This is a genomic window from Fusibacter bizertensis (assembly GCF_029914245.1).
GTDB classification, from domain to species: Bacteria; Bacillota; Clostridia; order Peptostreptococcales; family Acidaminobacteraceae; genus Fusibacter_C; species Fusibacter_C bizertensis.
Window position 1 is genome coordinate 1 of record NZ_JARYZI010000016.1, and the last position, 42,566, is coordinate 42,566.

50 protein-coding genes, 1 pseudogene and 1 other annotated feature are annotated in these 42,566 nt (G+C 34.2%); of the genes and pseudogenes, 43 read left to right on the forward strand and 8 right to left on the reverse strand.

The features are described from left to right. The first annotated feature begins 133 nt into the window (after positions 1 to 133). From QE109_RS16335 to QE109_RS16485, 31 genes and pseudogenes are all read left to right on the forward strand, one after another. Positions 134 to 1,288 (forward strand): DUF2326 domain-containing protein, encoded by a 1,155-nt coding sequence (locus QE109_RS16335; protein ID WP_281095627.1) that lies wholly within the window; start codon positions 134 to 136, stop codon positions 1,286 to 1,288. Between the two features lie 347 nt (positions 1,289 to 1,635). Further along, positions 1,636 to 2,676, forward strand: coding sequence for a helix-turn-helix domain-containing protein (locus QE109_RS16340; RefSeq protein ID WP_281095628.1), 1,041 nt, complete (start codon positions 1,636 to 1,638; stop codon positions 2,674 to 2,676). A 141-nt stretch (positions 2,677 to 2,817) separates the two neighbouring features. Further along, positions 2,818 to 3,333: a GNAT family N-acetyltransferase gene (locus QE109_RS16345; protein WP_281095629.1), complete on the forward strand. Its 516-nt coding sequence runs from the start codon at positions 2,818 to 2,820 to the stop codon at positions 3,331 to 3,333. A 53-nt stretch (positions 3,334 to 3,386) separates the two neighbouring features. Further along, on the forward strand, positions 3,387 to 3,959 hold the full coding sequence (locus QE109_RS16350) for a GNAT family N-acetyltransferase (protein WP_281095630.1): 573 nt from the start codon (positions 3,387 to 3,389) through the stop codon (positions 3,957 to 3,959). 54 nt (positions 3,960 to 4,013) lie between these two features. Further along, positions 4,014 to 4,676: a Type 1 glutamine amidotransferase-like domain-containing protein gene (locus QE109_RS16355; protein ID WP_281095631.1), complete on the forward strand. Its 663-nt coding sequence runs from the start codon at positions 4,014 to 4,016 to the stop codon at positions 4,674 to 4,676. 100 nt (positions 4,677 to 4,776) lie between these two features. Beyond that, positions 4,777 to 5,256 carry a hypothetical protein gene (locus tag QE109_RS16360; protein WP_281095632.1) on the forward strand — a complete coding sequence of 160 codons (480 nt, stop codon included), beginning with the start codon at positions 4,777 to 4,779 and terminating at the stop codon, positions 5,254 to 5,256. Positions 5,257 to 5,517: 261 nt separating this feature from the next. Then, the gene (locus tag QE109_RS16365; protein WP_281095633.1) at positions 5,518 to 6,348 is read left to right on the forward strand and encodes a carbon-nitrogen hydrolase family protein; all 831 of its coding nucleotides are present in this window, start codon (positions 5,518 to 5,520) and stop codon (positions 6,346 to 6,348) included. 32 nt (positions 6,349 to 6,380) lie between these two features. Next, the gene (locus tag QE109_RS16370) at positions 6,381 to 6,569 is read left to right on the forward strand and encodes a hypothetical protein (protein ID WP_281095634.1); all 189 of its coding nucleotides are present in this window, start codon (positions 6,381 to 6,383) and stop codon (positions 6,567 to 6,569) included. 213 nt (positions 6,570 to 6,782) lie between these two features. After that, positions 6,783 to 8,009, forward strand: coding sequence for an InlB B-repeat-containing protein (locus QE109_RS16375; RefSeq protein ID WP_281095635.1), 1,227 nt, complete (start codon positions 6,783 to 6,785; stop codon positions 8,007 to 8,009). Positions 8,010 to 8,055: 46 nt separating this feature from the next. Next, on the forward strand, positions 8,056 to 8,520 hold the full coding sequence (locus QE109_RS16380; protein ID WP_281095636.1) for a GNAT family N-acetyltransferase: 465 nt from the start codon (positions 8,056 to 8,058) through the stop codon (positions 8,518 to 8,520). Between the two features lie 18 nt (positions 8,521 to 8,538). Further along, a complete protein-coding gene (locus tag QE109_RS16385) occupies positions 8,539 to 9,531 on the forward strand; it encodes a serine hydrolase domain-containing protein (protein ID WP_281095637.1) in 993 nt (330 codons plus the stop codon). Next, positions 9,528 to 9,929, forward strand: a complete 402-nt coding sequence (locus QE109_RS16390) for a DUF3795 domain-containing protein (RefSeq protein WP_281095638.1) — start codon at positions 9,528 to 9,530, stop codon at positions 9,927 to 9,929. The genes QE109_RS16385 and QE109_RS16390 overlap by 4 nt, the downstream gene beginning before the upstream one ends. 128 nt (positions 9,930 to 10,057) lie before the next feature. Further along, positions 10,058 to 10,534 (forward strand): GNAT family N-acetyltransferase, encoded by a 477-nt coding sequence (locus tag QE109_RS16395; RefSeq protein ID WP_281095639.1) that lies wholly within the window; start codon positions 10,058 to 10,060, stop codon positions 10,532 to 10,534. A 36-nt stretch (positions 10,535 to 10,570) separates the two neighbouring features. After that, positions 10,571 to 11,038 (forward strand): GNAT family N-acetyltransferase, encoded by a 468-nt coding sequence (locus tag QE109_RS16400; protein WP_281095640.1) that lies wholly within the window; start codon positions 10,571 to 10,573, stop codon positions 11,036 to 11,038. Between the two features lie 10 nt (positions 11,039 to 11,048). Further along, positions 11,049 to 11,300 (forward strand): hypothetical protein, encoded by a 252-nt coding sequence (locus QE109_RS16405; protein ID WP_281095641.1) that lies wholly within the window; start codon positions 11,049 to 11,051, stop codon positions 11,298 to 11,300. A gap of 199 nt (positions 11,301 to 11,499) precedes the next feature. Beyond that, positions 11,500 to 11,973: a flavodoxin family protein gene (locus QE109_RS16410; protein WP_281095642.1), complete on the forward strand. Its 474-nt coding sequence runs from the start codon at positions 11,500 to 11,502 to the stop codon at positions 11,971 to 11,973. A 55-nt stretch (positions 11,974 to 12,028) separates the two neighbouring features. Next, on the forward strand, positions 12,029 to 12,391 hold the full coding sequence (locus QE109_RS16415; protein WP_281095643.1) for a hypothetical protein: 363 nt from the start codon (positions 12,029 to 12,031) through the stop codon (positions 12,389 to 12,391). Between the two features lies 1 nt (position 12,392). Continuing rightward, positions 12,393 to 12,815, forward strand: coding sequence for an inorganic diphosphatase (locus tag QE109_RS16420; protein ID WP_281095644.1), 423 nt, complete (start codon positions 12,393 to 12,395; stop codon positions 12,813 to 12,815). A gap of 90 nt (positions 12,816 to 12,905) precedes the next feature. After that, entirely contained in the window at positions 12,906 to 13,496 is a 591-nt protein-coding gene (locus tag QE109_RS16425) for a hypothetical protein (RefSeq protein ID WP_281095645.1), read from the forward strand. A gap of 4 nt (positions 13,497 to 13,500) precedes the next feature. Further along, positions 13,501 to 13,683 carry a GyrI-like domain-containing protein gene (locus QE109_RS16430; RefSeq protein WP_281095646.1) on the forward strand — a complete coding sequence of 61 codons (183 nt, stop codon included), beginning with the start codon at positions 13,501 to 13,503 and terminating at the stop codon, positions 13,681 to 13,683. Positions 13,684 to 13,871: 188 nt separating this feature from the next. Next, entirely contained in the window at positions 13,872 to 14,099 is a 228-nt protein-coding gene (locus QE109_RS16435; protein WP_281095647.1) for a DUF1858 domain-containing protein, read from the forward strand. Position 14,100: 1 nt separating this feature from the next. Further along, positions 14,101 to 15,417 (forward strand): DUF438 domain-containing protein, encoded by a 1,317-nt coding sequence (locus QE109_RS16440; protein WP_281095648.1) that lies wholly within the window; start codon positions 14,101 to 14,103, stop codon positions 15,415 to 15,417. A 206-nt stretch (positions 15,418 to 15,623) separates the two neighbouring features. After that, complete coding sequence (locus tag QE109_RS16445) at positions 15,624 to 16,364, forward strand: SDR family oxidoreductase (RefSeq protein WP_281095649.1); 741 nt, start codon at positions 15,624 to 15,626, stop codon at positions 16,362 to 16,364. Positions 16,365 to 16,384: 20 nt separating this feature from the next. Beyond that, complete coding sequence (locus tag QE109_RS16450; protein ID WP_281095650.1) at positions 16,385 to 17,392, forward strand: O-acetyl-ADP-ribose deacetylase; 1,008 nt, start codon at positions 16,385 to 16,387, stop codon at positions 17,390 to 17,392. 99 nt (positions 17,393 to 17,491) lie between these two features. Further along, a complete protein-coding gene (locus QE109_RS16455; RefSeq protein WP_281095651.1) occupies positions 17,492 to 18,139 on the forward strand; it encodes a vWA domain-containing protein in 648 nt (215 codons plus the stop codon). 148 nt (positions 18,140 to 18,287) lie between these two features. Continuing rightward, positions 18,288 to 18,557: a binding site (T-box leader), on the forward strand. Between the two features lie 137 nt (positions 18,558 to 18,694). After that, a complete protein-coding gene (locus tag QE109_RS16460) occupies positions 18,695 to 20,245 on the forward strand; it encodes a 2-isopropylmalate synthase (RefSeq protein ID WP_281095675.1) in 1,551 nt (516 codons plus the stop codon). Further along, positions 20,236 to 21,549, forward strand: a complete 1,314-nt coding sequence (gene leuC, locus QE109_RS16465) for a 3-isopropylmalate dehydratase large subunit (protein WP_281095652.1) — start codon at positions 20,236 to 20,238, stop codon at positions 21,547 to 21,549. The genes QE109_RS16460 and leuC overlap by 10 nt, the downstream gene beginning before the upstream one ends. Further along, positions 21,546 to 22,010 (forward strand): annotated as a pseudogene (gene leuD / locus QE109_RS16470) (3-isopropylmalate dehydratase small subunit); the annotation flags it as partial. The gene leuC and the pseudogene leuD, both read left to right, overlap by 4 nt. A gap of 75 nt (positions 22,011 to 22,085) precedes the next feature. Continuing rightward, complete coding sequence (gene leuB / locus QE109_RS16475) at positions 22,086 to 23,165, forward strand: 3-isopropylmalate dehydrogenase (protein WP_342637170.1); 1,080 nt, start codon at positions 22,086 to 22,088, stop codon at positions 23,163 to 23,165. Between the two features lie 69 nt (positions 23,166 to 23,234). After that, the gene (locus QE109_RS16480; RefSeq protein ID WP_281095653.1) at positions 23,235 to 24,482 is read left to right on the forward strand and encodes an HD-GYP domain-containing protein; all 1,248 of its coding nucleotides are present in this window, start codon (positions 23,235 to 23,237) and stop codon (positions 24,480 to 24,482) included. 104 nt (positions 24,483 to 24,586) lie between these two features. Continuing rightward, positions 24,587 to 25,162: a class I SAM-dependent methyltransferase gene (locus QE109_RS16485; RefSeq protein ID WP_281095654.1), complete on the forward strand. Its 576-nt coding sequence runs from the start codon at positions 24,587 to 24,589 to the stop codon at positions 25,160 to 25,162. Between the two features lie 59 nt (positions 25,163 to 25,221). On the opposite strand, the gene QE109_RS16490 is transcribed toward QE109_RS16485, so the two are convergent. Together QE109_RS16490 and QE109_RS16495 are read right to left on the reverse strand one after the other, a co-directional pair. Continuing rightward, positions 25,222 to 26,376 carry a DUF362 domain-containing protein gene (locus QE109_RS16490; RefSeq protein ID WP_281095655.1) on the reverse strand — a complete coding sequence of 385 codons (1,155 nt, stop codon included), beginning with the start codon at positions 26,374 to 26,376 and terminating at the stop codon, positions 25,222 to 25,224. Positions 26,377 to 26,459: 83 nt separating this feature from the next. Next, positions 26,460 to 27,095 carry a peptidylprolyl isomerase gene (locus QE109_RS16495; RefSeq protein WP_281095656.1) on the reverse strand — a complete coding sequence of 212 codons (636 nt, stop codon included), beginning with the start codon at positions 27,093 to 27,095 and terminating at the stop codon, positions 26,460 to 26,462. Positions 27,096 to 27,311: 216 nt separating this feature from the next. Here QE109_RS16495 and QE109_RS16500 point away from each other — a divergent pair, with 216 nt between their 5' ends. From QE109_RS16500 to QE109_RS16515, 4 genes are read left to right on the forward strand one after another with little or no spacing between them, the layout of a single operon-like run. Next, a complete protein-coding gene (locus QE109_RS16500) occupies positions 27,312 to 28,427 on the forward strand; it encodes a helix-turn-helix domain-containing protein (RefSeq protein ID WP_281095657.1) in 1,116 nt (371 codons plus the stop codon). Position 28,428: 1 nt separating this feature from the next. Then, complete coding sequence (locus QE109_RS16505; RefSeq protein ID WP_281095658.1) at positions 28,429 to 28,626, forward strand: PLDc N-terminal domain-containing protein; 198 nt, start codon at positions 28,429 to 28,431, stop codon at positions 28,624 to 28,626. Continuing rightward, the gene (locus QE109_RS16510; RefSeq protein WP_281095659.1) at positions 28,626 to 29,543 is read left to right on the forward strand and encodes an ABC transporter ATP-binding protein; all 918 of its coding nucleotides are present in this window, start codon (positions 28,626 to 28,628) and stop codon (positions 29,541 to 29,543) included. Before QE109_RS16505 ends, QE109_RS16510 begins: the two co-directional genes overlap by 1 nt. Next, entirely contained in the window at positions 29,540 to 30,304 is a 765-nt protein-coding gene (locus tag QE109_RS16515) for an ABC transporter permease (RefSeq protein WP_281095660.1), read from the forward strand. The genes QE109_RS16510 and QE109_RS16515 overlap by 4 nt, the downstream gene beginning before the upstream one ends. Before the next feature lie 100 nt (positions 30,305 to 30,404). On the opposite strand, the gene QE109_RS16520 is transcribed toward QE109_RS16515, so the two are convergent. Then, complete coding sequence (locus tag QE109_RS16520) at positions 30,405 to 31,253, reverse strand: DMT family transporter (RefSeq protein ID WP_281095661.1); 849 nt, start codon at positions 31,251 to 31,253, stop codon at positions 30,405 to 30,407. 19 nt (positions 31,254 to 31,272) lie between these two features. Beyond that, a complete protein-coding gene (locus QE109_RS16525; RefSeq protein WP_281095662.1) occupies positions 31,273 to 32,031 on the reverse strand; it encodes a hypothetical protein in 759 nt (252 codons plus the stop codon). A gap of 173 nt (positions 32,032 to 32,204) precedes the next feature. Here QE109_RS16525 and QE109_RS16530 point away from each other — a divergent pair, with 173 nt between their 5' ends. Continuing rightward, positions 32,205 to 33,554 carry an MATE family efflux transporter gene (locus QE109_RS16530; RefSeq protein ID WP_281095663.1) on the forward strand — a complete coding sequence of 450 codons (1,350 nt, stop codon included), beginning with the start codon at positions 32,205 to 32,207 and terminating at the stop codon, positions 33,552 to 33,554. A 111-nt stretch (positions 33,555 to 33,665) separates the two neighbouring features. Here the strand turns inward: QE109_RS16530 and QE109_RS16535 are convergent, their stop codons facing one another. Continuing rightward, entirely contained in the window at positions 33,666 to 34,205 is a 540-nt protein-coding gene (locus QE109_RS16535; RefSeq protein ID WP_281095664.1) for a hypothetical protein, read from the reverse strand. 120 nt (positions 34,206 to 34,325) lie between these two features. After that, positions 34,326 to 35,510 carry a chromate efflux transporter gene (gene chrA / locus QE109_RS16540; RefSeq protein ID WP_281095665.1) on the reverse strand — a complete coding sequence of 395 codons (1,185 nt, stop codon included), beginning with the start codon at positions 35,508 to 35,510 and terminating at the stop codon, positions 34,326 to 34,328. A 145-nt stretch (positions 35,511 to 35,655) separates the two neighbouring features. Here chrA and QE109_RS16545 point away from each other — a divergent pair, with 145 nt between their 5' ends. The 3 genes from QE109_RS16545 to QE109_RS16555 all read left to right on the forward strand — a co-directional run bounded on the left by QE109_RS16545 (position 35,656) and on the right by QE109_RS16555 (position 38,142). Continuing rightward, entirely contained in the window at positions 35,656 to 35,964 is a 309-nt protein-coding gene (locus QE109_RS16545; protein ID WP_281095666.1) for a PadR family transcriptional regulator, read from the forward strand. A 46-nt stretch (positions 35,965 to 36,010) separates the two neighbouring features. Continuing rightward, a complete protein-coding gene (locus tag QE109_RS16550) occupies positions 36,011 to 37,267 on the forward strand; it encodes an MFS transporter (protein WP_281095667.1) in 1,257 nt (418 codons plus the stop codon). A 92-nt stretch (positions 37,268 to 37,359) separates the two neighbouring features. After that, positions 37,360 to 38,142, forward strand: a complete 783-nt coding sequence (locus QE109_RS16555) for a ferredoxin--NADP reductase (protein WP_281095668.1) — start codon at positions 37,360 to 37,362, stop codon at positions 38,140 to 38,142. A gap of 98 nt (positions 38,143 to 38,240) precedes the next feature. Here QE109_RS16555 and QE109_RS16560 read toward each other — a convergent pair whose 3' ends face one another. Then, positions 38,241 to 38,945: a DsbA family oxidoreductase gene (locus QE109_RS16560; protein ID WP_281095669.1), complete on the reverse strand. Its 705-nt coding sequence runs from the start codon at positions 38,943 to 38,945 to the stop codon at positions 38,241 to 38,243. A 173-nt stretch (positions 38,946 to 39,118) separates the two neighbouring features. Between QE109_RS16560 and QE109_RS16565 the strand changes: the two genes are divergently transcribed. The 3 genes from QE109_RS16565 (at position 39,119) to QE109_RS16575 (ending at position 41,248) form a co-directional block, all read left to right on the forward strand. Continuing rightward, positions 39,119 to 39,739 carry a biosynthetic peptidoglycan transglycosylase gene (locus tag QE109_RS16565; protein ID WP_281095670.1) on the forward strand — a complete coding sequence of 207 codons (621 nt, stop codon included), beginning with the start codon at positions 39,119 to 39,121 and terminating at the stop codon, positions 39,737 to 39,739. A gap of 12 nt (positions 39,740 to 39,751) precedes the next feature. After that, positions 39,752 to 40,576: a metallophosphoesterase gene (locus QE109_RS16570; RefSeq protein ID WP_281095671.1), complete on the forward strand. Its 825-nt coding sequence runs from the start codon at positions 39,752 to 39,754 to the stop codon at positions 40,574 to 40,576. An 87-nt stretch (positions 40,577 to 40,663) separates the two neighbouring features. Beyond that, a complete protein-coding gene (locus QE109_RS16575; RefSeq protein WP_281095672.1) occupies positions 40,664 to 41,248 on the forward strand; it encodes a Crp/Fnr family transcriptional regulator in 585 nt (194 codons plus the stop codon). Here the strand turns inward: QE109_RS16575 and QE109_RS16580 are convergent. Next, positions 41,186 to 41,905 carry a DUF4386 domain-containing protein gene (locus QE109_RS16580; RefSeq protein WP_281095673.1) on the reverse strand — a complete coding sequence of 240 codons (720 nt, stop codon included), beginning with the start codon at positions 41,903 to 41,905 and terminating at the stop codon, positions 41,186 to 41,188. The two genes, QE109_RS16575 and QE109_RS16580, sit on opposite strands and share 63 nt — an antisense overlap. A gap of 197 nt (positions 41,906 to 42,102) precedes the next feature. On the opposite strand from QE109_RS16580, the gene QE109_RS16585 reads away from it, so the two are divergent. After that, a partial coding sequence (locus tag QE109_RS16585; RefSeq protein WP_281095674.1) for a hypothetical protein occupies positions 42,103 to 42,566 on the forward strand: 464 nt, incomplete at its 3' end.

Here is a 42,566-nt window from a genome sequence, read left to right on the forward strand (position 1 = left end):
GCCATAGTTGTACTCCTTTTCGTATTTGGATTATACCAAACTATAACAAGGTGTTACAACTTTAGTTTATCAGGACAATTCACGAATTGCACAAAAAAAGAATAAATTTGATACGAAACCTTTAAAAATTGTAGTGAATTCAAATGAAAAAGATGCTATTAATAATTTAATCAAGTTATTTGATCTATATAAGGGGTTGGAAATATTAGAAAATGATATTAAGTTAATTAGTAAAGAGATTTCTGCAATTAACAGCGCAAACGAGTTCAATTATATCAATAGGATAAACAAAAGAAAATATGATCAAAATCTTAAAGATATTGAGAAAGAAAATGAGATTCTAAATAGACTAGCACTCAAGTTATCTTTGACATTTAAAGAACAAGAGTTTGATAGAAGACAGCATCTGAGTTATGAATTAAATGAACTTAGAAAACAAAGAGATATTGAAAAATCAAAGATTAGGCGATTTAATAAAAATTTAATTCAAACAAAGAGCATGGGGGAAACAACTTTCATGGCATTAACAAATTTTTTTGAAGGGGTTAATATTGATAAATTATCTAAAATAGATAGTTACCATTATTCAATCAATAATATTTTGTCTAATGAGATGAGAAAAGAAATTGAGAGAACAGAAAGAATAATTGATACATTAGAAAGTGATATAGAGATTTTAGAACAAAGTTTCATTGATAGCTCTATTGAAGGTGATATTCCAGACGATACATTTTCACCATTAAAAGATGTTATAGTTTCAATGAATGAGAAAAAAATTGAAAACGAAATATATATTAAGTTTACAGATAAGAATGAAAAAAAGAAAACTAAACGAGAGCAGTTAGAAAATAATAAAAGTACTACGATTGATCAAATTTGCAATTGTATTAATGATGAAATGATACGTATTAACTATATAATTTATAGCGATATGAAAAGACCACCAAAATTTAAAGCAGATACAAACAGTCATTTGTTGAGTTTGGAAGATAATACTGGGACTGGACGCAGCGACTCGAATTTAGTGATATTTGACTTAAGTATATTACATCTTACTAATTTACCTTTTATTATACATGATAGTATTATGTTTAAAAATATTGGAAATTTGCCAATGGTTGAAATCATTAAGTTGTATAATCTTGAAGAAAAACAATGTTTTATTGCGGTTGATGAAATTTCTACTTATGGAATTGAAATTGAAAGTATTCTCAAGGAACGAAGTGTAATAAAATTATCAGGTGAAAATGTGTTGTTTACACTAGATTGGACAGGCTATAAACGTTAGACACAAATATTCTTCTTCGTATAACACCTTATCCCCATCACTTCGCGACGGGGACACGAGGAACGTTAATGTGAAATTACGCTTCGCTTCATTTCACATTAACGGCGAGCGCCTACGGCGTTGTAAAGCAATGTGGCTAAGTGCCACATCACTTAACAACACCTTGCCAACAATCCCACTTGCGCGCTAAAGCGCACCGTGGAATCGTCGGCAAGCCGCCCGCCGTTATCTGAAACCCAAAAGTTTTCTACATGTACTGTTTGATATGATTAGACTTGATGAAATCATAGACAACTCTATATAAAAATCTAGTATAAAAAATTCTGTGATTCAAAGGGGGAATTTAAATGAGTTCGGTTACTGGGAGAATTAAGAGTGTTGAACAACCAAGAGGTGGATATATTTCAATACGTAAATTTTCGATGACTATATTTAATGATGATCAAGAATTGAGTGAAGAAAATATTCATTCTAGTTTGGTGGGATTAGCAGTTGATTACTTATTTAGATTTATGATAACTAAAGACTCGAATACATCATTTGATATTTCTTTAAAAGGTGCTGAAATTCTTGGACAATATAAAAATGCAGTAAAACTTTTAAAAAAAGTGACTGGATTAGATGATGAATCTATTGTTTGTGCATGTAAATTATCCGGGTACGATGTTTGTTATAGAGCTGGAATTTCGTCGTATAAGCCAGTTGAAGAAATTGAACCTGATAAATCTACAATTGAAAATATTCGAATAATGGTAAAAAGATGTATTCGTTTTTCAGAAAAAAATGGTCCTATAATTGAATTTGGTTTTACATTTGAAGGTGCATATACAGAAATTATTACTACTGGAGATGGAGATTTTTTGACAGAAGATACGTTGTGGGATTTGAAAGTAATAAGTAAAAAACCAAATAAAAATCAGACTCTTCAAATATTAGTGTATTATCTGATGGGGAAATGTTCAAATTCAAATATCTTTTCAAATATATCAAAAATAGGTATTTTTAACCCGAGATTAAATGAGGTTTATTGTATAGATGTTTCGCAAATTGATGATGAAATAATTAATGAAGTTTCATTAAAGGTTATTGGATATGGCGAAATTCAAGAAAAAACAGATGAATTGATCACTTTCAATCAAATAAAAGAATACACAACTAAAGAAGTTGCAGAAATCTTGAATTTGAAAACGAGCATGATATATAAGTTAATTAAAAACAATACAATAAAAGCGTATAAAAAAGGAAATAGGTATTATATATCTAGTGAAGATTTAGAACAGTATGTTTTACACCAAAAAAGATTGGCTTTATACTGGAATATTGGAATAGCAGTTTGTGCGTTGATAGTAGTTATTATGTTTATATCGCTTAAACTAGAGCTAGTTTGAATGAAGTAAAGGTCAAATTATAATTAGTAAAAAGGGCTTCAGATAACATGTTGTTCACTACATGCACAAGAAATCGGAGTATGTACACGTACGGAACAGCAGAAACTTTAGGTGAAACTGCAAGAAGAATTGGAGAATAAAATGAATATAAGGATTGAACTTGTATCTAAAGATACCTATCAAGAAATATTTGATTTTGAAAGAAAAAATAAGCGTTATTTTGAAACTATATTACCCCCTCGACCAGATGGCTATAGTCAATTTGAGTCGTTTATAAAAATCATGGACAAGTTGTTAGTTGAGCAGAATCAAGGGGAGTATTACATGTATATAATACGTGACGACAAGAATAGATTTGTCGGAAGAGTCAATTTACAAATTTACGAAAGTGAGAATGGTAAAAAAGCTGATGTGGGGTATCGAATAGATTATGATAGTCAGGGCTTAGGAATTGCAAGTCAATCAGTAAAGTCGATTGTGGAAAAAGCTTTTAATGAAATAAAAGTGATGGAAGTAACCGCTGGAACAGCAAAAGATAATATTGGTTCAAAAAAAGTATTAGAGAAAAATGGATTTAAAATAGTTGGCGAAGAGAAAAATGTATTTAAAATTAAAGATAAATGGGTAGATGGACTTTTGTATTTAAAAACAAAATAGCAGCATAAATATATGAAAGTTAAAACTGACGAGTAATTGAATGGAGATGTATTATGAATTTTGATAAGTTGTTTACTGATTATCCGTACTTAGAATCTGAAGAGTTATTATTAAAAAAAATTGAGCATGCTGATATTGATGATTTTTTTGAACTATGCAGTGATGACGAGTTATTCAAGTATAAGCCGGGAAAAGCAAAAAGCAACAAAGAAACGGTAGATAATATGATAGAACATTATGAAAGAGATTTTAACAAGAAAAAGACAATTTTTCTTGGAATATACTTAAAAAATGAAAATTCAAAGTTAATTGGACTAGGAGAAATATTTGACTTTGATAAAAAAGTAGATATAGTTACATTTGGCTATACGATTAATAAACAGTACTGGGGTAAAGGATTTGCCACAAAATATACAAGAATGATATTGGAATTTCTTATAAATGAAGTAGAAGTTAATAGAATTCAAGCGTTTGTGTTACCAGAGAACATAAAATCACAAAAAGTTTTAGAAAAATGTGGATTTGTAAAAGAAGGAACAATAAGACAAGGACAGTTCTGGAAGGATAAGGGGATTGTTGATTTAATTATGTATTCAATCTTGAAAAAAGAGTATATAAATTCATGAGAAGTGAAGATAAGAATTTATTACTTTGTATAGACTAAATGAAAGGAAACGAGTATGAATGTTTTATTAGATAGTTCAAATTTTCATGAAGAATGGGCATTTGAAAGATTTTCGAAGTTTATAGATCAAACAACGCAAATTACGGTGATACCTTTTGCATTTCATGAGGAATGGGTTAAGGATAATAATGAATGGTATGAGTGTTATGACAGGTTTGAGGGGAAGTTTTACAAAGATATAGTAAATTCATTTCTTCATTTTGGAGTTTGTGAAGCGCATATAAGATGGATCAATTATTTTGAAAATACAGCAATTGATCTTTCAGAATTATTGAAAAGTACTGATATCATATATTTTATCGGTGGATTTCCAGATATGACTATAAGCAGGTTGATCGAGCTGGATATGATGGAATCAATTAACGCATTCGAAGGTATAATTATGGGGTGGAGTGCAGGTGCATCTATGCAATCAGCTAAGTACTATATTGCACCGGATAAATACTATAAAATTTATAGTCGGCATATTGGTTTAAACCATATCAATGACTTTGCAGTTCAGGTACATTATTCTGGAGCAACTGAGCAAATTGAAAGCATGAGGAAGTTTATAAAAGATACAGGATTAAGAGTATATACATTGGAGAGAAATAGTGCAGTAATCGTCAAAGATGATCAGCTAGAGCTAATTGGGAATGCAAAAGAGTATATCGGTTAAATGCACACTATTTTGCGATATATAGTAGTTCATATAAGAAAGGAGATGTTGTAAGGTGGGGATATTAATAACGATGGAAATCTCATTATTGACGTTATACATGATACATATTAGTCTTCAATATTTTAGAAAAAGAAAAAATTTAACAAAGAGTAAAGTTGAAATTATAAAAATCAAAACATATGATTCAGACGCTTACGTGGTATCTTTTCTCTTGATCTATATCGTTTATAGGTCTTGGAGTCAACTTAATCTGATGGGAAATGAATTCAACTATTTAGTATTATGTTTTCTTATCTCAATTATTGCAATAATTAAAATTGTTGAATTGTTTAAGCCGTTGAGGATACATGAAAATGGAATATATAGTGGTAACAGATTTATAGATTGGAATGATATAATTGAGTATAGGTGGCAAGTTGTTTATACAGATAAAATTGAAAGGTTAACTGTGAAAACTAACAGAAAGACATTATTTCATCTGCTTAAAGAATTTAATCTGAAGGTTAATATAACCATTGAAAATAAGATGGAAATTGATGAAATAATTAAAGAAAAAATTGCTGGAAAATCTAATTGATGGATCTGCATATACTGGAAAATCAACGATGTAAAAATTATTATCTCAAAGATAAAAATTGATATATTTAACAAGAGCTTAGGTGAAAACAACAAAATTGAGACTATTAGAGGTTTAAAAGATTTTTTATCCTGATTGCTTTAATTAATATCTATCTATATTTTAAAATGAGTAGATTTTTTATCAAGTATCAAATTCTATGGATACAGGTGTGTTGGATCACTTGGTTCAATGATGAGTCTCAGTGCAAATGGAGAAAATATGAAAATTGCAGTCGTAAATTTTAATTCAAAGAAGAATGTCGATCATAATATCGCTAAGATGAAAAAGTATATATTTGAAGCGATTAATAGTAATGTGGATTTTATCATATTTCCAGAATTATGCTTAACAGGCTATCAACATTATATGAATAATCCTTACGTTTTTAGTAAAGTGAAGTTTGAGCAAGTTGTTGAAGAATTTATCAAGATTGCAAGTAAGTATAGAATAACTATTTGTTTTGGATCACCGTATTTTGAAAATGATAAGGTTTATAATGCAGCAATAGTTATCAGTACTGATAAAACGGTGAAGGGTTATAAAAAAATACACTTATATGGCATTGAACATAAATTATTTTCAAAAGGTACCAATCCAGTGATTTTGGAAACAGTGTTTGGTAAGATAGGCTTTGGAATTTGCTATGATACGATTAGTTTTCCAGAACTCATCAGATATTATGCGCACAATGGTGTGAATCTTTATGTTAATCTCTCTGCGATTCAATTGTCCACTATTAAAGAATCTAAAGATTATATAAAACGTGCATTAGAGTACCATGTTCAAAGTAACGGTATATATATTGCGAGTTCCAATGTATCTGGTACACAAAATAGAGAAAAGTTTTTAGGTGGTAGCTGTGTTGTTGGCCCAGACCATTTAAATGAAATACCAGTTCATTATTATTGTAATTCAAAGCTCTCGATGAAATCTGAGTTATTTATCGCTGAAGTAAACTTAAATGAAAACTTAAGATTTATATTTGATGGGAATCGATTTAATAAGATTCCTGATTTTAATATAGATTTATACAGATCTTGGTATACATGATTAAATCACAAAACATATAAGGAGTACAGACCATGAAATCAATTAATCTAAGCAACATCATGTGTTCACTTATCGTAGGCGTTGCAGTTATAATTGGTGCTATTATACTTCAATATCCAAGTAGTATCACAGATACAAAAATGGTAAATAGCGAAGAGGTTACTCAAATGAATCCTTTGATGACAGTAAAAGAAACGGCGGAATATTTGAATTTAACCTAATCACAAGTATGGATCATCATCAATGCTGAAGCATACAGTGAAAACATAGGTATGCGGTTTCCTGCAGTAAAAATTTATAAGGCTACATATACAAGTACTATTGGGCTAGTTGAATGGTTGCAAGACGCAGCTGTTCATTCAAAAGAATTTAATTAATTTTAACCGATTTTATTTCATCCAGTAAGTGTGAACACAAACCAAGGAGTAAATCATATGAGAAAATCAAAAATCTTGATGTATATGTTTTTATTGATTTTTATTAGTTCAACAATAGGGTGCGACAATAACATGGCAAGAACGAATCTAACTCAGTCAGTTGAATCTTCTGCAGTAAGTGATGAGATACCTGAAGTGTTAACTGAGGCCGTTACATATGAAATAAAAACAAAGGGTTCACTTAAGGATGGTGGAATCACGACCGGTGATGGTATTTATCAAGAGGGTGAGTTTGCAACTATTGAGGCAATGACATCTGAGAATTATCAATTTGTGAGTTGGTCTTTAGGTGGTGAAGTAGTCAGTACAGATCCAATCTACAAATTTTTAGTTAAAGAAAATCAACAATTAACGGCGCGCTTTGAAATTGCAAAATTAATGAATGATCAGCTTTATGAAGCCATATCAAACGAGATAACAAACTATGAAATCATCGTCAATGTGATTGACGATTCAAATGCAGACTTACTTCTAAAAAACAAAACTACGGATGAAACAAAGAAACTTCTTACACTAACCGATTGCGTAAGTGAACATTATCATTTCAAAGAAAGTCACAATGGAAATATTTATTTGATAAGAAGGATTGGCGATATTGATACGGAGTACTGGACAGATGAGCTTTGGCGATATAGTTTAGACAATACAGTAACGAAGCTTTTTACAATGAAAGGGCTAGATTTTAGAGTTAGTCCAAACGAGGCATTTATAGCAGCACAAGAATATACAAATCGATTAATCATTCTTGATGCGAATGGACAAATATTAAAGGATTACACAAACGAGGATTTAACAGATGTTGAATTTAATGAGAGTACATTTACTGAGTTACTAAAATGGTCAGACGATAGCAGTACAATGTGGGGATGTCTATCAACACCTATTCCACTTTATTTATTTGAAATTCAAACCAGCAATTGGGAAGTGATGGGCTATGATTTAACTGTATTGCCAGTAGGTGATGAGCATGACCTTAATCCAAATAGTCAATTATATGTATTTAGCAATCTACCGATGATAGTAGATGTTTATTCGATGAATGAATTAGAAGCAAGTAAAAAAGAACTAAATTTGTACCTCTACAATCTTGAAATTAAGGAACTTAAAATTTTAGATACTTCTGTAGCAAAATCTTTTAAGCCAGTTTGGATTGGTCTTGATACTATAGAATATGATGACCCAGAGAGTGATAATAGAATTAAATTTACAGTGAACTATCATTAGAATCAAAAAAAATATAAAATTGAGTAAACGAAAGTAGGAGACTAAAATGAACTATTCAAAAGTGAGCTTAGAAGATTCGGACATAGAACAAATTTTATTAAAACTTTCAAAGTGGCACAACTTAACACCAAAGATATGGACTGAAAATTATGTGGCATCAGATGAAGACATAAAAGAGACCATAGAGAGAATTAAAAGTACAAAAAATTCTGACTTGTTTCTTGGGATCGCACGTGATGAGGATGATATAACTGGATTTATATGGGGACAAAAGCAAGAGAATCCTGAAAACAGTGTAATGATTCAATCGTTATATGTTGAAAAGAGATACCGTAACATCGGAGTAGCAAGTAAATTGAAAAAGAACTTTGAAGTATGGTGTCAAAGCGAAGGTATAAACTCAATAGTTACGACAGTACATTATAAGAACAAAAACATGCTTGAATTAAATCGAAAATTGGGCTATGAACCCGGAATGGTATACATGCGAAAAAAGTTAAAGTCAAAATAAAGTGAGGTGCATTTACGTATGAAAATTGAAAATGTAATTGACAAAGACTTTAGAGGTGCTATATCCATTAAGAAAAATAAAGAATCGGTTTTTCAAAATGCATATGGCTACGCGGATCTACCAAATGAAATTCGCAATGAGATAAACACGAGATTTGCAACAGCCTCAGCTGGAAAAGTTTTTGTTGCTGTGGGAATTTTAAAGTTAGTAGAAGAGGAAAAGCTTTCTCTAGATGATACAATTGGTGGTTTGGTGGACTTTGATTTAAACAAAATTGACAAAAGTATCACAGTTAAACAGTTATTAAATCATACATCTGGTATTCCAGATTATTTTGATGAAAGCATCATGGATGAGTATGATGAACTCTGGATTGACTTTCCAAACTACAAGATCAGAAAATCCAGTGATTTACTGCCACTTTTTATAGATAAACCTATGATGTATGGTCCAGGGGACAGATTTAAGTACAACAATACAGGTTTTGTCGTGTTGGGATTAATCATCGAGAAAGTGACAGGTCTTCCTTTTGACACTTACTTAAAAGAACAAATTTTTGACCCGTGTGGTATGTTAGATACTGGCTATTATGAACTAGATAGATTGCCAGCAAGATGTGCGAACGCCTATATTTTTGATGAAGTGAGAAAAGAATTTTATACCAATATTTATAGCGTTGATGTGAAAGGTACTGGCGCAGGAGGTGCCTTTACAACCGTCCTAGATATAGACAAATTTTGGGAAAATCTAATAGATGGAAAACTAGTATCTAAAAGTATGGTTGAACAAATGCTGACTGTTCAAAGCAGTGATGATGATACCTTTTATGGGTATGGTATTTGGCTTTCAAAAAATGATGAAGATAGATATATCCCTTATTTTCAAGGTAGTGATCCAGGTGTGAGTTTTATATCATCGTATGATATAAAAAACAAAACAAGTATTACAATAGCCAGCAATTTTGGTGATAATGTTTGGAAACTTCGAAGAGAGTTAGGAAGTATATTATGAATGTTCATAATGAGGATATGGTTGCACCTTGTGGTATAAACTGTACATACTGCTATGTGCATCATAAAAAGAAAAAGCCATGTACAGGTTGCAGGCAAAAGGATGAAACTAAACCAGTTTCATGTCAAAAATGCAAAATCAAAGCATGCATCAATCATAAAAACATCGTATTTTGTTACCAGTGTGTTGATTTCCCCTGTGTGCTGATCAAGAGATTAGATAAAAGTTATCGAACGAGATACGATGAATCACTGATAGATAATTTACAAGTAATTAAAGAGCAAGGAATAGACGCACTTTTAAAATCAGAGCAAATCAGACTTAAATGTCCAAACTGTGAAGGTTACCTTAACATACATGATAAAATCTGCTTTAAATGCGGAAAGCAATTTAAATGAAAAATATAGATGACGGGTATTAATACCATAAAAGTTATTTTTTTTTCAGAATATTTAATCGATAAATGTTTACTATGATATAATTATAATAGCTGTTATATTTTATGTAATTAAGAGGGATGTTAAACATGACAATTAACGGAAAGTTGATAAAACTGTTACCTTACACGAGAGAACGATGTCATGAGATGTACAGTCATTACACATCAGATCCTATGATGACTGGGTACGAATTTGTTTATGATCATGAAATGATCGATGCTATGTTTGATACAAAAGTATGCGATCAATCTAGAAGATACTTTGCAATCACGAGAGACGATCGAACCATAGGAGAAATTCAACTTAAACACATCGATTTTGAAAAACTTTATGGAACGCTTAGCATAGTCTTAACAGATGATTCTGTGAAGAGCAAAGGCTATGGTACTGAAGCGGAATCTTTGGTTTTGAAATATGCTAAAGATGAGCTTGGTCTTAAAACAGTGTTTGCCGACACTGTAAAAAGAAACGTGAGAAGTAAACATATCCTTGAAAAACTTGGATTCGTGTATATGCATAGCGATGATATAATGGATTATTTTAGATGTGATTTTTATAGTTAATGAACAAATAAGCGCGTAGATTAAATGGAGGGAAATATGAGAATTGATATCGTACAAACTAAAGATGCAGCCTTATTAGCAAAGCTCAACAAAGATGTTCAAAGATTACATCATGACATCGAACCTGATATTTTCAAGCCATATGATCATGAGCAAATGACTGAGTTATTTGAAAAAGCATTATTATCAGACGAAGTCACAGCGTTCATCGCTAAAGTAGACGACATACCAGCTGGTTATATGTTGCTTGCACATAAAGTATCTGATGCCAATGGGTTTAAGTACAGAACGGAAACGCTTCATATTGACCAGATTTGTGTGGAAAATGCATATAAAGGCAAAGGTGTTGGAAAATGCTTAGTGGATTATGCTAAAGAAGTTGCAAAAATTAAAGGTATTAAACGTATTGAAATGAACTACTGGACGAAAAACACAAACTCAGGCGAATTTTTTAGAAGCCAAGGATTTAGTAATTTTAACGAAAGACTTTCCATTGAAATCTAAGGAGTTTACTATGATAGAAGATAAGAGAGATATATTAAAAAATAACAAACCTTTTGAATACAGGCTATTAAAGTATCAGAAAGCCCAGATTTATCATGAAGGAAAAGCTATAATGATTATTTTGGGGAAGGATTATGCAAAGCTTCTGAGTAACATAGCAAAAAACGACGACTATGCACTACAACTTTTCATGGCAAAAGTAACCGGACAATTTAAACATGGTAATGAAAAAATTGCAAAGAATAAATATAAAGGGAGATAAAATATGTTTAGACACAAAAAAACTAATGGATACATAATCATCTCAAATGTAATATTGTTTATTTTATTTACAGCCATTGCTCTTTTTGGAGTCGGTGATTTAGATTGGGATAAAGCAAAACGCATAGTAAACAAACGATTTTTCAGTTGATTTTCAGGAAAACATTTGTTAATTTATTAACGTAAATACAGGAGGTTATATGTCAAAAAATGTGATTGTATTTTATTCTAAAGATAACAACACACGTACTGCAGCCAAACTTGTATCAGAAAGAATTGAAGCACAAATTGTAGAATTAATTGAAACTAAAAAAGGTAACTTCATACAAGCACTTAGGAAAAAAGGATCAAAACTTCAAGGAAATCCATGGGATGAGATCAAAGATGCAGATTCAATATTTTTGATGTTTCCAATATGGGCGAGTAATGGTGTCCCTGCAATGAATGCATTTTTAGACCATGCTGACTTTAATGAAAAAAAAGTTTCCATTATTACATTACAGCAGTTTGAAGATTTGCGTAATAGCGGTAAAGTCCATGATTATGTTCAAAAACGAGTAGAAGATAAAGGTGGTAAAGTAGTTTATAAAAAAGCATTGCTAGGTGGAAAGATGAACCACTATGCTGGTGAACCTGCTTTAAAAGTTGAAGTCGATAAACTGAAATTTAATTAATTCATACTGCAATATAACAATTTAATAAGCCATCAAGTTCAAAGGAGAAGTTAATATGATCAGAGAAAATTATAAAAGAAAACAAAAAAATGGAATACTATATATTATTATGGGTCTATCATTTGCTTTTATAGGAGCAGCTTGTATGCTGTTGATGGCACTAACATCCATTAACAGCAATAGCTTTAGCTTAATCTCAAAATTATTTTTACTGATCGGTTTACTTATTGCTATATATGGCTACAAGATGATGACCTTATTGCGTATCAAAACAGAAGCTGATAAGAAAAGAGAAATGGTAGATAAAGATTTAGACATTGAGCTACAGAAACTAGACAAATTAAGAGAAGATGGTATTATCTCTGAAAAAGAATTAATGCTGAAGCGGAAAAAAATAATGGACACGCGTTGGGGGTAAGATGATAAATATAGCTTTGTCACATATGATTATCGAGCAAACAAAAAATTATCAGCACCGTATTAAATATAATCCAGCCAGTAATTCATTTACTGAAACTGATCGACTTAGTTTGTTTTTTGAAAGAGGATGTCCATATCCATACGGATGGATCGAAGAATCTGGAACCCCTCCAGAGTACCATAAAGATGTAATCTTAGTATCAGATCTAGAATATGAACTTGGCGATAGATTAGAGGTAAAACTTATCGGTATTTTTAAAAGAGCAGATGGGGATCATAAATGGGTAGCTGTGCCAACTCATCGTACTGTAGATGATCTTTTTCAACTCAGTGAAGAAGAACTAAATCACTTGAATAAACTTTATCCTAGTATTGGTGAGGGTGAAGGTTGGTTTGGTATTCTTAGTATTGTCAGGTATTAAATTTAAAGCTAATAAAGCGTTGATTTGATTTTTGATAGCGCTTACAATATAGAGAGAAAGCATAAATTATTTCTATACTGGGGAGGAAATATGACTTATAAATTTAGAAATATCGTGATTTGCATATCTTTAGTATTTGTTATTTTAGGACTTGGCGGTTGTTCAACCAAAGAGAAAAACAAATGGACGATAGAAGGTAAGGAAGTTTTATTGAACCAAGCTGAAGGCAGCATTACATATGATAATGAAGTCTACAAATATTCAAGATCAAATAACGCAATCACAATCACGTATCCAAACCAAATGATATATACTGAAACATATAATAATTCAGGAACTTCTGTGAGTACATGGTCTGCACACCCTAGTTTAGCTGCAGGATTTATAGACATTACAAGCTATGGTTATTTAAGTGAACGCGTCATCATTGATACAGTCCTTAAGTATTCTAGTGAAATTGACCCAAATTCAGGAAACTCCCTAAGTGGAAGATCACCTTTGTTAGGGCTGTTCATCATCTTAATTGGTGCCATAGTTGTAGCTTTTCCTAAAGCTTCTTGGTATCTCAATTATGGATGGCGCTATAAAGATTCAAAGCCATCTGATGTTGCAATCGTAGTTCAAAGAGTTTCAGGTGGCATAGCGATAGTAGTGGGGCTTATTTTAATCATTGGAAGTTAGGACTTTGAAGTGGGGTTGGACTGAACATGTTCAAGCACTTTGGAAAGCAATTTTCTCGGAGTGGTTTCCAAGTTCGGACTATGAAGCAACTACAGGAGCCAGAACAGAAATGTACTATAAAACCAAGGGTGCGAATGAGTTTAAGCTTTCTTCATCAATTATCCTTTATAATTTCTCTGCTTCATGATAGAAAAATCTTTTGACTTTAAGGTTAAAAGATTTTTTTTGTTTTTTGAGTTTCAAATGTATATGATTTACAACATCTTTTCTATTATAATAAAAGCACTTCGTTTCGTAACCGATGTTACGACAATCATTCTCAAATAGGTATATGATTAATCTAGAAGATAAATTAGTTTTAAATGCGAGGTAAATATGAATGTAATTTATTCCAGTGTTACAATCTATGATCTACTGACCTTATATCCAGAATTAAAAGATGCGCTTTATGAACTCGGTTTTACAGATATCGTAAAGCCAGGAATGATAAGTACAGTTGGAAGAATAATGACACTTTCAAAGGGGTCAAAACTTAAAAAGATAGCCATGAACGATATAGCACTAAAACTTGAAACGTATGGTTTTGAATTAAAGGAGGACTAGAATGAGTGAATTTATCAACAATAGAGAAAAAAGACAAGAACAGCTAAAGGGCTTGATCAAAAAATTACATGATGGTGCAACCGTAGACCAAGTAAAAGCAGAATTTGATGCGTTAACAACAGGGATTACTGCTATAGAGATCACCGAGATGGAGCAAGCACTTGTCAATGAAGGCATGCCAGTTGAGGAGATACAAAGACTTTGCGATGTTCATGCTTCTGTCTTTAAAGGATCGATAGAGGATATTCATAGAGAAGAGGGTATTAATTTTGATGGTTTTGATGAAGGACACCCAGTTCACACTTTTAAAAAAGAAAACCGCAAAATCGAATCAACTCTTGAAGAAGTTTTAAATTACCTCAGTGATTATACTGAAAATCCAATAGCATCAAAAGTTGAAAAGCTCAAATTTAGTTTGATTAAACTATCTACGATAGATTTACATTATAAGCGTAAAGAAAACTTGCTTTTTCCATATATGGAAAGATACGATATTACTGCACCTCCGCAGGTTATGTGGGGCGTTGATGATGAAATTCGAGCAGACCTTAAAACGTTGATCAAACACTTAACACTAGAAAAACCAGACGTTCCTGAGGTAAACCAATTGACGAGGAAACTTGTAGACAGTGTCAGTGAGATGATTTTTAAAGAAGAAGAAATTATGTTTCCTATGGTTCTAGAAAAGTTTACGCAAGAAGAGTGGCAAGAGATTGAGAAAGCAAGTGCTGAGATTGGTTACACCTTATTGCCTGTTGTGAAAAGGTGGCTTCCAGTGACAGCAAATACTATTCCTGATTTAGAAAATAAAGCGCAAGAAGTAAAAAGAGAATTAAAAGATGAGCATATGATGAAAACAGTCACTGAAAATGATGAAGATGTAGTAATCAATAGAATTAAAAAAGATGCACAAACTGTTATTCCATTTGATGCAGGAAGTTTGACATCACTTGAAGTCAATGCGATTCTAAATACAATCCCATTTGACATGACATTTGTAGATGCAAATGATCGTGTCAAATACTTTACACAAGGTAAAGAGCGTATCTTCGATAGACCCATCACCATCTTAGGAAGAGAAGTAAAACACTGCCACCCACCAAAGAGTGTGCATATTGTAGAGAAAATTGTAGAAGATCTAAAAAGTGGTGCAAAAGATAACGAAGACTTCTGGATTAGGATGGGCGAGCAGTTTGTTTATATCAGATATTTTGCAGTTAGAAGTAAAACAGGTGAGTTTCTTGGCACACTTGAAATCACACAAAATATTAAACCAATCACCGAACTTGAAGGTGAGAAAAGACTGATGTCAAACTGATATGATACTGATAACCTTATAAAGCACTTTTAGGACATTTTGTTCTAGAGAGCCTTATAAGGTTTTTTTATTGATTTTATGAGGCAATCTACTTTTCCGTGGTAAGTTTGAAACCCCAGTCAATTATGATAAAATAAAGAAAATGAAACAAAAAACAAAGAACCAATGTCAAAGTGTATTGACTAAGTGATCAGGGAGGTAGTTTCATGGATTTTGAAGGAAAAGTATGCATCGTAACGGGTGGTTCAAGTGGAATTGGAAAAAATATCTGTGAAAGCTTTTTAAAAAAAGGTGCTAAAGTGATTAATCTTGATATTATAAAGCCAAAACTTGAACAAAATGACAAATACGAGTATATCGTTTGTGATTTAAAGGAGCAATTAGAGATTCAGACAGCGATCTTACATATTACTGAGAAGTATAAAAAAGTGGACTATCTCATTAATAACGCTTGTTACAGTAACCGAGGCTTATTATCAACCTGTGATGCGAAAGCTTTCAATGAAGTGCTTCAAGTGGGGGTAACAGCGCCATATCTTTTGACGCAGGGCTTTGCAGGTTTGTTTACTCAAAAGAGTGCCATTATAAATATCGCCTCAACAAGGGGAATGATGTCTCAAGCGGATACGGAGAGCTATTCCGCGGCTAAAGGTGGTATCATCGCTCTGACGCATGCTTTGAGTATTAGCTTATCTGGAAAAACGCGTGTCAATGCCATCAGCCCAGGATGGATCGATACAAATGATAGCATGTTAAATCCAGAAGATCATGCACAACATCCAGCTGGAAGAGTTGGTGTACCCGGTGATATCAGTGAGATGGTGATGTTTTTATGCAGTGAATCTGCAGGCTTTATAACGGGTCAAAATTTTGTGGTTGATGGTGGTATGTCAAAGCAGATGATTTACCATAACGACCACGGATGGAAATTTCAATCAGAATCATAATATGAAAAGGCGGTGAACAAATGCCATTTGAAATCATAAGAGCAGATATAACGACTCTAAAAGTAGATGCAATCGTCAATGCAGCAAACACTTCGCTACTTGGCGGGGGTGGTGTTGATGGTGCAATTCATAAAGCGGCTGGACCTAAGCTTCTAGAGGCATGTAAACCACTTGGTGGATGTGTCGTAGGGCAGTGCAAACTTACAAAAGGGTTTGACCTTCCTGCTAAATATGTGATACACACCGTTGGACCAATATGGCAAGGTGGCAATTCTGGCGAGGGTGAACACTTATTATCTTGCTATGCTACAGCACTTGAACTAGCTAAGGACAGAAAAATAGAAAGCATCGCATTTCCTCTAATTTCAACAGGTGCTTATGGATTTCCCAAGGATCTAGCAATCACGATAGCTAGTAATGTCATCAGAAACTTTTTAATTGACAATGATATGATGATCTATCTAGTGGTATTTGATAGGGATGCTTTTAAACTTTCTCAAAGTAGACATGCATCTATAAAAGCATATATAGACGATCACTTTGTTGATGAGCATCATGATCATAGAAGGCAGTATAATAGTGTAGACGATGAGGCGTTTGTTACCTATAGTATCAATAAAATGATTTATAAAGAAGCGCCAGATAAATCAATAAAGAAACAACGCAGTTTAAACGATGTTTTGGATCAACTTGAAGATACATTTTCAGAGCGTTTACTTAGATGGATCGATGTGAAAGAAAGAACCGATGTTGAAGTCTATAAGCGTGCTAATATTGATCGCAAACACTTTTCAAAGATTCGTGGAGACAAATTTTATAAACCAAGCAAAGCAACAGCGATAGCCTTTGCAATAGCACTAGAGCTCAATAGAGACGAAACTGACGATTTATTACTCACTGCTGGATATGCGCTTTCAAATAGCAACAAATTTGATTTGATCATAAAGTATTTTATCGAAAAGCAGATCTATGATTTATATACGATTAATGAAACCCTATTTGCCTTTGAACAACCACTACTTGCATAAATGTCGCTTTTGATGCGACCATCTGCTCCTATATACATGATATCCTTTAAATAGAGTTAGCGAATAACATCTTATGCTGAAATTAAAGGAGGCTATATTATGAAAAAGGGATTAACAGAACTAATCTTTATCTTAGATAGAAGTGGTTCAATGTCAGGACTTGAACTTGATACCATAGGTGGCTATAATGCTATGCTTACTAAGCAGAGGGCAGAAAATGGCGAAGCAGTCATTACAACAGTGTTGTTTGATGATAATTATGAACTTTTACATGACAGAATTAACCTTAAAGGCATCAAATCATTAACATCGGAAGAATACTTTGTAAGAGGTACAACAGCACTACTTGATGCAATTGGGAAAACCATTCAGAAGATTAAAAATGTTCAAGAAAACACACTAGAAGCAGAAAAAGCGGAGAAAGTTTTGTTTGTCATCACCACAGATGGACAAGAAAATGCAAGCTTAGAATACACATATGATAAAGTTAGAATGTTGATAGAAAAGCAAAAACGTGAGCATGGCTGGGAGTTTATATTTTTAGGTGCAAATATTGATGCGGTTTCTGAAGCACGTAAATTTGGAATTGATAGCAGTAGAGCGGCTAGGTTTAACAATGATAGAGAAGGTATCCAGCTAAACTATGAAGCTGTAAGTGAAGCTATCAGTGAACTTCGCTCAGATAGTATAATATCTTCAAAATGGAAAAGCAGTATTGAGAAGGACTACCAGACCAGAAAACTGTAAAGTGAAAACTGAAAACCTAAAAATTAAAAATTGAAAATTGAAAATGACAAAAAGAAAGAATTGTTGTAATTTTCTAAAAACTTATTGACAACTTACACGAGAAGCGTTAATATCATATACAATAACCAAAACGATACAAAATACAGTATACAATGCAATAAGGGAATTAGTTTATCACTGTTTCAGTTTTAGAGAGCCGATGTTTGGTGTAAATCGGTACTGAAGTGAAAGACGACTCACTCCTTAGCAGCAGTCCCGAACAGAGTCTAAGTATGAAAGTGATTTCTAACTAGCCTTATGTAAGGATTGACGGGCCGTCCCGTTACAGACGTAGGATTTAATAGAATCCGATGAGTGATCTCTATTTGTGATAGAGATAATTAGGGTGGTACCACGTGGCATATTCCTCGTCCCTGTAAGCGCAAAGCGCATACAGTGACGGGGTTTTTTTATTAAGACACAACTACCTTGTGACAGAATCAGAGGGCTCGATGCCCGAAGATTTTCAAAAGAGTCACAACTACCTTGTCACAGATACCTTCACATGGCGAAATAATAAAGGAGAAAAAAGCGATGAATAGGATCAAGATATTTGACACTACTTTGAGAGATGGAGAACAGTCACCAGGTTGTAGTATGAACTTAAGAGAAAAGATAGATGTAGCTTTGCAGCTAGAGCGTCTGAAGGTAGATGTGATCGAAGCTGGTTTTGCTATAGCATCCTTAGGTGATTTTAATTCAATTCGTGAGATTTCTAGTGCAGTTAGAGATGTTACCGTTGCCAGTTTATCAAGAGCAATCCCAAAAGATATCCAGACGGCATATGAAGCGGTAAAAATTGCGAAAAGGCCTAGAATTCATACTTTTATTGCAACTTCTGATATTCACATGACCTATAAACTCAAGATGAAACCTGAGGATGTTTTGTTAAGGGCAACTGACATGGTTAAGTACGCTAAGACTTTATGTGAAGACATTGAGTTTTCTGCAGAAGACGCTTCTCGTACTAGACCAGAATTTTTATATCGTATACTAGAGTCCGTTATAAAAGCAGGAGCAACTGTGGTGAATATACCAGATACAGTTGGTTATACAACGCCTGACGAATTCTATCGTCTCATCAAAGGTATCAAAGAGAATGTCTCCAATATCCACCGCGCAGAAATTTCGGTACACTGTCACAACGATCTTGGTCTTGCAGTTGCTAATTCACTTTCGGCGATCAGTGCGGGCGCTTCTCAGATCGAGTGTACGGTTAACGGTATAGGTGAACGCGCAGGAAATGCCGCTTTGGAAGAAATCGTTATGGCGATTGACACGCGGAAAGATTTTTATCACATGACGACTAACATTGATACAAAACAAATCTTTCATACCAGTAAATTGATCAGTAAAGTTACAGGTAATAGAGTTCAAAATAATAAAGCGATTGTCGGTGAAAATGCATTCGCGCATGAATCTGGTATTCATCAACATGGTATGCTTGCCAATTCAAGTACTTATGAGATTATGACGCCAGAGTCCGTGGGCATAACTAAAAACAATCTTGTTTTAGGAAAACATTCAGGTAGACATGCCCTTTTAGAACGCATAAATACACTAGGATATCAATTATCCACAGAGAAACTGGATGATATTTTTACTGAGTTCAAATTATTAGCAGACAAAAAGAAAGTGATATATGACCGAGATATAGAGGCGTTGATACAAGAAAAAGCAGGAAAAATTGAGAATGCATATAAATTAAGTCATTTTGTCATCAATTCTGGGAATACGATTACTGCCACTGCAAATATTATGCTACTTAAGAATAATGAAAATTTTGAAGCTGTCTCACATGGTCATGGGCCAGTGGATGCGGCTTTTAAAGCTATAGAAAGTATCATAGGGGATCGCTTTGAGCTTGAGGACTACACACTTCAGTCTGTGACCGAGGGTGAAGATGCTCTAGGAGAAGCCATGGTAAAGATCAAGTTTGGTGAGGGGATATGGAACGGCTATGGACTGAGTACAGATGTGATAGAAGCGAGTATAGAGGCGTACTTAAATGCAATTAATAAAGGACTGCATTTTGGAGAAGATAAGGAGGCGTTAAAATGGGCATGACAATGACACAGAAGATTCTAGCTGCACATGCAGGATTACCTACGGTTAAAGCTGGACAACTGATAGAAGTATCACTTGATTTGGTTCTTGGAAATGATATAACTACACCTGTAGCGATTAAAGCTTTTGAAGAAATGGGAATCAGTGAAGTATTTAATCGAGATAAAATCGCGATAGTACCAGATCATTTTACTCCAAATAAAGATATAAAGTCTGCAGAGCAATGTCAGATGATCAGAAAATTTTCAAAGGCTAAAGGGATTGTAAATTATTTTGAAGTGGGTGAGATGGGAATTGAACATGGTCTTATCCCAGAAAAAGGGCTTGTTGTACCTGGTGATGTGGCAATAGGCGCTGATTCTCATACCTGTACATATGGGGCCTTAGGTGCTTTCTCAACGGGTGTAGGAAGTACCGATATGGCAGCGGGGATGGCAACTGGAAAGGCTTGGTTTAAAGTGCCTACTGCGATAAAGTTCAATCTTCATGGCGCACTGAAAGGATGGACAAGCGGAAAAGATGTCATCTTATATATCATAGGTCTTATCGGTGTAGATGGTGCACTATATAAATCAATGGAGTTTTGTGGTGAGGGTATTGCAAGTTTAACTATGGATGATCGATTTGCGATGACCAATATGGCCATAGAAGCGGGGGCTAAAAATGGTATTTTTCCAGTTGATCAACAGACGATCGCGTATGTTGAGAATTATGCAAAAGCCACGCGTCCTTACACTGTTTTTGAAGCAGATGACGATGCAGTTTATGAACAAATTATCGATATACATCTAGATGATATAACTTCAGTTGTTGCTTTTCCGCATCTTCCTGAAAACACACGAAACATAGAAGCTGTGGGCGATGTTGCTATAGATCAAGTTGTGATTGGCTCATGCACCAATGGTAGAATTCAAGATCTTAGAGAAGCTGCGGCAATTTTTAAAGGGAGAAAAGTTGCTAAGGGGGTAAGAGCAATTGTCTTTCCTGTGACACAGCGCGTTTATTTAGAGGCATTACGCGAAGGGCTAATAGAAACGTTTATCTTAGCTAACGTTGTCGTAAGTACACCAACTTGTGGGCCATGTTTGGGCGGCCATATGGGTATCTTAGCCAAAGGCGAACGTGCACTGGCAACTACGAACAGAAACTTTGTAGGAAGAATGGGACACCCTGAGTCGGAAGTATATCTTGCAAGTCCTGCAGTTGCAGCAGCCACAGCAGTTAAAGGCAAGATCACTAACCCAGTTGAATTAGTTAAAGATAATGAGACACGTCTATATGAAACAGTAGGAGGTAGGATATGATTGTAAGTGGAAAAGTTTTTAAGTATGGTGATAATATAGATACAGATGTGATCATTCCTGCGAGGTACCTGAGCACGTCAATCCCAAGTGAACTTGCGAAATATTGTATGGAGGATATTGATGCTCACTTTGCAAATTCAGTTGAAAAAGGCGATATTATTGTTGCAAATCATAATTTTGGCTGTGGTTCATCACGTGAACATGCCCCTATCGCTATTAAGGCATCAGGGATATCGTGTGTTATCGCAAAAACATTTGCACGAATTTTTTATCGTAACGCCATCAATATAGGTTTACCAATCATGGAATGTGAAGCTGCAGTGGAAGCCATTGAAGCAGGCGATAAAGTTGAAATCGATTTTATAACAGGTGAGATAAGGAATTTAACAAAGAATGAGTCTTATGAGGCGAGCCCTTTTCCTGAGTTTATCCAAAATATTATTTCACAAGGCGGCTTAACTTTTTACACACAAAACCAGCAATCAGCTCAGATCAATCAAAACGATAAAATGAAAGATGACGTGTATAGAAAAGAATTGAGAAATTATAAGATAGCAGTATTACCAGGTGATGGCGTTGGTCCAGAGGTAGTTAGTGAAGCGGTAAAAGTATTAAAACATATTGGCAATCGCTTTCACATAAACTTTGAGTTTATTCAAGATTTAATTGGTGGCGCAGCTATTGATCAGTTTGGAGAAGCTTTGCCAGCACATACGCTTGAGACATGTAAACTGAGTGATGCCGTGTTGCTAGGATCAGTTGGAGGACCTAAATGGGATGATTTAACAGGTGAAAAAAGACCCGAAAAAGCATTACTAGGTCTTAGAAAAGGATTAAATCTCTATGCAAATATACGCCCTGCAATGATGTATGAATCTCTTAAAGGTGCATGCCCTTTAAAATCTGAACGCATCTCAGATGGTTTCGATATATGTGTTGTTCGTGAACTCACAGGTGGTATATACTTTGGAAAACGAGGAACGAAAGTCAATACATCTGGCTACGACGAAGCCTATGATATCGAGTCTTATAGTAGTGAAGAGGTACGAAGAATTGGGATTGAAGCATTTGAAATTGCAATGAAGAGAAAAAAGAAAGTGATAAGTGTAGATAAGGCAAATGTTTTGGAGAGTTCAAGGCTTTGGCGGAAAGAAATGGACATTTTGTCAAAAAAATATCCTGAAGTTAGTTTAGAACATATGTATGTAGATAATGCTGCGATGCAGCTGATTAAGTCACCTAGTCAATTTGACGTTATTGTGACATCAAATATGTTTGGGGACATACTTTCGGATGAAGCGAGCATGCTCACTGGTTCAATAGGGATGCTGCCTTCTGCAAGTTTAGGAAGTACTAAGAAAGGACTGTTTGAACCAATACATGGTTCTGCGCCAGATATAGCAGGTCTAGATATTGCTAATCCCATCGCTACTATTTTATCTGCTGCTATGATGTTAAGGCACAGTTTTGGCTGTGATCTTGAGGCAGGTACAATTGAGAAAGCCGTAGAAACAGTTTTAAATTCAGGTTTTAGAACCGTGGATATATTTGAAAATGGAAAGAAGTTAGTTGGAACAACTGAGATGGGCGATTTGATCGTTAAAGCGATAGAGTAAGTGAAAAACCTCTGTATTTGATTTTTTAGATTGTCAAAAAAAGGGTATAGGAGTACAAGAGGTGGAAAAATGAAAACAAACTTAGCATTTGATTCTAAAATGGAGTCTGATTACAGGATAGATAAATTTGAGAGTGACTTAAATTATATTAGAATCATGCTAGCTTTGTGTGTTTTACTGTATTCCTCTTTTGCTTTAATTGATATTCAATTAAAAATTCCAGAAGCAAATCTTTTTCTTTTTATTCGGTTTATACTGGTCAATCCATTTTTCGTAGTTGGGATTATTTTGTCTTATCATAAATCTTTTTATAAATTTCATCAGATAATATTGGTGATTGATTACCTAGCAGCAGGTTTTGGAATTATCGCCATGTTATTACTGGTCCCGAACAATTTTAGCTATTATGGTGGTTTGTTCCTCATTTTTGGCGTAGGTCATTTTTTAACACGAATTTATTGGCAATATGCATCAGTCGCTTCATATAGCATGGTGTTAGGCTATTTGATTTTGGCATTTTTTTTCAGTGATAACTATAAGTTGAATTTGATTTATGTCTTTTTTTACAGTAGCTTTATTTTCATCTGTGTCTATGGTTCCTATACATTTGAAAAATATAGAAGAGATAAATATTTACAGACACATAATCTGCGTGATGATAACGTTATTTTAGAAAAAGAAATTTATGATAAGTTAATAGAAATTGAGAATGCAAATCGCATCACTATTTTTTCGTTGGCGAGGTTATCAGAATCTAGAGATCATTTTACGGGTGATCATATAGAGCGGGTTGGTGCGCTTTGTTTAAAAGTGTCCCAAGATTTGCCTACATCAATATTTGAAGTTAATGAGATTGATAGAGACTTATTTATTGAGTCAATTGAACTAGCAAGCACACTTCATGATATCGGAAAAGTTGCAATTCCAGAACATATTTTGATGAAGCCAGGTAGACTGAGTGATGATGAAATGGCCGTTATGAAAATGCATACAACCTATGGTTATGATACACTTGTAAAAATCAAGACGCTGTACGAGAAAAACAATTTTATAAATATGGGAATTCATATATGCAAATACCATCATGAAAAATTTGATGGAAGTGGTTATCCGGATGGATTAAAGGGGAATGAAATTCCTTTAGCAGCAAGGATAGTTGCTGTTGTTGATGTGTATGATGCTCTTGTAAGTGAAAGACCATATAAAAAAGCTTTTTCAAAGGAGAAATCTCTAAGTATTATTAGAGAGGGTTCTGGTACGATGTTTGATCCCGAAATCGTAAAAGTTTTTTTAAAACTATTTGATGAAGATCAATAGTTTGGTTTATAAAAAGAGATGATATATACCTTGTTTGACATGAACTAGATTCTCTTTTAGACTATTAAGTGGATAAGAATAAGCTATAGCTAGGAGAATTGACTATGAATGATGAACGCGTACTGAATTCAGATCGGCACTATATAGAACTACTAAAAGAATATCCTGTTCATAAGATCCTCGATATCGGTGGCGGCGGAGAAGGGATTATCGGTAAGTTATATGGGAGCAATGTCGTCGCTATTGATATCAGAAAGAACGAGTTAGAAGAATGTCAAAATGAATCACTTAAAATTGTCATGGATGCTTCAAATATGCAATTCTTAGGGGATTCTTTTGATACGGTGACTTCCTTTTATTCACTGATGTATATGACTCAAAAGACGCAAGAAAAGGTGATTGCTGAGATATATCGCGTGCTGAAGCCCGGAGGCATATTTGAAATTTGGGATTTTGAGATTCCAAGGTATGATGGTGCACTTAAAGACATCTTTGTTGCCAACCTACAGATTAAGTTAGAAGGCTTTGCTGAGACCATCAATGTGGGGTACGGTGTATTAATGGATGATTTAGGACAAAAAGAAAATGTCATCACTCAATTTGCGACTGAAAAGGGGTTTAAACCTTTTGATCGCGAATACGAATCAGGACATTTTAATTTAAAATTTGAAAAAAACTAATCAAAGATAAATCTAATCACTGATTAATCCAATCATTGTTAAAAACCTAAATTTAACCTTTATTTATAGAACAAATTTGCTACAGATCGAACGACGTTAACCAATTGGTTTTTAGACTTAAGGTCAACTGCTTCGATCATACATAGCTCATGACAGCAAAGACAGTCAATACATATCGTATAATCGATGATCTTTGTATCTCGATGAATCGCACCTACTGGACACCCGTCAACACAGGAGTTACATTTGACACATTTTTTTTGATTCACCACTGGAACAACTTTAAAAAAGTCAATTACCCCTCTTACTTTTGTAAAATCTTTTACAGCGTGTGTGCGATAGCTTTTTGGAAGTGCATAGTTTTTAAGTTTCTCAAAATCACCAATCACTTCTATCTCTTCTTTTTCCCAGACACCTACTTTTCTTTGTATACTTGCTTTTAATATATCTACTCTTTCTGGAAGAATCCCCATCATCTCTATAGCGATGCGGTCAAGTGAGAGCGGGTCTTCCGATATGAGTATTTTACCTGCTGAATAGGGTTTGCCTGCCGTTGGGCCTTCTCCTTGCATGGCGATAATGCCATCCATGATGTGAAGGGGCATATTGTCTATCGCTTTATGGATATCAGCTAATACTTGTCCAAATACTTCTGGATTTGGCGCTTCTTTATGGTATTTTGCTTTTCTGAGGCCTGGAATTGCACCAAATAGGTTTTTTACTGCGCCAGTATATACGCCCATTGAATGTGTTTTCATCTTAGGTAAGTTGATCACAACGTCCATTTCTTCTATTGCTTTTGTGATGTATAGCTCTTTTGAAAAGTTGCCTTCAACTACTTTGTTGATAGGCCCGATTTCATCAAAGTTAATAAGTGTAAAGCCTTCTTCTTCAGCAATTTTTTCTATACCACAGGCAGTGAAACTTTTCTTCGTTGGTGCCATACCAGCTATTGCACCACCAGAGCTATCGCCTACGTAGACATCTGCACCAATAGTCTTTATAAGTTGACCCACTGCGCGTACAAATTCTGGATGTGTCGTAGCAGCTTTTTCTGCTTTTTTTGGACCAATAAGATTGATTTTCAGTAGAACTTTCTGTCCAGGCCTTATATACTTTTCAAATCCACCCATTTGATCAATAGCGTTTAAAATAGTTGACTTCATTTTTTCGTTATCGTAAGCATTGCAATTAGATACATATACCTTACTCATATTGACCTCCAGCTTTTAGATGTTAATTACACAAACAAGTTCCATATATGAACAAGTGCCATACAAGACTTCAAGCAATTATGTCATAGCTTTATCGGATTTTCTGGTTCATAGCCGTTGAGTTCTATCGTTATACTTTTGATGATCACAGGTTCTAGTGGTTTATCTTTTGTATCGACATTGACCATGGCAATTTGATCTACAACTTCGATGCCTTCAGTAACATAGCCAAAACTAGCATAATCACCATCTAGTGAAGCGGTGTCTTTGTGCATGATGAAAAACTGTGAGCCAGCAGAATCTTTATCACTGGTTCTTGCCATTGAGAGGACACCTCTAGTATGTTTGAGGCCATTTGGAAAGCCGTTTGAGTTGAATTCACCTTTTATGCTATAACCTGGTCCACCCATACCTGTACCAAGTGGATCGCCACCTTGGATCATAAAGTCTTTCATAACACGATGGAATGTGGTGCCATCGTAAAAGCCATCATTTGCAAGGGCGATAAAGTTATTGACCGTGTTAGGTGCTATTTTTGTAAATAGACTTATCTTGATGATTTCACCGGATTCAAGTTCTATTGTAGCAACGGGTTCATGGGAATAATCATATGTTGTAAGGTCGACTTCTTCTGCTTCAACGGTTTGAGCACAGCCTGTGAATAGCGAAGCAAATAATACCAGTAAAAGTATGAATGGTGTGATTTTATAGTGACGCATGGTTCCTCCTGGTTTTGTATATTTTAGTCATATTAATTATACTTTAAATAAGATGATGATTAAAGGGATTAAATCTGTGCGCAAATCATGTGGAAAGAAATAAAGATGTTTTTTCTAAAAAGTATCTCTATGGTTGATTTTATTAACTGAAGTATTGTTTGATTCCATTTACTTGATACATAATTTAGCACATAATAGGGTTATAGGAGGTGACGCATGAGAGAAATTAATATTGCATCAGTGATTGTATCTAAGCGAAAAGAGAAAGGTTTAACGCAAGATGCACTAGCTGAACACATGGGTGTCACAAAAGCATCCGTTTCGAAATGGGAGACTGCACAAAGTTATCCGGATATTACACTTCTACCTCAACTTGCAACTTTTTTTAATATAAGTATAGATGAACTCATTGGATATATGCCACAGATGACAGCCGATGATATCAAAAGAACTTATCAAAAATTGTCGTTAGCGTTTAGTAAAAAACCTTTTGACGAAGTCTATGAAACATGTCAGGTAATTATCAAGAAATATTATGCTTGTTTTCCATTGCTACTGAGAATGGCACTTTTACTCATAAACCACAGCATGCTTACACAAGTTCCAGAGCGTCAAGTCGAAGTTTTAAAAGAGGCAATCGCCCTTTGTGAGCGTGTGAGAAATGAAAGTGAGGATGTTTGGCTTGTAAAGCAAGCGAACTCCTACGAAGCACTAGGTTATTTGATGATCAATGAACCTGTCATGGTACTTGATCGACTAGAAGATACAATTAAACCTCTCATGTCAGATGAAATGACACTTGCCTATGCCTATCAACAATTGGGACAAAATGATAAATCTAAACATGTACTACAAGCAAGTATGTATCAACATCTACTTTCTATTTTAGGCGCTGCACCTGCATATTTTCAACTTTTAGCAGGTAATCAAGAGAAGTTTGAGGAAGCTTTAAAACGTTTTATCAGTTTAGCAACTATTTTTAACGTTGATCAACTTAGTCAAAACACTATGGCGCAACTGTACTATGCTGCAGCTCAAGTGCAAGCGATTAATGGCAATTTAGAAAGTTGCCTTAACTTAGTTGAATCATATACTGAAATATGTACAAAGATAACTTTTCCGCTGATGATTAAAGGCGATTATTTCTTCGATAGTATAGATGAATGGCTAAAAGCTTTGATAGAAGCTGATGGCGCACCACGAAGCGAAAAGGTTATAAAGGAAAGTGTATTACTTGGCTTAACGCAAAACCTAGCTTTTAATGAAGTGAAGGAAGATGTTAGGTTTGAACAGTGTATCTATAAAATTAATGATTATATAGGAGGAAAATAACATGGACAAACTGATAGAGTATTTACCAATATTGATCCCAATTATTGTTTTGGAACTTGGATTGATGATAGCGGCAATTGTGCATATATTAAGGCATAAAACATATCGTATAGGGAACAGAACCATCTGGATTTTAGTTTGCTTTATACAGATTATTGGACCGATCGCATATTTTGTGTTTGGGAGAGGTGACGAGTAGTGGACATACTTCAAATTGATGGTATATCTAAACAATTTGGAACCAATAAAGTGATAGATAGACTCTCTTTCTCGGTTAAGGAGGGTTCTATCTTTGGTTTTATCGGTCAAAATGGTGCGGGCAAAACCACAACGATGAAAATGATCTTGGGACTTTTAAAAATAGATCAAGGAGAGATCAAAGTATGTGGTGAAAAGGTGACATATGGTCAAAACAAAACCAATCAAATGATTGGTTACCTGCCAGATGTACCAGAGTTCTATAATTATATGAAACCAAAAGAATATCTTAAGCTTTGTGGTGAAATTACTGGAATTCCTAGAACTGAGCTGGATAACAAGATCTCGGAACTGCTTAATTTAGTTGGACTTATTGGTGCTAATAAAAAGATAGGTGGGTTCTCAAGAGGTATGAAACAAAGGCTAGGAATTGCACAAGCGCTTTTAAATGAGCCTAAACTATTAATCTGTGATGAACCAACTTCAGCGCTTGATCCAATTGGTCGTAAGGAAATTTTAGATATCTTGGAAAGGGTGAAGGGAAAGACAACGGTTATATTCTCTACGCATATACTATCTGATGTAGAGCGTATATGTGATGAAATAGCAGTGCTACATGATGGAAAAGTAGCACTGACAGGTACCATCGCCCAGCTTAAAGCGCGTCATAGTCAAGAAGGGTTACAGATAGAGTTCTTAACCCTCAACGACAGAGAACATTTTCTGAACTGTATAAGTACTTTTGAGAAAATCAATCAAATCAAAGAGACAAAAATGGGTTTAACGCTTTTTAGCGAAGAGATTCATTTGCTACAGGCAAAAGTTTTTGAATGTATTATGGCAGAGCATATTTTGCCAACAAAGATAGAAGTATTGGAACCGAGTATTGAGCATTTATTTATGGAGGTGGTGAAATGAATGCATTTATCGCCTTCTTTAAAAAAGAAATGATGGAAAGCATAAGAACCTACAAATTTTATATATTAGCAGTTGTATTTGTTCTCTTTGGTTTTATGAATCCAATTATCGCTAAAGTAATGCCTGATTTACTTGGATCGCTGTTACCTGATGGGATGACAATTACACTCTCCGAACCAACAGCACTGGACGCGTGGGGACAGTTTTATAAAAATGGCTCACAAATGGGAATTGTGATTCTAGTGGTAATGTTTAGTGGCATCATGGCAAATGAGTTCGCCAAGGGAACACTAGTGAATATACTTACTAAAGGTATGGCAAGGCCTACTGTTATATTCTCTAAGCTTGCAGCAGCTTCGATCCAGTGGACGATTAGTTATCTACTATGTATTGTAATCACATACGGATATACTGCATATTTTTGGACAATGGCTGGCGTTGAAAATCTATTTATATCACTTTTGGGTCTTTGGATCTTCGGCGAATTGATGATCAGCTTTGTCATACTTGGAGGTATCCTTTTTAGAAGTCTTTATGGCAGTTTATTATTTACAGGTGGGCTTGTTGTGGCGATGACGATATTAAGTATCTTCCCTCAAACTTCATCATTTAATCCAGTTACACTTTCAACGATGAATCTAGCACTTTTAACATCAGGCTACGAAGTGTCCAAATTTTTATCGGCTTCATTAGTAACTATTGTTGGCATGATTATAAGTATTTTTGCTTCTGTAGTGGTCTTTAATAAAAAGCAGATATAGCTTATATATGATGACATAGGCGTTAATAATCATCGTAAGAAAAAAGACAAAGTTCTCAAGTGTTAAGTTGAGACTTTGTCTTTTTTAACGATTTTTTTATCTATTTAACAGTTTTCATGCGCTTAGAAAAGTAATTTACAAAAGCAGCACTGATGATTAAAAGACCACCTATGATGGAGATAAAATCTGGAATTTCAGTCCAAAGTAGAAAGCCCCAAAGTGCTGAAAATACTATGTTGACATACGTATAGACTGAAAGTTCAGAAGCAGGGGCATATTTATATGCATTGGTCATGAAGAGTTGTGCCAGTAGTGCAGAGATCCCTATACTTAAGAGGCCAAGTAATTCTTTGAAATTGGGAACAACAAAGCCTTCGATAACCATGAAAGGTACTAGCACAACACTAGAAATCAAACAAAAATAAAATACGATAACAGTAGGCTGATCATATTCAGTAAGTTTTCGAATGACGGTATACGCAGCTCCAGCAAATGCCGCAGATAACAAAGCGAGTAGTGCGGGTAATATACTGACGTCAAAGGTTGGCTTAATTACCAAAAGTGCACCTAGAACACCAATCACAAGTGCCAATTTTTGATACTTTCCAATCTTCTCTTTTAAAAAGAAGCTGGCAAAGATCATTACGAAAAATGGAGATAGTTTGTTGAGTATAACTGCATCCGCAAGAGGGAGGAGTTCAAGTGCAGCATAATATAAACCTACACCTGTTAGTCCAAGTAGAGCTCTCATGAGCATCAAGCGAGGATTGTGAACTTTTAAAGGGATTTTCATACGGACAACTGTGAAAAATACTGCGACTAGTCCAACAAAATTTCTAAAAAATATCTTTTCTGATAAAGGCAAATCGGGAACGCTTTTTACAGAAGCTGCCATAATTGAAAAGAATAAAGCCGATAGCAAGATGTAGATAATGCCTTTTTGTTTCATTTAATGCTCCTTTTGTTATTTAATATGTCTTTAGTGCTTCGAGTTCTTTGATTTCAGATGTTCTAAAATCAAAGGGGTTATTTTTAACAGCGGTAAGGAATAAATATGGATAATCAACCTGCATATGGGACATATATGATACCCATTCCATAGCGAGTAGATGATACACTCTTTCAGAATCAACTTGAATATGATCAAGATCAGATTGAACTAAATCGTCTAGATGGTGTACTTTAAGTTCATCTGCTAAATGAAACAAACTCATAAGTACTTCTGAAAATTGACCGTGTTCATGTATCGTGGGATTTGAAATCAAGTTAACAATGAGTTCTTTATGCTTTGTTAACGCTTCATCAAGGCTTTTTAAATCAACAGATGACATGTTGATTGCGTATTTATGTGCTGAGATACATTTTTTCAGTTCATCATATTTTTGAGTATCCCATTTGAAATCGATTTGGGCTTTAAATTCAAGATTTTGAATGTTTCTATCTGATTTAACAAAATGGTTAAGTACAAAATTTCCAATTTCTTGATAGAAAAGTCCTATTAACATATTGTGTTTTTTTGCTACGACTCTTTCGTCACGCTTTTCTATGATTCTTTCAAGCACAACTGATACGAAAAAAACTTCAAGTGGAATAAAGGCCAAGTCAGAAACTAAGAAAACCATTATATGGTGAAGATCCTTAAAGAGCAAGTAGTGCAGTGCGTGTAATGCAGCTGATAATCCAATAAGTAAAATGCCGAGTATAAAAGTGTGCTTATATTTTTTCATAGTTGTTCTCCTGTATATATTTAATTTCATATCATTATAACGTATTCTCATAAGTTTTGCTAACGTCAGAAAGGATGAAGATTACATAAGATTATCAAAAAAATGAATTGATTGTAAACTGTACTCAATAAATGGGTACAAATAGAACAATTAATTTTTGAAAGGAAGTATACATGCAGTTAGATGATTATACAAAAGGTGACTTGAAAAAACAACTTATAACCATGGCTGTTCCAGTAAGCGTGGGTCTTTTTTTCAATACGATGTTCAATGTTGTCGATACTTTTTATGCAGGTAAGTTAAGCACTGAAGCACTTGCGGGCATGTCATTATCTTTTTCAGTCTTTTTTATGCTGATCGCTATTGTATCTGGTGTGAGCACTGGACTCTCAGCACTATTATCAATTGCATCAGGGAAAAGGAATCAAGAAGAAGTCCGAGTATTAACTTCAAATGGAATGTTTTTAACTGTGGCAATTAGCATAATTATATCTGTTTTAGGTTTTTTTATATCACCTATGTTATTACATATCTTAGGTGCCAAAGGGGAAACGTTAAATCAGGGTACATATTATGTTAAGGCGATATATGCTGGAGCAATTTTCTTTGGACTCAATTCAGCATTAAATGCTTTGTTATCTTCTCGTGGCGTAACAAAGCCTTATCGAAATTTCTTAATTATTGGTTTTTTCTTAAATTTAATTTTAGACCCATTATTTATTTTTGGTCCATTTGGACTTCCGCGACTTGGAACGCTGGGGGTTGCACTTGCTACGATTATTGTACAAATTGTAGGTACTGTTTATCTGTTCTTTAAATGTAAAAAAGTACTGAATATATCCATGGATATATTCACCAAAAAATATTTTCAATTTAAAGCTCAATTTGATATATTGGCACAAGGTATACCAGCTTCTTTAAATATGTTAACCATAGCACTCGGTGTTTTTGTTATTAATTTCTTTATCTATAAACATGGTGATGATGCTGCGATTGCAGGTTATGGTGTTGCCATGCGCATAGAACAGCTCGCTTTATTACCCGCATTAGGTTTAAATACAGCGGCACTTACAATTGCTGGACAAAACTATGGCGCCAAGAACTTTGACCGTGTCAAAGCAACTTATAAAGAAGGTATAAAAATTGGCGTTATTATAATGACCATCGGTATGATCATTATATTTCCTTTAGCATCATTTTTGATAGGGATTTTCAATAAGGATTCTGCTGTTGTTTTTGAAGGTACGCGGTATTTGCGAATAGAATTCATAGCTTTTAATGCTTATATCATTTTAAATATTGGACTTTCAATTCTTCAAGCGATTAAGAAACCACATTATGCAATATGGATTGGGGTTTATAGACAACTAATTATGCCTTTTATACTTTTTAACTTATTTGGTTCGATTCTCGGTTGGGGACTTGTAGGGATCTGGTGGGGGATTGTCACCACAACTTGGACAGGTGCATTAGCTTGTCTATTATTTGTAAAATACGAATTGTCTAAACTATCTTCTAATTAGAAGGGTAAAAAAATAGCGACAATACAACTAAAAAAAGTTAGCCATTCGTTAGCATATTAATGCTTAACGGGGGCTAACTTTTTTTTATTTTGATTTAAATTAGTGTTATATTTAGTTATAAGTCACAAGTGGATTTCCTTCTAATATGGATTCCACTTCTTCATATCCTTTAGGGTATGCAAAATTATATCTTGCAGGTAATGCAAATACATAGGCATCATTTTCACCTAACATAGAAGGGGGAATAGGAGCTGCACTGACGTTAAACTTTTCATCTAATACGTCTGCCCATTGTTCGTGAGTAAAAACTAAAATTGGTATATCTTGTGTGACTTCAGTTTCAGTCCATAATGGGTTTCTGAGTATAATTTGTGGACCAGACTGATCAATATCAGTCGATGTGCTTGTCCATACATCTTCAATTACTGTGTAGCCTTCCCATGTGCCAGGCAAGGTAAACTTAAATCCATATGTTGAATTATCGTATAAGGCATTGTCAGAATTTTCATTTGTAGTTACTTCTGTACTAGAAGTTGTTTCAACAATTGTTTCAGTGGTTGTTTGTTCATCACTTTTTAAGCTACATCCCACAGCTGTAATTGCCATTATGGATATGGCAAGTGTTAGCACCATCATTTTTGTTTTCTTCATAAAATTCACATCCTTTTTGTCATTCTTAAAAGTCTTAGTTTCAGTAATAATACTAAACCTATTGAGCATATAAAAATATCATTTAATGTAAATTTTATGTTAGTATCATAAAAACGCAATTTACAATATAAACCCTAATATGAGTACAAAGACGACGATTATAGGTGCTGGGACTTTTCTCGTGAGAAGTAAAACCATAGTTCCTAATGTAATGAGTATATTTTCTAAAGTAACACCACTTTTTTGCATGAGTATAATTGCAGAAACAGAGATCAAGCCACCAGCTACTGCGTTAATCCCCTTTAAGGAAATCTTAATGCCTTTGACTTGTTTAAGTTTTTCCCAAATCGGAAATATGAAATAGATAAGGAGTAGTCCAGGTAAGAAAATACCAACGCCACCAGCAATAGAGCCCATAACTTGAGTGAAAATACCGCTGCCTCTTGCTGCCATACCACCAGCATATGCGCTGAAACTGAACATTGGTCCTGGGAGCCCTTGTACTAGGCCGTAGCCAGTTAAAAACTCCCCGTTAGTCATGTAACTATTAAGCTGAACAAGTTCAGTATGCATAACAGGCACAACGACTTGACCACCACCAAAAACAAGATAACCATAACGATAGAAGCTTTCGAATAGATGAACGATTCTATTGTCCCATGTAAAGGTGAGTATAATACTCCCTAAAGCGAAAATTGCAAATATGATCAAATAACGCCAAGGGGGCGATAACTGAACACGATTCCAAAGATTTGTTTCTTTAGATGCTATTATGCTTACAATACCTCCAGTGATTAGCACGGTAGGAAAAATCCAAGGATCTCTTATAAAATAAGTAACGCCCGCTCCAAAAATTAACAATAGGATTGTGAGTTTATCAGTAACTACTTTTTTACCTATTCTATAAGCAGCTACAATTATAAATCCAACTGCCATAGGTCCGATAAATCTTAGTCCTGATTGAGAAATATTATTTCTTTCTAAAATTTGGTATAGAAAAGATAAAAGTGTCATGACCACTAAAACGGGGAGTGCCCAGACGAGCATCGTTAAAAAAGCAAGTAATGGACCACCTGTTTTATATCCTATTGATACGATTGTCTGTGTACTTGTTGGTCCTGGTAGAATACTACATAGTGCAATTAATTCCACGAGTTCTTCTTCAGTAAGATATTTTTTCTTTATGACAAGCTGATCGGTGAATACACCGTAATGTGCTTCTGGTCCACCATATGCACCAAGTGAACAGATAAATATATCTTTAAGAAAATTTTTCCGGCTTACTTTGTTTCTTACATCAGTCATATGATTCTTGCCTCCTAACATGACAGAGTTATAATTATTTAAAAAATTGTTGAACTATATAGTTAATAGTGTTAAAATTAAATCGAATACCGATATCGGAAATCGATAATGATATTAATTTGATTATACACTAGGGGTGAAAGAGGTGCAAGATAAAATTCTAAGAAAGTTATTTTTAGGATTCATACAAATCCATATTCTTCATCATGCCAAAAAGGAACCATTTTATGGGACGTGGATGATAGAGGAACTTAGGGAACATGGTTATGATATGAGTCCAGGTACATTGTATCCACTATTACATGACATGGAGGCAAAGGGCGTACTTAGTAAAACTGATAAAACTGTTGAGGGAAAGGTAAGAAAATATTATGGCATTACTGATCTTGGTCAAGAAGTTTTAGATGAAGCTAGGAAAAAAGCTTATGAGTTGTTTAAGGAGATAAAGGAATAATCTGGTACAATAGTTGAACTACTATAACGTAAAATGAGGCGAGCAAATGTCAAATTATCAATTGATTAAAGATGACTTACAAGTAAAGAAATTTTGTATGTATGGCTTTTTTAAAAATTTAAAATTCTTTGAACCATACTTACTTATATACCTATTAGGTATGGGGTTAAATTTATTTGAGACCGGGCTATTATTTGCAATCAGAGAAGGGATTACTTATGTTTTTGAAGTCCCAAGTGGCATCATAGCAGATCACTATGGAAAGAAGAAAGAACTTTTAATATGTTTTGCTTTTTATATCATATCTTTTGTATTCTTTTTTTATGGTGAGGGTTTTCCCATACTTGCTATAGCAATGATCTTCTTTGGACTTGGAGAAGCCTTTAGATCTGGTACACATAAAGCCATGATCCTAAGCTATTTGGAACATAAAGGATGGTATGAGCATAAGGGGTATGTATACGGTAGAACACGTTCATTCTCACTTCTCGGTTCTTCACTATCGGCATTTTTATCAATTTTGTTTGTACTTCAGTTACCAGCACTTAGATGGATATTCCTAATTTGTATTATTCCTTATTTGTTGGATTTCTTACTCATTATGAGTTACCCAGATTTTCTAGATGAAAGAAGAGAAACTGAAAAAAGCATAAAAGCATTTTGGAAACTAAGTATTCTACAGGTTAAAAGTGTATTTAAAAATAATGTTCTCAATAAAGTGATCCTAAGTGCTTCTTCTTATGATGGTATTTTTAAGACTATAAAAGATTATATTCAACCTATATTGAGTATGCTTTTGTTAGCAGCAGGTGCTGGTGCCATATTTAGTTTAGATGGTGATCAAAGTTTAAAAATCTATTTGGGATTAATTTATGGTGTTTTCTATATTTTTAGTTCTTATGTTTCAAAAAATATTTATAAACTCACAAAAAAATGGAATGCGGTTATTGTTTTTGAAAGACTTTATGATATGATGGGAATTCTGTTGATATTTTTAGCTATTGCAGTGTTTTTTAAGCATTTAGTATTTGCAATTGGGATATATTTTGTTCTTTATTTACTGATGGATGCAAGAAGACCTGTTTTTGTCGATGTTTCGAGTGACTATATGGATAGAGAACATAGAGCGACAGTCTTGTCAATAGAGAGCCAATTTAAAGCCCTATTTATGGTCATTTTTTCACCTGTTTTTGGCTTTATCGCTGACCAATATTCAATTTCTGTTTTATTCTTTGGGATAGGTGTACTCTTATTGATTGCCAATAGGTTTTTAAGTATTGAAAAAGTTAAGTCGTATAGTTGACGCAATAAACTTAGGGTGCTATAATCGTTAGATGATAATTATTATCAATAACAAAACTTATATTTATTATCGAATCGAAAGGAAGTATACCCATGAGTTGTGCATGTGCAGCAGTTTCAAGAAATCAAATCGAACTTGTTGATATTATAAAGCATACAGATGAAATTTTTAGTTATAATTTTGCAAGCCCTGAGATTGATCAGTGGCATGAAGGTGATAGTTCTAAACTATTTTTAAAAGTTGCTGGTCAAGAAATAGGTAAGAAATTTTCTTATGCCTCTTTACCCGGTGAGTCTCATATAAGATTTACCACAAGGATTAAGGAAAATAGAAGTGATTATAAAGATATCTTATCCAAGCTTACAATTGGGGATGTGGTTGAAGTTACTGGGCCAAGTGGTAATTTTAAATTGATAAGACAAAGTAGACCTTTGCTGATGTTATCAAATGGTGTCGGGGTTGCAGCTATTCGGTCATTGGTCAAAGCATATTCTTATGATAATTATGGTATACCGGAGCTTATACAAATCAACATAGATGCTGGTAGTACAATCTATAAGGATGAGTTTGACCAAATAACAAAAGACTGTGCACCTTTTGTTTCTCATTATACGACAAGTCGCAAATCATTTTATCATACCATGGATTTTGAACTCCAAAGGCTTTTAATGAAGTCGGATTACGATCCGTATATCTATGTAGTTGGAAGCGACAATTTTGTAGATGATGTAATCATATATTTAAAGGGGATGGGCATTCAAGATGATGCAATTATAACGGATGGACGTCGTCATAGTGGAGGAAGTTGCGGTTGTAGTGAGAACGAAGGATGTGGATGCGGTAGTAATTTGATTAAGGATTTCATCTCTCTATAAGCTAATTTGGTTTATAATATTGTGGATATAACTATAAAAGCCTGCTTTTGCGAATTTTAGAATACGCAAATAAGCAGGCTTTTTTTATGATTTAGTTATTATATTTGGCACTTTCCATCTACACAGATACCTTCTGATGTTTGGTTTTCTTTACCAGCCTCTGTTTGTAGCATTTCACTTTTCACTTTTGCAATGACATCTAAAAATACTTCGGGAGGTTGTGCACCGGACACTGCATATTTACCGTCAAAAACAAAGTAAGGTACACCAGTGATATTAAGGCTGTGTGCGGTATCTTCATCGTTTCTTACTTCACTTTCAAAATCATTTGATGCAAGTAAATTTAACACAGTAGATTTTTCTATACCTATTTCTTCTGCTAACTTTGCAAGTACATTGGCATCAGAGAGGAGAAGTGATTCTTCAAAATAAGCTTTAAATAGTCTTTCTGCCAGCTCTTTGTCTTTACCAACTGTTTTAGCATATTGTACCACTCTATGGGCGTCAAAAGTGTTTGTGGGTTTCATATCGTCAAAGTTATAGTTTAGACCTAATGCTTTTGCTTGCGAGATGATTTGTTGATTTGATGCAGTTGCACGTTCAACTGATATGCCATATTTTTTAGCGATGAGCTCATTGATGCCCTGATCGTATGATTTGGCAGCATGGGGATCTAACTCAAAACTCTTGAAGATGACATCGAATTTTTCGTCTGAAGATGCTTGATTTAAAGCGAGTTCTAATCTACGTTTTCCAATATAACAAAATGGACATACAAAATCTGACCAAATTTCAATTTTCATAAAAATCTCCTTCTAATAATTTAATTGAAATACATTCTCATGTAGTAAATTAGTATATTCCTGAATCTACTTAATGTCAACCTTACAAAAATGTTCGTTTTGTGTAAGGCAAAACGATGGTTCAAGTTAGAAATGGTAGATACAATAGGGGTATAAGTGGGAAGGAGTCGAAAATGAATAAGCACAATAAAAAAATAGTTCTTTTTCTAATTCTTACAATGTGTTTAAGTGCAATTTTAGTTATAAAAGTTAGCCCTGTCATTGCAAGTGGTTATGATATGTACAAAAGTGCAATTGAAGAAAAAAGCATCTATGATACGATCGTTTCAATCAGAAGTAGTGAAAATTTTATTCCCCTAGATGAGATCCCCCAAGCATACCTTGATGCAGTAATTGCATCAGAGGATAAGCGTTTTTATCGACATATGGGCGTAGATTTGTTAGCAACAGGTAGAGCGATGTATAATAATTTAATAGAAGGTTCTTATGTACAAGGTGGCAGTACAATTACGCAGCAACTTGCTAAAAATATGTATTTCTCATTTGAAAAAAAATACGAGCGGAAAGTTGCCGAACTAATAGTTGCTGTAAAGTTAGAGTCAATGCTTTCAAAAGATGAGATATTAGAACTTTACTGTAATATTACTTATCTTGGAGAAGGCTGCTATGGTATTAATGAAGCTTCTCGGTATTACTATGAAGTTATACCAGCAGATTTGACACATTTTCAAATCACTATTCTTGTGGCGGCTCTAAAAAATCCGACATACCTAAATCCCAAAGCAATTATGTAACTTAGGAGGCGTATGAAACGTAAAATGATGATTTTGATAATAATAATAATGGTTATTTTAAGTGCTTTTGCCTTTGACTTTAGGCTTAAAGTGGTAAATTATGAATTAAAGTCTAATAAAATAGAGACAAGTATACGCATTGCTTTAATAACTGATTTACATTCTTGTAAATATGGTGAGAATGAAGTGGAATTAATACAAGCAATTGATGTTGAAAAACCAGATATAATTCTATTTGGGGGAGATATCTTTGATGATGTCATCTCACATGAAAATAGTATTTACTTACTTGAGGGAATTGCAAATAAATACCCTTGCTATTATGTCACAGGTAATCACGAAGTTTGGAGTAGCGAAGTTAACGAGATTAAAACTATAGTTAAATCATTTGGTGTTACAGTGCTTGAAGGAACGAGTGAGATGATCCAGATCAATAATAGTAAAATTCAGATTAGCGGAGTAGATGATTCATCAATTTTTAAACTTAAAGCAGATGGCTCTAGTGTTATAACTGAACTTGAGGCCATTAAAGGAAATATAGACCAAAGTGTATACCAATTACTGCTATATCATAGACCTCAAAATGCGCAGCAATACTTATCATATGGATTTGATTTGATGCTTTCAGGTCATGCACATGGTGGTCAGTGGCGTATTCCTTTTCTATTAAACGGGTTGCTAGCCCCTGATCAAGGCTTTTTCCCAAAATATGCTGGTGGACTTTATAATTTTGAGACTTCAAAGTTGATCATTTCTCGTGGACTTGCCCGAGAATCCACACGCATACCAAGAATCTTTAACAGACCAGAGTTGGTGATCATAGATATTTCCAAATAAAAAATAACTATATATTATCTATTGTGTTGAGGATCTTATTTCTCAATGATAAGATAGATATAGAGTTTATTAAGGTGGTGTAAGGATTTGGATGAAAAATTAAAAAAATTCTTGGATAAAAATACTGGAATGGATGCCGAGCAAAACAGTGAGATTATGCAGGACTTAGAGGTTAAGCAATATTTAAAGGGTGAAATTTTACTTAATCAAGGTGAAATCTCACGGAATTGCTACACAGTTTTATCTGGTTGTGTGAGGCAGTATAAAACTTTAGAAGATGGTAGAGAAATTACGGTTGCTTTCTTTACAGAAGAACAAGCAATTGTTTTATTTAACAGTTACAAATTTCAAATACCTTCAGAGTATTCTTTGGCTTGTGTTGAAGATGTGATTTTACTTGAGGGAAATCTAGAATCAGAAGAAAAGCTGTATTCAAAATATCCTGAATTACAGCTTGTGACACGCAATATAATGGAAACCAACTTTGGTAAAGAGCAAGAAGATCGCGCAATATTTATGTCGTTAACACCAGAAGAACGCTATATCAATTTGACAATTAATAGACCTGATTTACTTAAGCGCGTCCCACAGCATCAACTGGCTAGTTATCTAGGCATTAAACCCGAATCTCTCAGTCGCATTAAGAAAAGGCTTTCTACTGCCTCGAACTAAAAGCCATATTCCAAAACTAAGTTCCCCAATAGTCATTGGCAATGCTAGTAAATTTTCAATAGATTGTGTCGTTGTTTCTATACTTGGTGCAATCCAATAAAGCGCATGGACGGTGAAATAACATAGTCCCGCGATTAACATAAGTGCGCTTAATATTTTAGGAATTTTGTATGTCTGAAACATTAATAAAGAGGTGACGATAAGGTGTAATCCAAAAATGATCAGTCCACGAGACCATAATACATCAAAAGATCTTAAATGAATCATTATGTCGGTGGATAAAACTGTATGATCTAAGTTGATTGCGATTTGTATGAGATGATAGATTCCAACACTTAAGAATAGAGTATACAAAATACGAAGTGCAGCACTTAACTTTGCAAGCTGAGGGTTTGTCGTTTTGAAAAAATAGAAAAAGGCAACAGCTACGACAAAGTCCATAAGAGCTATGACAATCCACGCCAGAATTTCAATAGTAAATTTACTTGACTGTGACATTAAATTTTCAAGTGTTAGCGCTGGATCAGACATTACAATTAGATTAGAATGGATCATTCCAAACGCTAATCCAGCAAATATTGTCATAATCAAGAGTGCAAATGCTGCTATACGCGCAGCATTTTTTTTATTTTTTTGGTTAATTGTTAGTGTGTTCATGACGAACCTCCTTTTTCTATATTTTATCATTTGCAATTATATGGCGCATTGACTTAAGTTAAGAGAGATTACTTTAGTCACAATAGGAATAAAACAAGTGACTTATATAATGATCAAATGACCCTTTATGCTTTTATTTTCTGATAAACTCTAAGTAGGATTATTACTAAAGTAAGAAAAGTTACGTAGGAGGAGATATGAAAAAGATATTGTTAATATTACTAACTTTAATTTCACTCACTTATCTGTCAGCATGTAGCTCTGATTCTCAGAGTAATAATGAACAAGAGGTGAATCAAACGACAATTAAGGCGAATGAAGCGATGACTTCGGCTGAAGTTACTGAAAATTTAGCAGTTGAAAAAACGGAATCTGTTGAAATAAGCAATGAAGATAATCTTGAAGGTCTTGAAGGCATTGAACTTCTAAAAGCCCTAGTCGTAAATGAACCAAATAATCTATATGTTGTTAGTGAAATGAGTGGCTCTGGTATGAATTTCACCACTAAGAGTTACTATAAAGATGGAAATTACAGAACTGAAATGAATATGGCGGGATTGGGCAATCAAATTACTATTTTCAATAATGATGAAAGTGTCACTTATCAATATACTGAAGGTGATGTAACAGGACTTAAAATGACAGAAATTTCGGATATGTA

What these genes read in the sequence shown, in the direction of transcription:
- QE109_RS16420 (WP_281095644.1), top strand. Translation starts at nt 12,393, where the DNA reads ATGATAAATATAGCTTTGTCACATATGATTATCGAGCAAACAAAAAAT.
- QE109_RS16355 (WP_281095631.1), top strand. Translation starts at nt 4,014, where the DNA reads ATGAATGTTTTATTAGATAGTTCAAATTTTCATGAAGAATGGGCATTT.
- QE109_RS16395 (WP_281095639.1), top strand. Translation starts at nt 10,058, where the DNA reads ATGACAATTAACGGAAAGTTGATAAAACTGTTACCTTACACGAGAGAA.
- QE109_RS16365 (WP_281095633.1), top strand. Translation starts at nt 5,518, where the DNA reads ATGAAAATTGCAGTCGTAAATTTTAATTCAAAGAAGAATGTCGATCAT.
- chrA (WP_281095665.1), bottom strand. Translation starts at nt 35,510, where the DNA reads ATGACTGATGTAAGAAACAAAGTAAGCCGGAAAAATTTTCTTAAAGAT.
- QE109_RS16565 (WP_281095670.1), top strand. Translation starts at nt 39,119, where the DNA reads ATGAATAAGCACAATAAAAAAATAGTTCTTTTTCTAATTCTTACAATG.
- QE109_RS16350 (WP_281095630.1), top strand. Translation starts at nt 3,387, where the DNA reads ATGAATTTTGATAAGTTGTTTACTGATTATCCGTACTTAGAATCTGAA.
- QE109_RS16380 (WP_281095636.1), top strand. Translation starts at nt 8,056, where the DNA reads ATGAACTATTCAAAAGTGAGCTTAGAAGATTCGGACATAGAACAAATT.
- QE109_RS16425 (WP_281095645.1), top strand. Translation starts at nt 12,906, where the DNA reads ATGACTTATAAATTTAGAAATATCGTGATTTGCATATCTTTAGTATTT.
- QE109_RS16440 (WP_281095648.1), top strand. Translation starts at nt 14,101, where the DNA reads ATGAGTGAATTTATCAACAATAGAGAAAAAAGACAAGAACAGCTAAAG.
- QE109_RS16520 (WP_281095661.1), bottom strand. Translation starts at nt 31,253, where the DNA reads ATGAAACAAAAAGGCATTATCTACATCTTGCTATCGGCTTTATTCTTT.
- QE109_RS16415 (WP_281095643.1), top strand. Translation starts at nt 12,029, where the DNA reads ATGATCAGAGAAAATTATAAAAGAAAACAAAAAAATGGAATACTATAT.
- QE109_RS16490 (WP_281095655.1), bottom strand. Translation starts at nt 26,376, where the DNA reads ATGAGTAAGGTATATGTATCTAATTGCAATGCTTACGATAACGAAAAA.
- leuC (WP_281095652.1), top strand. Translation starts at nt 20,236, where the DNA reads ATGGGCATGACAATGACACAGAAGATTCTAGCTGCACATGCAGGATTA.
- QE109_RS16435 (WP_281095647.1), top strand. Translation starts at nt 13,872, where the DNA reads ATGAATGTAATTTATTCCAGTGTTACAATCTATGATCTACTGACCTTA.
- QE109_RS16375 (WP_281095635.1), top strand. Translation starts at nt 6,783, where the DNA reads ATGAGAAAATCAAAAATCTTGATGTATATGTTTTTATTGATTTTTATT.
- QE109_RS16405 (WP_281095641.1), top strand. Translation starts at nt 11,049, where the DNA reads ATGATAGAAGATAAGAGAGATATATTAAAAAATAACAAACCTTTTGAA.
- QE109_RS16360 (WP_281095632.1), top strand. Translation starts at nt 4,777, where the DNA reads ATGATACATATTAGTCTTCAATATTTTAGAAAAAGAAAAAATTTAACA.
- QE109_RS16450 (WP_281095650.1), top strand. Translation starts at nt 16,385, where the DNA reads ATGCCATTTGAAATCATAAGAGCAGATATAACGACTCTAAAAGTAGAT.
- QE109_RS16485 (WP_281095654.1), top strand. Translation starts at nt 24,587, where the DNA reads ATGAATGATGAACGCGTACTGAATTCAGATCGGCACTATATAGAACTA.
- QE109_RS16390 (WP_281095638.1), top strand. Translation starts at nt 9,528, where the DNA reads ATGAATGTTCATAATGAGGATATGGTTGCACCTTGTGGTATAAACTGT.
- QE109_RS16385 (WP_281095637.1), top strand. Translation starts at nt 8,539, where the DNA reads ATGAAAATTGAAAATGTAATTGACAAAGACTTTAGAGGTGCTATATCC.
- QE109_RS16400 (WP_281095640.1), top strand. Translation starts at nt 10,571, where the DNA reads ATGAGAATTGATATCGTACAAACTAAAGATGCAGCCTTATTAGCAAAG.
- QE109_RS16570 (WP_281095671.1), top strand. Translation starts at nt 39,752, where the DNA reads ATGAAACGTAAAATGATGATTTTGATAATAATAATAATGGTTATTTTA.
- QE109_RS16530 (WP_281095663.1), top strand. Translation starts at nt 32,205, where the DNA reads ATGCAGTTAGATGATTATACAAAAGGTGACTTGAAAAAACAACTTATA.
- QE109_RS16500 (WP_281095657.1), top strand. Translation starts at nt 27,312, where the DNA reads ATGAGAGAAATTAATATTGCATCAGTGATTGTATCTAAGCGAAAAGAG.
- QE109_RS16580 (WP_281095673.1), bottom strand. Translation starts at nt 41,905, where the DNA reads ATGAACACACTAACAATTAACCAAAAAAATAAAAAAAATGCTGCGCGT.
- QE109_RS16505 (WP_281095658.1), top strand. Translation starts at nt 28,429, where the DNA reads ATGGACAAACTGATAGAGTATTTACCAATATTGATCCCAATTATTGTT.
- QE109_RS16410 (WP_281095642.1), top strand. Translation starts at nt 11,500, where the DNA reads ATGTCAAAAAATGTGATTGTATTTTATTCTAAAGATAACAACACACGT.
- QE109_RS16370 (WP_281095634.1), top strand. Translation starts at nt 6,381, where the DNA reads ATGAAATCAATTAATCTAAGCAACATCATGTGTTCACTTATCGTAGGC.
- QE109_RS16525 (WP_281095662.1), bottom strand. Translation starts at nt 32,031, where the DNA reads ATGAAAAAATATAAGCACACTTTTATACTCGGCATTTTACTTATTGGA.
- QE109_RS16535 (WP_281095664.1), bottom strand. Translation starts at nt 34,205, where the DNA reads ATGAAGAAAACAAAAATGATGGTGCTAACACTTGCCATATCCATAATG.
- QE109_RS16555 (WP_281095668.1), top strand. Translation starts at nt 37,360, where the DNA reads ATGAGTTGTGCATGTGCAGCAGTTTCAAGAAATCAAATCGAACTTGTT.
- QE109_RS16340 (WP_281095628.1), top strand. Translation starts at nt 1,636, where the DNA reads ATGAGTTCGGTTACTGGGAGAATTAAGAGTGTTGAACAACCAAGAGGT.
- QE109_RS16495 (WP_281095656.1), bottom strand. Translation starts at nt 27,095, where the DNA reads ATGCGTCACTATAAAATCACACCATTCATACTTTTACTGGTATTATTT.
- QE109_RS16560 (WP_281095669.1), bottom strand. Translation starts at nt 38,945, where the DNA reads ATGAAAATTGAAATTTGGTCAGATTTTGTATGTCCATTTTGTTATATT.
- QE109_RS16455 (WP_281095651.1), top strand. Translation starts at nt 17,492, where the DNA reads ATGAAAAAGGGATTAACAGAACTAATCTTTATCTTAGATAGAAGTGGT.
- QE109_RS16550 (WP_281095667.1), top strand. Translation starts at nt 36,011, where the DNA reads ATGTCAAATTATCAATTGATTAAAGATGACTTACAAGTAAAGAAATTT.
- QE109_RS16480 (WP_281095653.1), top strand. Translation starts at nt 23,235, where the DNA reads ATGAAAACAAACTTAGCATTTGATTCTAAAATGGAGTCTGATTACAGG.
- QE109_RS16345 (WP_281095629.1), top strand. Translation starts at nt 2,818, where the DNA reads ATGAATATAAGGATTGAACTTGTATCTAAAGATACCTATCAAGAAATA.
- QE109_RS16515 (WP_281095660.1), top strand. Translation starts at nt 29,540, where the DNA reads ATGAATGCATTTATCGCCTTCTTTAAAAAAGAAATGATGGAAAGCATA.
- QE109_RS16445 (WP_281095649.1), top strand. Translation starts at nt 15,624, where the DNA reads ATGGATTTTGAAGGAAAAGTATGCATCGTAACGGGTGGTTCAAGTGGA.